The 57,671-nt window shown below is 48.0% G+C and carries 39 protein-coding genes (1 of these 39 cut by a window edge); 10 read left to right on the top strand and 29 right to left on the bottom strand.

What is annotated here, in order from left to right; genetic code table 11:
- The 4 genes from KVT36_RS06085 to KVT36_RS06070 all read right to left on the bottom strand — a co-directional run.
- A protein-coding gene (locus tag KVT36_RS06085) for a non-ribosomal peptide synthetase (RefSeq protein ID WP_217602610.1) crosses the window boundary here: on the bottom strand, positions 1-1,761 show its 5' portion. The gene continues 12,696 nt to the left of window position 1, outside the view; the window shows 1,761 of its 14,457 coding nt (coding positions 1-1,761); it begins with the start codon at positions 1,759-1,761; the stop codon falls past the left edge of the window.
- Positions 1,762-1,769: 8 nt separating this feature from the next.
- Complete coding sequence (locus KVT36_RS06080) at positions 1,770-3,089, bottom strand: S8 family serine peptidase (protein WP_217602609.1); 1,320 nt, start codon at positions 3,087-3,089, stop codon at positions 1,770-1,772.
- Between the two features lie 11 nt (positions 3,090-3,100).
- Positions 3,101-3,502: a hypothetical protein gene (locus KVT36_RS06075; protein ID WP_217602608.1), complete on the bottom strand. Its 402-nt coding sequence runs from the start codon at positions 3,500-3,502 to the stop codon at positions 3,101-3,103.
- A gap of 61 nt (positions 3,503-3,563) precedes the next feature.
- The gene (locus tag KVT36_RS06070) at positions 3,564-4,076 is read right to left on the bottom strand and encodes a UpxY family transcription antiterminator (protein WP_217602607.1); all 513 of its coding nucleotides are present in this window, start codon (positions 4,074-4,076) and stop codon (positions 3,564-3,566) included.
- A gap of 516 nt (positions 4,077-4,592) precedes the next feature.
- On the opposite strand from KVT36_RS06070, the gene KVT36_RS06065 reads away from it, so the two are divergent.
- Positions 4,593-5,240 carry a response regulator transcription factor gene (locus tag KVT36_RS06065; protein ID WP_217602606.1) on the top strand — a complete coding sequence of 216 codons (648 nt, stop codon included), beginning with the start codon at positions 4,593-4,595 and terminating at the stop codon, positions 5,238-5,240.
- A 16-nt stretch (positions 5,241-5,256) separates the two neighbouring features.
- Here the strand turns inward: KVT36_RS06065 and KVT36_RS06060 are convergent, their stop codons facing one another.
- The 10 genes from KVT36_RS06060 to KVT36_RS06015 all read right to left on the bottom strand — a co-directional run bounded on the left by KVT36_RS06060 (position 5,257) and on the right by KVT36_RS06015 (position 22,435).
- Complete coding sequence (locus tag KVT36_RS06060; protein WP_217602605.1) at positions 5,257-6,588, bottom strand: glucoamylase family protein; 1,332 nt, start codon at positions 6,586-6,588, stop codon at positions 5,257-5,259.
- 98 nt (positions 6,589-6,686) lie between these two features.
- Positions 6,687-8,198: a RagB/SusD family nutrient uptake outer membrane protein gene (locus KVT36_RS06055; RefSeq protein ID WP_217602604.1), complete on the bottom strand. Its 1,512-nt coding sequence runs from the start codon at positions 8,196-8,198 to the stop codon at positions 6,687-6,689.
- A 10-nt stretch (positions 8,199-8,208) separates the two neighbouring features.
- The gene (locus KVT36_RS06050; RefSeq protein WP_217602603.1) at positions 8,209-11,664 is read right to left on the bottom strand and encodes a TonB-dependent receptor; all 3,456 of its coding nucleotides are present in this window, start codon (positions 11,662-11,664) and stop codon (positions 8,209-8,211) included.
- A gap of 157 nt (positions 11,665-11,821) precedes the next feature.
- A complete protein-coding gene (locus tag KVT36_RS06045) occupies positions 11,822-12,850 on the bottom strand; it encodes a FecR family protein (RefSeq protein WP_217602602.1) in 1,029 nt (342 codons plus the stop codon).
- A 135-nt stretch (positions 12,851-12,985) separates the two neighbouring features.
- Entirely contained in the window at positions 12,986-13,579 is a 594-nt protein-coding gene (locus tag KVT36_RS06040; protein WP_217602601.1) for an RNA polymerase sigma factor, read from the bottom strand.
- A gap of 195 nt (positions 13,580-13,774) precedes the next feature.
- On the bottom strand, positions 13,775-14,365 hold the full coding sequence (locus KVT36_RS06035; RefSeq protein ID WP_217602600.1) for a response regulator transcription factor: 591 nt from the start codon (positions 14,363-14,365) through the stop codon (positions 13,775-13,777).
- A 496-nt stretch (positions 14,366-14,861) separates the two neighbouring features.
- Positions 14,862-16,235 (bottom strand): alpha-L-fucosidase, encoded by a 1,374-nt coding sequence (locus KVT36_RS06030; RefSeq protein ID WP_217602599.1) that lies wholly within the window; start codon positions 16,233-16,235, stop codon positions 14,862-14,864.
- A 1,493-nt stretch (positions 16,236-17,728) separates the two neighbouring features.
- Positions 17,729-18,007: an HTH domain-containing protein gene (locus KVT36_RS06025; RefSeq protein ID WP_089918160.1), complete on the bottom strand. Its 279-nt coding sequence runs from the start codon at positions 18,005-18,007 to the stop codon at positions 17,729-17,731.
- 857 nt (positions 18,008-18,864) lie between these two features.
- Positions 18,865-19,551, bottom strand: coding sequence for a virulence factor (locus KVT36_RS06020; RefSeq protein WP_217602598.1), 687 nt, complete (start codon positions 19,549-19,551; stop codon positions 18,865-18,867).
- Positions 19,552-19,855: 304 nt separating this feature from the next.
- Positions 19,856-22,435: a phosphatidylglycerol lysyltransferase domain-containing protein gene (locus KVT36_RS06015; protein WP_217602597.1), complete on the bottom strand. Its 2,580-nt coding sequence runs from the start codon at positions 22,433-22,435 to the stop codon at positions 19,856-19,858.
- 252 nt (positions 22,436-22,687) lie between these two features.
- Here KVT36_RS06015 and KVT36_RS06010 point away from each other — a divergent pair, with 252 nt between their 5' ends.
- The 4 genes from KVT36_RS06010 (at position 22,688) to KVT36_RS05995 (ending at position 27,003) form a co-directional block, all read left to right on the top strand.
- Positions 22,688-23,506, top strand: a complete 819-nt coding sequence (locus KVT36_RS06010) for a mechanosensitive ion channel family protein (protein WP_254639861.1) — start codon at positions 22,688-22,690, stop codon at positions 23,504-23,506.
- A gap of 105 nt (positions 23,507-23,611) precedes the next feature.
- Positions 23,612-23,959, top strand: coding sequence for a YciI family protein (locus tag KVT36_RS06005; protein WP_217602595.1), 348 nt, complete (start codon positions 23,612-23,614; stop codon positions 23,957-23,959).
- A gap of 10 nt (positions 23,960-23,969) precedes the next feature.
- On the top strand, positions 23,970-25,241 hold the full coding sequence (locus KVT36_RS06000; RefSeq protein WP_217602594.1) for an RNA polymerase sigma factor: 1,272 nt from the start codon (positions 23,970-23,972) through the stop codon (positions 25,239-25,241).
- A gap of 178 nt (positions 25,242-25,419) precedes the next feature.
- Positions 25,420-27,003 (top strand): FMN-binding glutamate synthase family protein, encoded by a 1,584-nt coding sequence (locus KVT36_RS05995; protein ID WP_217602593.1) that lies wholly within the window; start codon positions 25,420-25,422, stop codon positions 27,001-27,003.
- 86 nt (positions 27,004-27,089) lie between these two features.
- Here the strand turns inward: KVT36_RS05995 and KVT36_RS05990 are convergent, their stop codons facing one another.
- The 7 genes from KVT36_RS05990 to KVT36_RS05960 form a co-directional block, all read right to left on the bottom strand.
- Positions 27,090-27,833 carry an amidohydrolase family protein gene (locus KVT36_RS05990; RefSeq protein WP_217602592.1) on the bottom strand — a complete coding sequence of 248 codons (744 nt, stop codon included), beginning with the start codon at positions 27,831-27,833 and terminating at the stop codon, positions 27,090-27,092.
- Positions 27,830-29,284, bottom strand: a complete 1,455-nt coding sequence (locus tag KVT36_RS05985) for an alpha-L-fucosidase (RefSeq protein ID WP_217602591.1) — start codon at positions 29,282-29,284, stop codon at positions 27,830-27,832. The genes KVT36_RS05990 and KVT36_RS05985 overlap by 4 nt, the downstream gene beginning before the upstream one ends.
- A gap of 546 nt (positions 29,285-29,830) precedes the next feature.
- The gene (gene pgl / locus KVT36_RS05980; protein ID WP_217602590.1) at positions 29,831-30,553 is read right to left on the bottom strand and encodes a 6-phosphogluconolactonase; all 723 of its coding nucleotides are present in this window, start codon (positions 30,551-30,553) and stop codon (positions 29,831-29,833) included.
- A 90-nt stretch (positions 30,554-30,643) separates the two neighbouring features.
- Positions 30,644-32,146 carry a glucose-6-phosphate dehydrogenase gene (gene zwf / locus KVT36_RS05975; RefSeq protein WP_217602589.1) on the bottom strand — a complete coding sequence of 501 codons (1,503 nt, stop codon included), beginning with the start codon at positions 32,144-32,146 and terminating at the stop codon, positions 30,644-30,646.
- Positions 32,147-32,236: 90 nt separating this feature from the next.
- Entirely contained in the window at positions 32,237-33,652 is a 1,416-nt protein-coding gene (gene gndA, locus KVT36_RS05970; RefSeq protein WP_217602588.1) for an NADP-dependent phosphogluconate dehydrogenase, read from the bottom strand.
- Positions 33,653-33,827: 175 nt separating this feature from the next.
- Positions 33,828-36,410: a phosphoenolpyruvate carboxylase gene (locus tag KVT36_RS05965; RefSeq protein WP_217602587.1), complete on the bottom strand. Its 2,583-nt coding sequence runs from the start codon at positions 36,408-36,410 to the stop codon at positions 33,828-33,830.
- A 167-nt stretch (positions 36,411-36,577) separates the two neighbouring features.
- Positions 36,578-37,429, bottom strand: a complete 852-nt coding sequence (locus KVT36_RS05960; RefSeq protein ID WP_217602586.1) for an energy transducer TonB — start codon at positions 37,427-37,429, stop codon at positions 36,578-36,580.
- A 353-nt stretch (positions 37,430-37,782) separates the two neighbouring features.
- On the opposite strand from KVT36_RS05960, the gene KVT36_RS05955 reads away from it, so the two are divergent.
- Both KVT36_RS05955 and KVT36_RS05950 read left to right on the top strand, forming a co-directional pair.
- The gene (locus KVT36_RS05955) at positions 37,783-37,986 is read left to right on the top strand and encodes a hypothetical protein (protein ID WP_217602585.1); all 204 of its coding nucleotides are present in this window, start codon (positions 37,783-37,785) and stop codon (positions 37,984-37,986) included.
- A gap of 877 nt (positions 37,987-38,863) precedes the next feature.
- Complete coding sequence (locus KVT36_RS05950; protein ID WP_217602584.1) at positions 38,864-40,921, top strand: TonB-dependent receptor; 2,058 nt, start codon at positions 38,864-38,866, stop codon at positions 40,919-40,921.
- Positions 40,922-40,997: 76 nt separating this feature from the next.
- Here the strand turns inward: KVT36_RS05950 and galK are convergent, their stop codons facing one another.
- Together galK and KVT36_RS05940 are read right to left on the bottom strand one after the other, a co-directional pair.
- On the bottom strand, positions 40,998-42,191 hold the full coding sequence (gene galK, locus KVT36_RS05945; protein ID WP_217602583.1) for a galactokinase: 1,194 nt from the start codon (positions 42,189-42,191) through the stop codon (positions 40,998-41,000).
- A 207-nt stretch (positions 42,192-42,398) separates the two neighbouring features.
- A complete protein-coding gene (locus tag KVT36_RS05940; protein WP_217602582.1) occupies positions 42,399-43,439 on the bottom strand; it encodes a LacI family DNA-binding transcriptional regulator in 1,041 nt (346 codons plus the stop codon).
- Positions 43,440-43,501: 62 nt separating this feature from the next.
- Here KVT36_RS05940 and KVT36_RS05935 point away from each other — a divergent pair, with 62 nt between their 5' ends.
- From KVT36_RS05935 to KVT36_RS05925, 3 genes are all read left to right on the top strand, one after another.
- Positions 43,502-44,626 carry an acyltransferase family protein gene (locus tag KVT36_RS05935; RefSeq protein ID WP_217602581.1) on the top strand — a complete coding sequence of 375 codons (1,125 nt, stop codon included), beginning with the start codon at positions 43,502-43,504 and terminating at the stop codon, positions 44,624-44,626.
- Positions 44,627-44,722: 96 nt separating this feature from the next.
- On the top strand, positions 44,723-45,508 hold the full coding sequence (locus KVT36_RS05930) for an SDR family oxidoreductase (protein WP_217602580.1): 786 nt from the start codon (positions 44,723-44,725) through the stop codon (positions 45,506-45,508).
- Between the two features lie 58 nt (positions 45,509-45,566).
- Positions 45,567-46,070 (top strand): hypothetical protein, encoded by a 504-nt coding sequence (locus KVT36_RS05925; protein ID WP_217602579.1) that lies wholly within the window; start codon positions 45,567-45,569, stop codon positions 46,068-46,070.
- Positions 46,071-46,180: 110 nt separating this feature from the next.
- Here KVT36_RS05925 and KVT36_RS05920 read toward each other — a convergent pair whose 3' ends face one another.
- The 6 genes from KVT36_RS05920 to KVT36_RS05895 all read right to left on the bottom strand — a co-directional run.
- On the bottom strand, positions 46,181-47,626 hold the full coding sequence (locus KVT36_RS05920) for a SusD/RagB family nutrient-binding outer membrane lipoprotein (protein ID WP_217602578.1): 1,446 nt from the start codon (positions 47,624-47,626) through the stop codon (positions 46,181-46,183).
- A 24-nt stretch (positions 47,627-47,650) separates the two neighbouring features.
- The gene (locus KVT36_RS05915; RefSeq protein ID WP_254639860.1) at positions 47,651-50,848 is read right to left on the bottom strand and encodes a SusC/RagA family TonB-linked outer membrane protein; all 3,198 of its coding nucleotides are present in this window, start codon (positions 50,846-50,848) and stop codon (positions 47,651-47,653) included.
- 313 nt (positions 50,849-51,161) lie between these two features.
- Complete coding sequence (locus tag KVT36_RS05910; RefSeq protein WP_217602577.1) at positions 51,162-52,745, bottom strand: hypothetical protein; 1,584 nt, start codon at positions 52,743-52,745, stop codon at positions 51,162-51,164.
- A 33-nt stretch (positions 52,746-52,778) separates the two neighbouring features.
- Complete coding sequence (locus KVT36_RS05905) at positions 52,779-53,603, bottom strand: N-acetylmuramoyl-L-alanine amidase (RefSeq protein WP_217602576.1); 825 nt, start codon at positions 53,601-53,603, stop codon at positions 52,779-52,781.
- Between the two features lie 92 nt (positions 53,604-53,695).
- Positions 53,696-55,474 (bottom strand): ABC transporter ATP-binding protein, encoded by a 1,779-nt coding sequence (locus tag KVT36_RS05900; protein WP_217602575.1) that lies wholly within the window; start codon positions 55,472-55,474, stop codon positions 53,696-53,698.
- A 106-nt stretch (positions 55,475-55,580) separates the two neighbouring features.
- The coding region (locus KVT36_RS05895; protein ID WP_254639859.1) for a GH92 family glycosyl hydrolase at positions 55,581-57,671 on the bottom strand (2,091 nt) is incomplete at its 5' end.

Here is a 57,671-nt window from a genome sequence, read left to right as displayed (position 1 = left end):
AGGGATGGATAAATGATCCGGTAATTGATCTGCTTCCTCAGCGGCCACCAGCTCATCCAGCTTACTGGTTATATCCTGGAAGGCGCTCTGCCGGTAAAGAGTGGCCAGCTTAAAATGCTGTACTTTTCCGCTGGTGGTTTTAGGTATTTTGCGTACCGGGATCACTGCCTGTACCGTTAACCCGGTGGTTTCCAGCACCGCTTCTTTTACCCTTCCGGCCAGTGGCGCAAACCCGGCCACATCCCCTTTGTATAAAAGAAAAACCAGCAATTCCTCATTACCCTTCTTTTCATCTCTTACCCCGCACACCACTACCTTACCCAGGTCAAAGGCCGGCAGTGCCCTGGATACCATGGCTTCTATATCCTGAGGGTAATAGTTTTGCCCGTTAATAATAATAATGTTCTTATGCCTGCCGGTAATGGTTATACGGCCTTTATATAAAAACCCCACGTCGCCGGTGCGCAGCCAGCCATCAGGCGTTAGCAGCTCACAGGTAGCGGCGGTATTATTATAATATCCGGCGGTAACATTGCCGCCTTTGATCTGTATATGTCCTATTATGCGCTCTTCAAACACCTCATCTTCATTACCGCAGATCCTTACGGCGCAATGTTCCAACGGGTAACCGTTTTCTACGAATACGATCCCGTTGCGGGGCTCCGCCAGTTTTATCCGGTTGCCTATATTACAGTGGTCCCGGTCCAGGAAGTGCACGCGTAAAGCATCATTCACATCCGGCAGGGCTACAGCCACAGATGCTTCTGCCAGTCCATAACCCGCAAAAATGGCATAGCTGCGTAACCCGCAGGGCGCCAGCTTTTCTGTGAACTGCCGGCATAACTTGTGGGAAATAGGTTCTGCCCCGTTATAAATAATGCGGATGGTGGAAAGGTCCCAGGCGCCGGCAGCTTTACCTTCCAGCGCAGACAGGAAATAATGATACCCGAAGTTGGGTGAGTACAGCTGGCTGATGCGGTGCTGGCTGGCCTTTTCTATCCACAACACCGGGTTACGGATAAACAGGGCCGTATCCATTATATACTGATCAATACCCGCTAACAAACAGGATAAATGAAAACAGATCAGCCCCATGTCATGCGACAATGGCATCCAGCTAAGGCTTTTATCTGCAGCGGTGGTTTGAGAGCGGGAAACTATATCCTGTATGTTGGTAAGCAGGTTCTGATGCGTAAGCGTAACGCCTTTAGGCGTACCGGTAGAGCCGGATGAGAACTGGATGTAAGCGGTTTCCGTTGCCTGTACCGGCGCTGTTTGCCCGGGCGCTGCAGCTGTTAATAAAGTTGCCGCAGGCAGGTAACGAAGTCCAATGGCTTCCAGTGCAGCAGGCTGCTGCGCTGACAGCGACGATGACAGCCGGTTGTAATAGACCTGCTCACAAACCAGGTAAGGATTATGCAGCGTGCTCCATACGCTTACCAGCTTATATTTATGATCATCCTGGTTGCCGGCTGGCAAAGGCACCGGTATTATTTTCCCCAGCAGGCAGGCCCAGAAGAACAGCAGGAACTGCCGGTTATCTTCCAGCATCAGCACTACTTCATTACCGGGCAGTACGCCCTGCGCCTGCAGGTGGCCCAGCACCTGCAAAGCATTGCTGTAAAGGTCTGCGTAGGAAAGGAATCCTTCTTTTTCCTGGCTGTGTATCAGGGTTATGCCACGATCGTTCACCGCTGCCAGTTTTTCCAGCAGTGTAATGAGTGTAACGTTAGCGCCTGTACGATCCATGATATTTTCCATAATTATTCCTATGGCCAAACGATTTCAATCACATTCCTGGAAGTGGCTACAGTGGTGCGCTTTACAGCTTCCTGCGTATCCGTTGTGTGGAATGCCGCCTTTACCTTATCGTCCACAACCAGCCGGGAGCGTGTAAGCGGGGCAGGTCTTTTTATGGTGATCTGTGCACCATCCTGTTTCAGCTGTTGCTGCTCCAGCACAATCCAGCTATCTTTTTTGTGGAATAACACCCAGTCCTTGCCCGTACCGTCGGATGGCAGCTGCAGCTCATTACCGCTTGCTTTGATCTGCCGGGCCGTTTTAAAATCCTGGGTGCTGTCTTTCATCAACTGTAGTATGCGGGCGGCGTCCGGCACGCCATATCCTTCATAATTATTACCATAAGGATACAGGTGGCCGGAACGTTCAATAATGCGTACCACCTGGCGGGCTGTTATATTGGGCTGCTGCTGTAACATACATGCCACAACGCCGGAAATAACCGGGGCTGAAAAAGAGGTGCCGCCGGTATCATTCAGGCAGCTGATATTGGGTTTCAGGTAAGGTAAAAAGTCAGGGCCTTCAGCGCTGAAGGTTTTCTTGCTCCTGTTCATATCTGTTGCGCCCACCGCAATTACATTGTCTGCATCTGCAGGGGCGGAAATAATTTTCCAGGGATTATCACCATCATTACCAGCTGCTATCACCAATATCATATTATACCGCGCGGCCGCTTCCCGTGCAGCTTTTGTAATGATGGTCGTTTGGCCGTTCATATTTTCAGGAACATAATTTTCAGCCGGGTTATCAAAATCATAGGCATAACCCAGTGAAACATTCACTACCCTTACACCCTGCGTGTGCAGCCACTCTACTGCATCGCGGAAATACTCCTGCTCCTTCTGGTATTCCTTTGCCCCATCATCCGTACGGGCCAGGTAGAACACAGCATCGGTTGCCAGGCCATAACGCTTACCGGCAGCATCTTTGCCACCTATATAGCTCCATACATAGGTGCCATGCCAATCCATATCCGTTTGTTTGCTGAACAGCACCTGCTCATTAGGATGTATAAAATCTTTTGTAGCAGCTACCTTGTTGGCGGTAAAAAAATTCTGCAACCGGGGGTTTTTATCAGCGCCTTCAAATCCTACATCCACTACGCCCACCTTTACATTTTTGCCGGTGAGCCCGGCACGTATAAAGGCCGTTCCATTTACAGATTGTAGTGCAGGTGTAATACTCAGTGTGTCCGGCAATGGCTGCCGGGCAATCTTTACGGGGTAAGCTGCATGATCCAGGCCCATATATACGGCCATGGCTATGCCAAATATTATTTTTGCTGTCACAACCAATGGTTTTAGTGTACTTCGTTCAGCTGTTTATTACAGTTGGGCTTATATTTTTCTTCCCATTCCTTTTTTACGCTGCTGCGCTCTTCCGGCGAACTGTCCGGCAGCAAGGTGTATACCAGCTCTTTTATTTTGATGGACAGCATAAATTCTTTAAAGCACTGCGTACACACATCACCGTTAGTATCCGTTGTTTCAAAATGTGATCTTATGGCTGCACGCAGATTGCCGGTTTCTCCAATAAAACGTGGATTGGCCGGCTGACCGTTCACACGGCCGCAAACCGCATATACGGCGGGCGTTTCAGGCAGGTCATCCAGGTTGTCATTTTTATCCAGGTTATTGTCTTTTTGCAAAAGTACCTGGGTATAGAGCGTACCTTGCTCTATGGACATATAATTATGCTCCATGTGGGTAATATTAAATATGGAAATAAATAATGCGGGTGGAAAATTTCAGAGGGAGGAGAGATCAAACGATCTTTTGTACGTGGCTGGTGTGCATTTCAACAGAGATGGCATAGTTGATCATGTGCAGCTTTATTAGCAGCCGGGAGCCTTGCGGGGCGCGTATAAGCTCTCCTTCCAGGCCGGCAAAGATACCTTCCGTTACCTTTACCTTTTCACCAATGCTGCTAAAACGCTCTACTGCAATATCATGATCGGCAGACTCTATCCTTTTGATCTTTACGATCTCCATTTCACTTATGGGCACCGGGCGCCCTGCAAAAGAAACGAATTTAACGACCCCATCAGCAGATAATACCTTGTATTTTTCCTGCATAGAGATCTTAACGAAAAGATAGTTGGGAAAAAGCGGCTCCTGGATCCGCTTCGTCCTGTCGCTCCATTTACGGAGGGTGGTACGCAGCGGCAGATAGTGCTCATAATCCATCAGAGATATTTCCTGCGCAATCTTTTTTTCGTATCTGGGTTTGGTAAACAAAACAAACCATTTCTTTTCCAGCTGGCATACATGGGACATAACAAAATATGGTTACTAGGATTAAAAATGCGGTTAGATTACGTGTCGGTGTGTTAACAAGAGATACTTCAAAGGCAAAGGGGATAGGCCTTACAACCGGCATTGAGGTGGTAACCGGTGTAGAGGATGAATGTTAAATGGCTATTTTCACGGGAGAACAGAGCTTCGCTAGATTGACTCCCAGTCCTGCTATTTAAAGGTTATTATTTTGAGGGATACCTGTTATGTCCAAACCATCACTTAATGCGGACTGCATTTCTATAACATCTCTACGAAATTATCGATACAATATTTTAAAAAAAATGCAAAAATCTGTAAACTTTAGTAAGGATTTCCCTACTTTCAAGGTAATAAAGACGTGTAAAATGAGCCTTCCATGTTGTGCAATCTGTTTTTTTTTTGTAAAATAGCTAACTCAAAAAACTAAAACGGACCTATTACTAATAACCATTATGATACAAATGCCGGCTTAATCCCCGTTTAAAACCCGTTAAAAATTAGTCTAAAGTTGTTCCTATGTATAACACTATTCGACTAGCCATTGCTTGTGACCATACTATAATAAGAAAGGCCATAAGCGATCTGCTTTCCAGGTCACAAGAGTTGAAAGTAATCATTGACGTTTCAAACACAGCTGAACTTTTAAAAAATTTGGATAGTAATGATACCCCGGATGTATTACTGTTTGCGCCCTCTGTGTATGAAAAAGAAAGTTTGTCACAGATCCGTTATCATCACCCGCATATTAAGGTGATCGTAATGCTGATGCAATTTGAGCCGTATATGGCCAACGATCTGCTGGAGCTGGGTATACATGGGTATCTTTCCAAACGGGCGGATACCACGGAGCTGCTGCAGGCCATTAATGCAGCAGCCGTTGGAATGGTATACCAGAATAAAACCCTGACGGATACTCTGAACTGGCGGGCTAACCACCCCTTACCGTCCCATGCGATACAGCAGCAGTTAATCTTTACAGAAAATCAAAAAAAAATATTACAGCTGCTGTGGAGAGAAAAGAGCACCAAGGAAATTGCCAATGAAGTGTTCCTGAGCACCAGCGCTGTTGACAAAATAAAACAACAGCTAAAAGAGGCCACTGGCACCAAAACCACGTTAGGCCTAATCAAATACGCCATTGAACAAAAGATCATCCTGTTATAATTCCCGGGGAGATCATTCACCTTTTATTTTCCTGTAATTCCGAAATAGCCGGACTGGTAAAATCCAGCCGTGTAAGCGCAGCTTTAATTTCCGGGCACGACATGAACAGCTTCCATAACAGGCCGCTGCGGTAATTTTCTATCATTACTACAATGGGGCCCTGGTCAATGGCCAGGTATTGTTTATCAACCCAGTCACGCGACTCGCTGAAGGCATCGTAAAAACCGTACTCGCCCCACAGGCGGCCGCCGGCCTTATAGTAGAAATATTTAAGCGCCTGCATGGCATATTCCGGTGCATAGGGAAAGGAAGATAATGCCGCCGTAGGGCTGATTACCCCCAGGTCGTTGGTAGGTGAGTGTGCATCATAACCTCCATAGCTGTCGCTGGCCGTAAGGCCCCAGCAATCCGGCCCATAACCTTTGAATTGCTTAGGGTTCTCAATACAGTACTGCCGGTTTATAAGCGTGTGGTTACGGTTCTGTTGCCAGTAATCAGCATATTTATCCTTTAAGCTGCGTGGATCCAGGCCCAGGAAAGAGTAGTGCGCAAAAAATAAAGGGCCGCCGTAATCAAAGCCCAGCGGCAGTTTCATACCATAGTATTCCTTACCATTATTAAAATAATTGCTCATGGCCCAGCCTTCATGATATACCCTGGCAGGTGCGGGATAAGTGGGTGAGGCCGCGGCCAGAATATAGGTGATCAGGCATTCATTGTACCCACGTATAGGATGGTTCATGGCCCAGCCGTTATTTGGCGACCAGTGCCAGTATAATACCGGCTGCCCGTCACGGGTATACCAGCTCCATTCCGCTTCATTCCACAACCATCCTATTTTAGTACGCAGGTCTGTTTCTTTGGCGCTGCTGCCCGTAAAATACTGCCGTACACATAACAATCCCTGGAACATAAAAGCCGATTCCACCAGGTCGCCACCATCATCCTTACGGCTAAAGGGAATGGTTTTTCCCGTAGCGCCATTGAGCCAGTGTGGCCATATACCATGGTAGCTATCGGCCCTGTATAAAAAGTTCACGATCTTCAGCAAACGGTCCAGCCCCTGCTCCCTGGTAATAAACCCTCTTTCAATACCTACCAGTATGCACATAACGCCAAAACCGGAGCCACCAACAGTTATGGTATCCGGCGTGGCCGTACGCTCAGCTGCCAACCCGGATACCGGGTGCCCGAACTTCCAGAAATAATTAAAAGTACGTTGTTGCACCAAGGTTAGCAGCGCAGAATCACTGATCTGTTCGCGTGGTGTATCCCTGTGTTGTTCCTTTTGCGCCTGTGCCGGCAGCAAACCGGCCAGGAGCAGGCATCCTATCCATATTAACTTCATCGTTCCAATTTTAGATCTACGATTTTAGATCTTAGATTAAAGGAGCCCTGCTTCATTCCGGCCCGGTCTAAAATCTAAAATCATACATCGTAAATCAGTTAATAACCGGGGTTTTGAGTGAGCCTTCCCTGGCTGAATTGTATTTGTGTGGTGGGTACGGGAAATACTTCATTCCGGCCCCTTACATAAGTTTTTCCATGCACCTGAAAAGCGGCAGCAGCGGTGCCGGGCACCAACGCATCTTCCCGCACCAGCTCAAAAAAGCGGTCATGCTCCATAGCCATTTCCACCCTCCGTTCCTTCCAAACATCTGCACGGGTTACTGCACCTTTGGTGGGCAGCCCGGCGCGGGTGCGCAGCGCATTAATATCTGTAACAGCGGGGCCTGGATTGTTTAATGCCAGCGCGGCCTCCGCATGTATCAGCAGCACCTCGCCCAAACGCAGTATGCGCAGGTTCTTTGGCAAACGGTCTGCATTGCCGCAGTACTGCTCGCGGGTACGGCTGTGATAGGCCTTGTAATTATAGCGGTCATTTTCCACACTATCGCGGCCGGGTACACGAAAACCATCCCACAGCACAGTACCCCCGGGATTTATAAATATAATGGTGGCATCCCGGCGTTTATCGCCCGCTTCATAGGCATTCAACAGGCTCAGGGAAGGGTTGTCAAATCCCCAGCCCAGATCTGCCCAGCCACGCTTACCGCCTGCACGGGGGCCCTGGCAAACGCTGTATACATCTATAGCCGCATCACAGGAGGCATTGATACCTGTTTGTACCTCAAAAATAGATTCAGCCCCATTCTTGCCGGTTTCCCTCCATATATCTGCATAGTTGGGCAACAGGGAATAGCTGCCTACCTGCCCGGTAATAATAGAATCTGTAAGACTGTACGCGCGTTGCCAGTTCTGCCGGTACAGGCTTACCTTGGCCAGGAGCGCAGCAGCGGCGCCTTTAGTAGCTTTGCCTGCCTGGCTGCCCTCACCGCCTTTTACGGGCAGGTTGGCCAGGGCAAATTCCAGGTCAGCTGTGATCAGCTGGTAAATAGTATCCCTGCCGGCACGGGTCTGGTATTGATCGGTAGCTGCTTCCTGCGGTGTTAATACCTTATCTACTTTAGGAACACCACCAAACAGGCGTACCAGGTTAAAGTACAGGTAAGCCCGCAGAAAATGGCTTTCGCCCTGTAAGCGGGCTTTCAGCTCACCATCTATGGTGGCCGGTTCCAGCACCTGCAATGCTTTGTTGGCACGGGCTATAGCCTGGTAGTACCCGGACCATATATCGTTTAACGTGGAGGTGCCGGCATTCATGGTCAGGTTATCCAATGCGCCCTGTGTGGGTGCTGCATCATCCGCGTTGCTGCCTTTATCAGCATCATCCGATGCAATGTTGGTAACCCCTATAAAAGGGAATCCATGTATGTTCCCCAGCCATAGGTTATTATAGATACCGGTTACCAGGTTCTGAGCCGCTTCCGGGTCGCTGGTGGCTGCTTCTTCATCAATCTGCCCCTGCGGTTTTACATCCAGGTAATTATTACAGGCTATCAGCAGGGCGGGCAACACCAGGCCGGCAGACATTATTTTTATCAGTATATTCTTCATGACGCTTTTTTTAGAATGAAACATTTACGCCAAAGGCAAACGTACGGGTAGTAGGATACACGTTCAGCTCAATACCCGCATCCAGGATACCACTGCTGTTGTTGGTAGCATTGGCCGTACTGGCGTTTACGTTAGTAGAGCGGTTGTTGATGCGGTTATTGATGCTGTTATCAAAATCAATGGTGCCACCCGGCAGCTCTGAGGTAAAGCCACTGAACTTTTTAATGGTGAACAGGTTCTGCGAAGTAAGATATACCCGGAAACGGTTGATGCCAATAGCTTTCAGCACGGTGGCCGGCAATGTGTACCCAATGGTAAGATTATTACAACGCAGGAAAGCGCCGGATTCCACAAAGTAAGTGGAAGCAGGCATAGAGGAGCTTAGTATTGCCGGATCCGTATTGGAAGGCCGGTCTGCTTTCCAGCGTTTATCCGCATAACCGGCTTCTATATTATCCGTGGTTTCATAACGGAATGCCTTTTTACCATTATAGATCTTGTTGCCGCCGTTACCATAAAAATCAGCGGTCAGGTCTAAGCCCTTAAAGTTCAGGCCCAGGTTAAAACCATAAAAATATTTTGGCTGATAGGAGCCCACGTATTGCTTATCGTTATCATCAATAGCCCCATCGCCGTTAGTGTCCTGGTATTTCAGGTCGCCCGGTTTGGCACCCGGCTGGATCACTTTACCATCCTTGTTCTTGTAGTTATTAATTTCATCCTGGTTCTGGAAAACGCCCTGTGTTTGCAGCACGTAAAAGCTGGCTACCGGACGGCCGTTATCCGTGCGGGTTATAAAACTCTGCTGCCCCACGTTACCGCCCAGCAGTGCCTGTCCGCCGGCCAGGTTGGTGATCTCATTGGTATTAAAAGTGATGTTGCCGCCAATACTATAGCTCAGGTCTTTGGTAATATTATCTTTCCAGTTCAGGGTAAACTCATAACCGGTGTTTTTAAACGAGGCGGCATTGGTAATGTAGGTATTATTGGGATCGCCTAATATACTGGGTATATTCACTACCGTTAGCGCATCTTTTGTTTTCTTGTTATAATAATCTACCTCACCACTTAAGCGGTCTTTCAGCAGAGTAAATTCAATACCAAAGTCAAACTGGGTGGTAGATTCCCACTTCAGGTTAGCGTCTTTGGTATCCTGCAGGGCGCTGCCTAAAGAAATTACACCATCATAAAAATAAGGCAGGTTCACTGTAGCGGTATTAATATAGGCGTTGGCGGGAATATTATCATTACCCAGCACACCCCAGCTGCCGCGCAGCTTCAGGAAGCTGAACACTTTTTGGTCCTGCATGAACGGCTCCTGTGAAATAACCCAGCCGGCGCCTACGGTGGGGAAATAACCCCATCTTTCCCTGAACTTGGAGCTGCCATCTGCACGAATGGAGGCGCTTAACAGGTAACGGTTATCATATCCATAATTCACACGACCTACAAAAGACTGACGCGCATATTTATCGCCGCCGTTATTTATTTTGGATTGCACATCCGGGTTGCCAAGATCCAGGTACCAGAGATCTTCACTGGCCGGTACATTAATGCGTGAGCCTGTAATGTAAGTGCTGTAAAATCCTTCTGTTACAGAACCTCCCAGCAGGGTAATGGAATGTTTATTGAACGTTTTATCGAAAGTAACCGTATTATCCCATACCCATCCCTGTGAGCGGGAGTTATCAATAAACAGCTGACTGTTATCCTGGCGTTGGTTACCACCGGCTACCAGGAAAGTTTTATCATCATTCAGGAACTTATATACATAAATACGGTCTGTACCCCAACGCAGGTCTGCATTGAATGCAGAACGGAACTTCAGTGCCTTCACCGGCGTAAATTCCAGCGCCAGGTTGCCTTGCAGGCGGCTGTCCTGCTGGCGGTAGTTGCGGGTATTTAACTGCAGCAGGGAGTTGTTTACGTTACCCCATGCAGAAGTATTGCCATAACGGCCATTTTCTTCTACCGGTATAATAGGCGCTGCGCGGTAAATATTGCCGTATACGGCGTTCAGGTCCACGTTACGTCCGTCGCCCCTGGAGTATGACAGCTGGGTGCTGAACTTCCACTGGTCGGAAATATTTACCTCATTGTTTGCGCGCAGCGTAAAACGGCGGAAGGTGTTGGTTTTAATAATCCCATCGTCCTGGATAAAACCACCGCTGAAAAAGTAGGTATGTTTATCCGTACCGCCGGATAAGGAAAGGTTATGATTCATCTGTAAAGCTTTGCGCAAGGTAGCATCATACCAGTTGGTAGTACCGGGAAACACTACGGCGTCATTGATGGGATCCCTGCCCGGGGCCGCATCTTTCAGATAATCTATATACTGATCCCGGTTGGCCATTTTCACCAGGTTAGATGCTTCGCGGAAACCGGCATTGGCATCATACCGCACTTCTGTTTTGCCGGCCCGCCCTTTACGGGTGGTAATGATCACCACACCGTTGGCGGCGCGTACGCCGTAAATAGCTGCAGACGCATCTTTCAGCACATCCATATTCACAATGTCTGCGCTGTTAATGTTGCGGATATCATCTGTAAGCACACCATCCACTACATACAAGGGATTGGCGCCCGCCATTACAGAACCGGTACCGCGTACCCTTATCTGTGGCTGTGTATTGGGCTGTCCGAAAGAAATGATCTGTACACCGGCTATTTTACCCTGTGCAGCCTGTGTGGCGGTAAGCACCGGCTGTTTGGCCAGCTCCTCCCCCTTTACGGATGAAATAGCACCGGTCAGGTCGCGCTTACGCTGCGTACCATAACCTACTACCTCTACCTGTTCCAGCTGACTTTCGGAGCTTTGCATAACCACGTCTACCGTGGTTTTACCGGCAATACTTATTTCCTGTGGCAAATAACCCAGGTAAGATACCTGCAGCGTATCCCGGCCTTCCGGTACATTGATAGTAAAGGTGCCATCAGGCCCGGTAGTACCGCCGGCGCTGGTACCCTTAACGCGTACGGTTACTCCGATCAGCGGCGTGCCGGCCTTGTCGGTTACTTTCCCTTTAACAGGCGCTGCCTGCAGCCCGCCTGCCGGTATTTCCGTCGGTATGTTAATGTTAGTACCCGCACTAATCTGCTCCTGCACTTTCAATGTTTTTATTACATATACCAGCGGGTCTATTTGTTTATACTGTAGCTCCAGCGGGGTAAGTAAGTTTTGCAGCAGGTCTGTAAGCGGTATGTTTGCCTGATCCAAAATGCCCGCCGGCGCCTGCTTTTCTTTTACAAGCCGGGCATTATAGGCAAAGTTGACCCCGTATTTTTTTTCAAGCTGCTGAAGGACCGACTTAAGCGGTAACGTACCCGTTTTTTGGGAAGGCTGCGGCTTATCTGCCTGTGCAGCCTGAGGGCTTTTATAGGCCAGCTCCTGTGCCTGCGTGGTAATTGCGGCAGCCAGGATCAGCACCAGCAAGGTTTTACACTTGTGTGTACCTGTTACTTTCATAACGATCTGTTTTAATTACGAGCAAAATTTAGTGGTCAGCTTTCGCTGTTAGCATGATATCATTGTTTTTTGCTTCCGTTTCCGGTCTATGATGAACTACAATGTGGTATTAACAACATGACAGCTTAATAGCTAGTTGGCTAAAGTGTCCCTTACTCTATCGGCTAATCAAAAACGTACTATCATTTTCTTGTGTGAGCTGCACGCCAAAGGCTTCCTGAATAGCTTTAAGCACCACCTTATGATCGGCTTGCGGCAGGGTAGCGCTGAACTGTTCCCCACGGAGCGTACTATCTGCAAACTGCAGGCGGATACCATATTTATAATGCAGCTGTGCGGCTACTTCTGCCAGGCTGGTGTTTTCAAATATTAAAGTGTGATGAACCCAGGAAACATATTTTTCCGTAACAACTTTCTGACGCAGATAGCGATTTTGACTGGTACTGTAGGTGATCATCTCCCCCGGCTCCATGATCATACGTGCGGACTTTTTTGTATTATCGCGCAGCGCCACTTTACCACTATGCAAGACTACCTGGGGGCGGCCATCATAATTACTTACATTAAATTCCGTGCCTAGCACCTCTATATTTAGATCTCCTGTGTGTACGGTAAAAGGTTTATTACCCTGCAGGTCTGGTTTGATCATAAAATAAGCTTCACCATCCAGCCAAACTTCTCTTGTCTTTGTTTCAGGTGAAAAAGCGGTTGCCTTTAATGCGGAATGCGGTCCCAGTATTACTACCGAGCTATCCGGCAGCAACAGACGGCGGTTCTCTCCAAACTGGCTGGTATATACGGCGCGTTTATCTTCTTTACGCAGCAGCCACAATGTACACAGGACCAGTATCCCACATACGCCGGTGAACATGGCGGCGCGGCGCCAGTTCCGGCGGTAGTGGGTACGTTGCATTAACATGGTTTCCGGCAGAGCATGCTCCATCTTGCCATGGAGCGCATGCCATATACGATCGTAACTTTCCCCGGGCATCTGATGCCGTTGGTATTCCAGTGATAATAACATAACCCGCGCTTCTGCTATTACCGTTTGCTTTTCAGGGTAATGCTGCTGCCATGCTTCCCAGAACGACTGGTTTTCTACGTTGGGGCGTAATACCCATTCCGTAAAAAAATCATCCGCCAGGAAATCAGTTACTGAAAAGTCTGCGTAGTCCTTCCATTCCATAACAACAGCGCTGTTTTGGTGATTTTAACTATATATAGAGGAGTGTTAACAGGGTTTTATCCCTTCTGCAAGGAAATATTTTTTCAGAGAAAACTTATTCAACAACAGAAATGGGAGAGAAGTTTAAAGCTGCCATTATAACCAAATGGCGAGGAAGAGCGTCCAGAGCGGGAAGCCGGCCAGCTTTTGCCGCAGCTTATCAAAGGCTTTGTAGATCATTTTATACACGGACTTCTGATCAATTTCCATGATAGCTGCAATATCTTCAAAAGGAAGATCTTCATAAAAACGCAGGAACAGCGCTTCCTTCATGCGGGGTGGCAGGGCGTTGAGCGCGGCTTTCACCTGCTCTTTACGGCGCAGCTCACTTTGCCGGGCAATGAGGATACTTTCCGGCGAAAGAATAACAGCAAAGCTGGACTCATCTGTTAATACAGCGGGTATATTTTTACGCACATTGCTTATTTTATGCAACAGCGCACGGCGATAGGCTTTCAGCAAATAAGCTTTTACATTGGTTACTTCAGACAGGTGAGTGCGGTGCTGCAGCAGGTATTCAAAAACATCCTGCAAACAATCTTCCACCAGACGTGGGTCCGCACACTGCTTACATCCGTAGTTATATAACAACGGCGCAAAGCTGGCATATAGTACCGTAAAGGCTTCCCGGCTGCCCTGCAAAAAATGCCGCCATAGGTCAGCATCCCCTTCCCAAGCATGTAAGGCCATGCGGCAAGTTAGGCATTTATTTGCAAGCAGGTTGTGAATTACAACGAAGGTATCGTGAAGAGAAACGATTTAGAATGTATAGAATATAGGCATAAAATGAGTAACAGCAGGCGCAACCTCTGTGTAATATTTTAATGACATTCTGTTTTCGTTTTCCTTTCCTCAGCGTTCCCGCTCAAACGTTTGCATTCCGGCTTAACCGCGCATTGCTTTCACGATAGCAGCGCTGCGGGAATTTACTTCCAGCTTACGGTAAATATTCATGATGTGGGAACGTACCGTACCTACGCTGATGTGGCACAGCTCTGCGATCTTCTTATACGTATGCCCATCTACCAGGCGGTCCAGCACTTCCTGTTCGCGCGGGGAAAGCCCGTACTGCGAAATATCATGTTGTGCGCGGTGATGAAAATAAGCCAGCACCTTCTGTATGGCGGTCAGGTTGGTCTGTACGGCGGTATCATATACCCTGGATACAAATCCTGTTAAAGCCGGCGGGTTAATGGGTTCATCCGCTGTGGTGGTACGGGCTGGCAAACTGGCTAAGGAATGGCTGTCGCGGTGTACGGTTAACAGCAGCACGTTGATGTCGGGATAAGCAGCTTTCAAAATATTGGCTGCTTCAACGGCGCTTACACCAGGAATCTCAACATCCATGAATACAATGTTGCAAATGTCTTTAGCAAGTTGTTGTAAGATTTGTTCGTCGTCACTCTGGATACCGGCAACTTCAAGAATATCAGTTCCGTTTAAGTGGCCTGCGTTATCACGCCGCACTTTTTTCATAATATTTACTTTGGGTTTATTATTTTGTGAAAATTCTTCTCACAGTACTGCAAGTTCTCTTAATGACGAAAAAGGCGCTTATTAGTATAATATTAATGAGGACACAATCCCAATAACGAAACAAATTTGAAACAAATACCCTCAGCAGTCAATCGGATGTATATATGGTTTTTAAAAAAATATTAATAAACAAAATAATTTATATTATTTAAAAAACCAATACATGGATAAAATTGGGGGTAAAAAGCTAAAGTGGACAACTATTTTATATTCAATGGATTAAGCACGCCCGTGCTACATTTGAGGCCTTAAATACTCTTTTTTTATATTTGCAGGTTACCGTTGATGGACAATTTTTGCATTTTCCTGTAGAGCTCGCTCGCTTACTAACTTTTTTATAGTCGGTAACTAATAATGACAACTGACACCAAAATAAAAAAGTCCACTGCCATGTAACGGCAGTGGACGTTATCTTTTCAAGACTTTACAAGAATTACTAATTTAAGATCAGCTCAATTACGGGGATCTCTCCTTCCGGTTTTTTTACCGGCAGGCTCAGATTAAGATCATTGTCCGTTAAATTTTTACCTAAACTATGATGCTGGGTGGGTGCGCTCATTTTTATTTCAGATGCATCGTGCAGGAACTGCGCATACTTTACTTTTCCCTTATAACCCGGCAGTGTAAAGTTCTGCAACGGATAATCCAGCAGGTGCACGTATAAACGTTTCGTGGTGGGATTGTAAGTAAGCAAACAGTTATCCGGTTTGGCAAATTCAGGCGGGGCCTGTGTGCAGCCATAGATAGCGCGGCTGTTCACCTGCATCCAGTCGCCCATGGCTTTAAGCGCAGCCTGTGCACGCGGGTCAAACAGTCCGCGGCCGGTTGGGCCAACATTTAATAACAGGTTACCGCCTTTGCTTACCGTTTCTATGAGCAGGCCTAATAGCTGCTTCGTATCCTTCCAGGATGTTTCATCCCGGTAATACCCCCAGGAGCCGGAAAATGTTTGACAGGTTTCCCAGGGCACCTGCTTACCATTGCGGGTAGGCCATTCGGATACTTTGTATTGTTCCGGCGTTACAAAATCACCTCCATCTTCATATTCACCTAAATCCAGGCGGTCATTTACAATAATATCCGGCTGCAGCTTGCGGATCATTTTGATCAGCTCAACTGAATTCCAGTCGTTATGGTCTTTACCATAAGCACCAGGGAAAGAAAAGTCCGTCCACAGGATATCTATTTTCCCGTAGTTGGTTAATATTTCCTTCAGCTGGTTACGCAGATACTCGCGGTATTTAGCCATATCGCGGCCCTGGTTCAGCTTTTTATAATCTGCAGTATCGGCCGGCCTTTGCGGATGCACCCGGTCAATGGTATAATCCGGGTGATGCCAGTCTATCAGGGAATAATAGAAACCTACTTTCAATCCTTCTGCACGGAAGGCCTCCACCCATTCTTTAATAATATCTTTCCCGTAAGGTGTTTTAGTGGCTTTGTAATCCGTGTACTTGGAATCAAAGAGGCAAAATCCTTCATGATGTTTGCTGGTGATCACGGCGTACTTCATGCCGGCGGCTTTGGCCATGCGGGCCCATTCTTTGGGATTGTACAGGTCGGGGTTAAACGCATCAAAGTATTTCTGATAGTCTTCATTTGTTAGCTGCTCCCGGTTTTTCACCCATTCATGGCGGGCGGGCAGGGCATACAGGCCCCAGTGAATGAACATGCCGAAGCGGTCATTTTTCCACCAGGCCAGGCGTTGTTCTTTTTGTTCCGGTGTTTCATTAAAGATCTTTTTTTCCTGTGCGGTAAGCTGCAATAACAGCCCCAGGCCACACAGCAGGAGGAACATGCTTTTTTTCATAATGTGCTATTTGTTTTCATGCTGAAGCGGGCAACGATGCCCTTTTCGTGGAATCGGGTTTTGATACTGATGAAGTTCGCTGAATTAATCCGCTTTTTGTAATAGTGATTTAGCGAATGATAATACAGAAATCGCCTCACATGAGATTAACCGTATTTTAACCCCGCCGCCATGGCAATCGATTGTAATAGGCTGGCAATCAGCCAGATATATTTTTCCGTTAACCAATTATTAACTAATAAGCGAAGAAATAATACTAATGTTGCATATCAATTTAAATGCAGCTATAACAGACCTATAGTTATGAGAAGAGGATTCCACTTTACCTGAGCAAACGACGGGCATTCAATTGCAAATCTATTTTCCAGATCATTTAAAACAGCTATTCTAATAAAGATGTTCGCGTCCTGGTGTATGCAAATACAACCGGGGTTTTAACCCTGAGAATTTCCATATGGTTTTTTATTTCCGGAGGTCCAATATTGGCCCAGGTACCTATAAATAATAACCCCAAAAGTATCATGGGCCGGGATGGTATGTGCCACCTTTTAAAGGACTTCGTTCCCCCGTAGTGTTTACTACGGGGGATCCTTTTTTGGGGCAGCAAACCTCAATTGTTAACCGGTGATTAACTAATAGCGGTAAATACTATTGTAACATTGTAATCGTGATGCGATAAGCATCGCATTCTTTTTCCTATCGTTATATATCACATCGCCTGAGTGTCTACTCTGGCGGTTTATTATTACCCTGCAGGAAAAAGTAACTCCCTGTTCTTATGATGTTTAAAGGATGTGATGGGCTGGCCTGTGACCCTGAAAGGTTTATGGTTGATGATAACCGTCCGGCCGGGGATGGCTATGATGCAAGGTCTTGGCAGAGGTACTAATAATTGCGTTGTGAGCGGTTTGTGATGACGAAAAGTGTTATGGTTGATCCGCAACCGTACGGCCAGGGATGGCTATGGTGCAAGATCTCAGTAGAGGTGTTAACAGCCGTTTTGTGGGTCCCGGTATTTATCAGGCAGTAGCAGCTCCTTTCACAAGTGCAACCACCGCAGCATAGATCAGGCCTGCTTAAGGGGGGCAGCGCTCCGCATTTTATCAGGCAGCTGTCATTCATTGCAGTACCTGTTGCCATACAAAGATCCGATGATCATGATCTGAACATCTATAAAACCGGAAAATATAAGTGCTGAAGATAACCTGATGGCATTAGGGATTTAAAAAACCGGCAGGTGACTGAAAAGAAACCCGCGTTGCTAGTTTTGTAATCTAAACCGTCTTTTATATTCAGTGTGAGAATTGAATATTGAATACCTTTTGGATATTCGGGGGTGAAATTCAGCCTTTATAATTTCTTATTGGTTAATTAGGCGTTAAAGAGTAAGTTAATACAAGGTTAACTGGGTTAACGCGACCGGCAATAATGGGAACAGGATGGCCGGAGTGAATGACCATTTCCCCTGCTACGTACAGACTATGACGTTATAACTACCAGGAATCCAGGAAAAGGGCTGCCAATATGGTGGTTGCCGCCGCCAGGTTCTTTACAAAGCGGATATTAAACCCGCCTTTTTCCGCGTAATAATAACTTTCCTTATATCGGTCATACTCAATAGGCGCACCTAAGTCTTTCATCATTTTCAGGAACTCATACAGGGTGCGTTCGGAAATACGCAGCCGTTTGGCCAACTGGGCAGGTTTACCAGTACCTTTAATGCGAATGAGGTAATCGATCGTTTGTAACCTTTCAAAATAACGCTTAGGCATGTTAGCATAGGGGGGTTTAACGGGTAATGGAATTTACTTTATAAAAATTATTATACCAAAATAAGTTAAATACAATTATTTTGATAAGTATCAACCCTTTAATTGAAACCAACATCATTTATTCAATAGTTTTTCTCCGTAGTTGTGCTGCTGGTTAAAGGGCTGTAAGAAAAGTTCCCGCTAGTGCTCCCAGTGCCCGCGTTTGCGTATGCTTCAATGTAAACGAGTGCCGTATGTATATCATAATACATGGGTTTTTCGAGGGTAATTAAAAAGGCTTCCTTTACCGGTCAGGCATTAAATGCAAGTTAGCAAGCTACACTGCAATAGGATCGCAGTTAATAAACCCGATAGTGAAATAGTGTTAAGCACTCCCCGGTAGTAATGTCAGGGAATGTGTGAGCACACAAGCTGGGCTGGAGTTTCATCCGTTTTAAGAAAGCTCCCGGTAAAGACCGGGCGCGTAGAGCTCAGTTATGATTTCCCGGTTGTTAAAACCGGTACATCATTACCTGATCTCCTTTCGTGAAACAAATAGTAATTTTTAACACTCATTAAATCAGCAAAACAATGTTAAGGCATTCTAAGCGCTCAACAGTTAATTGCATGTTAACAGAAAAATAAAAACCTTGCCGGCCGTACAGACCAGCAAGGTTGCAGCATCCGGGAGGTTTTTGAAAAGACACCGATAGTATAAAAGCAGGAAAGGACTACCTTTTTGTCTTGCCGCCGGGTATCAGATACCAGAAGAATCATATATCCATCCGATATTGCGTTGCTGACTGCAATGATACTGCTGTTTATTTTTTTAGCGGTTAATTTCAAGTTAACCTGTAGAAAAAATATGCGGCTGAATCTCAGTGCAGTACCAGGTGTGAGAGAATGGTTTGCACTACATTGCCTGCGTTGTTATCATAATGATGCCCGCCAGGTAATACCATGTGCTTGTAGTTTTGAATATGCAGCTCCTGCAGATCAAAATCTTTTTCCCCTTCTCCGAATAATAACAATAAAGGCTTACCTGTAATGTGGTTCATAGCCCCTGGCACACTCAGGCCATTGTTGCTGGTCTTACCTAACATTTCCGACACATGTACTTCCAGGTCTGTAAAGCGGGAGGGCGACATAAACACCAGCTGCTGCGACTGTGCCTGCACATCGGCGGGCAGGTTGTTATAAATAAAAGGCAACACATCTGCACCCATGGAATAACCTACCAGCAAAAAGTTCTTATGCCCCCACTGGCCGGCATAATGTTTCAGTAAAGCAGCTACATCTGCCCCCGCCTGCTGCGGCGTTTTCTTTTTCCAGAAGTATTTAAGGGTATTCAGCGCTACCACGGCATAACCTTTTTTGGTAAACGCATCTATCATGCTTACATTAAATTTTTTCAGGCCGGCATCACCGGTTATAAATAATACCAGCGGATACTGACCGCTGCCGGCCGGCGCCATAGCAGTTACCGGCAGCTCCGTTACAGCCGTCTGGGCCTGCACCATCAGAAAAAGCCCCTGAAAAAAAGCCACAAGCAGTAATTCACGCACGTACATATGTTAATTACGAATTTTCAATTACGAATTACGAATGGATGAAGCGAAAACATATTCAATTACGAACCCACCCATAGCGGGGCATAGCCTGCCCCGCCCAGCGGGGAATGTCTTTGAAAATAATTATGATTATGAATAGTTACACATTGATTAGAGCAAATGAGCAAAGCGAAGTTTAACCACGAATCGTCCATTACAAATTCATTAACAAATGGATCAGGCAATCTCAAACTATTCAACATCACAAACTGTCAATTACGAATCACAATCATACCGAAAATCCAATTCGTAATTAACGCTAGGGTTGCATTACCTTACTCAACGCAGCCGGCAATTGTATCAGATCAAAATCATGCTCATATACCAGGTACTTATTAGTCCAGGCAGTGGCGTATTTTTCCTTGAACTCCCGCAAGCCATGGTAATGGCGGAAAGCGCGGATCTTTTCATACGCAAATTTCACTACCTGCTCTGCCGTATTCTGCGGCTGTCCAATGCCCGACATAGGAACCAGCCCCAGGTTCAGGTATTGCAGGTTGCGCTGCTGCGCATCCTGTATAAGCGCAATGATCAACGCATCCATTACACCGCCCGGCGCATCGCTGCGTTTGCGGATCATATCGTAGGTACACTCTCCCGGTGCATAATCCGGAATAATGTTCAGGAAAGCTACCACCTGCCCTTCTTCATTATTAACAGTGATCACATCCTGGGCCTGTACGGCATCATCAAACGATCCCTGTGAAAAGGTCATCTCCTTTACCTCATATTGCGCCAGCCATTCGTCGGACACTGCTTTCAGCTGCGCTATTAAGTCCGCTGGCTGCGGCGCCCGCCGGATGGTGGTGGTATACCCTTTATTAGCTAAGCTGTTCAACCCATTCCGTAACGATTTCTTATCCTTTCCGCTCAATGTAAAACCGCGGATATCCATAATAGCCTCCTGCCCTATTAGCAGCCGCTTTTTCCGGAGGTGGTTAAAGTAAAATACACTTTCCTCATCTACCCTGTAAAAGGCCGGCCGCAGGCCCATTTTGCGGCATTGCTGCTCAAACTCCTGTAACAGGAGCAGCTTATCCTCTTCCCGGCAAACGGGTTCCTCCAGCACTATGGCAAAACCATTGGCCACGCGGTAAGCAACAAATCCTTCCGGGCCATCAGAGATATATAACAGCTTATCCTCTCCTACCTTAAAATAATCCATGGCAGAATCGCCATACTGGCTCAGGTAAAAGCGCGCTTTTTCCAATGCGGTATTGCTTTGGTGCACCTGCAGGTAAGGCCGTATAATAGTATAAAATAAAAAAGCCCAGGCGCTTACTCCCAATACCTGTATAGCGCTCAGAAACTCGCGCCCAAAGCGGGTTACCGGGTGCAGGTCCTCATCGTTCATGAGCATAAATCCACGGAAAGCGGCCTGCAGGGAATGTTGCCAGGTAAAATCAATTCCAAAATGACGGGCTTTTAAAAAGTAAAAACCCAGCGCACCAAAGATCAGCACCCCTGCAAAAGTAGCCAGGGCTGTAACCACACCAATATTCACCAGCTGGGGATTACTTTTTGCCCGGTACTGACTGGCAGTGATGATCAATATAACAGCGGTGATCAATGCCAGAGAAGCTTCTTCATAATCCAGCGCTTTACTCATATGCCCGATGGCAGATAACAGGGATACCACAAGGGCTACTATCCACGCGCTGCGCAGGCCACGGACTAAAAAGGTGGCAGTTACCAGCAGCACCAATCCCAGGAACACTACCAGCAGGTTGGATGCATGAATAGAGCCTACCGGTATGTAGGCACGCAGCAGGCGCAAACGATCTGTGAGCGGTGGTGTGAGCACGGAAAAAATGTTGACCATGCCCAGTAAAAATATCAGCACCGGTGGCAGCAGGCGTAATACCAGCTCCCGCCCCTTCAGCGCAAAGGCCAGCAGCCCGCCGGCCAGCGGCAACCAGAACTCGAACAACCGGAACAGCAACGTAATTTCCAATGCCTGCAACGAGGTGTACCCATAACTGCTGAGCAGCCAGGTAAGTGATAATTCTATAGCGCCCAACCCGCGTAAGAACGGGGAGATAATTAAAAAGATAGTGGCTACAATGTAACCCACACAGGCCGCTTCCAGCGAGGGTGTAACACCGGTGGCCAGCATACTCACGTACAAATGTGCAATACCCACCAGCTCAATACCTACAGAAGCCCATACGGTGCTTGCAAAAGCGCCGCGCTGCAGCTGAAAAGAAAAGATGTCATCTATCTGATGAATAACGCCCGGGAAATATTTTAACAGTAACGTATATACGGCCCCTTTCTTTTGAATAGAGCGGAATACCCATACTGCTGCTACCAGCAGCACACAAATGCCTGCCAGCGCGGGCAGCGCACGTTGCAGGTCCGGCTTGCGCAAAATGGCCAGCCCTACTATGGGTATACCTACCAGGAATACCGATAAGATGCCCACGTACCCATAAATGCCGGAGGCCTGGTGCACCTGCTGTTTGCGGATATCGGCCTGCCGCAGCCGCTTTGGCAAATAGGCCAGCGAGCTGACACCGCCTGCCGGTAAAAATACGGAGAGCAGGTTGCGCTTCAGGAACAGCTCTATCCCTAAAGACAAAGGCAAACGCGCTTCCACTGCTTTAAAACTGTAATAATACATGAGCGCCTGCAGCAGAATGTATACGCACGTAAGTAATACACCACCGCTCATCCATACACGGTTAGCCTGTGCAATAGCCGGCACCAGCGCGTGCAGCTCATACCGCTCCTGCCGGAAAAAATAGATAGCCAGCAGCAGGAATAACACTGACAGCAGCTCTTTTAAATGCAGCTTTTTTAGTAAAGGCGCTACGCGTAAGGTGAATTTTACAGGCATATAAGTGATAGCAGTGTATCAATTTTAACACTCAAAGCTACGCTTAAGTTGTATGGAGGCTTTAAAGGCAATCCTAATTTAATTGGATTTTAAGGTAGGAGCGGATGGGCAACTTTTTCCGCAGTGTAGATGCGCTTACTCATTTATCCTACTGAATATCAATGGATAAGACACTCCCTTCCCCGTGTTTAAAAACGGCATAATTATTCGGTCTTTGTTCCCGAACCAAGGGGGAATAATATGATGGCGTATATGCAATGGACCAAACTAATATATAACAAGATCCAGCTATGGCTGGAAACAGCTATCAAAATGCTGCCTAACCTGGTAGTAGCGATATTGGTATTAGCTTTGTTTGTGCTGCTGGCCAGGCTGATGAAAAAACTGGTGTACAAGCTGGTTTACCGCCTGTCTGATACACCGGCCCTGAGCGGGTTATTTTCAAGTGTTGCCTACCTGCTCCTTTGCTTTGTAGGATTATTTATTGCGCTGGATGTATTGCAGCTGGATAAAACAGTGTCGTCCCTGCTGGCCGGCGCCGGTATTATAGGCTTAGCGCTGGGCTTTGCTTTCCAGGACCTGACCGCCAATTTCATTTCCGGTATTTTCATTACGTTCCGCAAGCCCTTTGAAGTAGGCCACCAGATAGAGACCAATGGTTTTACCGGCAACGTGGAAAATATACAATTACGTTCTACTACCCTGCGTACACTGGACGGCCTGCATGTGATCATCCCCAATAAAGAAATTTTCCAGAAACCCATCATTAATCACTCCCTTACCCCGGAGCGCCGTATTTCGCTCACCTTTAATGTGGCTATTGTGAATGAGCAAATGGACTCCGTACAATCCCTGTTGCAGAACGCCCTGAAAGGCCTGCCACACCTTGCAGAGCATAGACCTTTACAGGTATTATATTCCAACATAGACGGCGCTAATGTGAAGGTAACCGTAAACTGCTGGGTAGCTTATGATGATAATAACAATAATGATAACGACCACTATAATGAGGCGGTGCATGCCGTTATCAGCCAGGTAACAACCGTCATGAAAGAGCATAAGCTCATATAATTCCTACCCGTCTAAAAAAAATTCTTCATTTTTGTCCTGCATATAATATTCCGCTCGTCATTATCCTGTTATTCGTATTTATTTAACCTACAAACACCTTTCATCATGAAAGACTTCATGTTTATTTTCCGCGGCGGCAGCAGCGCAGGTCATTTATCCCCGGAAGAAATGCAGGACAATATGCAGCAATGGTTTGCCTGGATAGACCAGTTCCGGTCTAAAAACATTTACGTAGGCGGAGAGCCTTTATATCCCCCGGGTAAAATGGTCAGCGGCAGCAAAGCCGTGGTAACCGATGGCCCCTTTGCAGAAAGCAAGGAGCTGGTAGGCGGATACATGATCATTCAGGCCGATTCGCTGGAAGCCGCTGCAGAACTGGCTAAGGGCTGTCCCGATCTTCCACTGAACGGTAGTGTGGAAGTACGGGAAGTAATGAAATTTGATGGTATGTAAGCCTTCCATTATGCAATCCGGCGCCTCCTCACCACAACAAATTGTTGATCATCTTTTCCGGCATGAATCGGGGAAAATGATCGCCGTGTTAACCCGCATTTTCGGGATGCATAACTTATCCCTTGCAGAAGATGTGGTGCAGGAGGCTTTTTTAAAAGCAGTACAAACCTGGACATTTAACCAGGTTCCCGACAATCCTTCCGCCTGGCTGATGACCGTAGCCAGGAACAAAGCACTGGACATCATTCGCCGGCAGCAGCATTTCCAGCACCTTTCCGGAGAGCTGGCTTATCACTTACAGCATGCCGCTGAAGATACTGTGCGCCAATTGTTCCTGGATACGGAAATCACCGACAGCCAGCTACGCATGATCTTTGCATGCTGCCATCCTTCCCTGAAAGAAGAAGACCAGATTGCGCTCACATTAAAAACCGTATCGGGTTTTGGCGCCGCAGAAATTGCAAGGGCGCTGTTAACCAATGAGGCCGTGATCCAGAAACGCCTGTACCGCGCCAGACAATTTATTAGGGATGAAGGCATTCAGCTGGAGATCCCTTTGGGGCCGCAGCTGCCGCCCCGGCTGGAAACCGTGTACACCGTTTTATACCTGTTATTTAATGAAGGTTATAATTCCCTGAAAGCGGATGAGCTGATCCGCGAAGACCTGTGCATGGAAGCCATGCGCCTTTGTTTGTTATTATCAGAACACCAGGTGGGTAAACAGCCGGCTACTTTTGCGCTGCTATCCTTAATGTGTTTTCAGACTTCCCGTTTTGACAGCCGTATTGATGAAAATAATTCCATTGTGCTGTTACAAAACCAGGACCGCAGCACCTGGAACAAAGAGCTGATAGACATGGGATACCATTACCTTCGCCTATCTTCCGCCGGGGAACGGCTCACCGTATACCATGTTGAATCGGCTATTGCAGCGGAACACTGCCTGGCAGCCACTTTTGAACAAACCAACTGGCAGCGCATGCGGCAGCTGTACGACCTGCTGCTGGAACAAAAACCCATGCCGGTAGTGCTGCTGAACCGGGCCATTGTGCAGGCCCAGCTGGGTAAAAAAGCAACTGCCATACAGGAGATCCTGGCTATCCCGGATATTGAAAAACTGCTGTCGTCCCATTATATCTACAGTGCCGTACTGGGTGATCTTTACCTGCAATGCGGCGAGACCCTCTTAGCTCAAAAACATCTTACACAGGCCCGTGGTCTTACTACTTCGCAGGCTGAGCGAAAATTGATACAGGAAAAACTGGGTTTAATTAATAATTAATAATCTTAGTGAAGCAGTGAGCGTATCGGAAATACCTCATTATTAACTGTTTCTTATTAATTATTAATAATGACAGTAAAACAGTGGCATTCCCCGGAGAACACTTCACTATTGACTATTTCTTATTAATTATTAATCATTAATTATTAATTAATTTTAGCTTATAAAATGATCGTGTATGGCTAAAAGATTTTTGGCGTTTGCGGTGGGCAGCTTGCTGGTGATGGGGATATTGGGATATTTTTTTCATTGGGTATGGTGGTTATTACTGCCGGCAGTGCCGCTGATCATTATTGGTATTGTGGATATGCTGCAAACCAAACATGCTATTATGCGCAATTTCCCTGTAGTAGGGCGGGCGCGTTACTGGATGGAAGCCCTGCGGCCCAAGGTGTACCAATACTTTGTAGAGAGTGATACGGGTGGCAGCCCTATTAACCGGGTAGACCGTTCTACCATTTATCAGCGCGCCAAGCGGGAGCTGGATACCCAGCCTTTTGGCACCCAATTCAATGTTTATGCGGAAGGGTATGAATGGATGGCCCACTCTATACAACCCAGGAGCTTTGAGCACATGGATAAAGATCCGCGTGTAACCATTGGCGGTAGTGACTGCACGCAGCCTTATTCAGCCAGCATACTGAATGTGTCTGCCATGAGCTATGGCTCACTGAGCGCCAATGCAGTAGAGGCCTTAAACGGCGGCGCCAAACTGGGTAACTTTGCACATAACACCGGTGAAGGGGGCATTAGCCAGCATCACCTGAACCAGGGCGGAGATATTATCTGGCAAATAGGCACCGGTTATTTTGGCTGCCGGAATGATGAGGGCAATTTTGATGAGCGGTTGTTTGAAGAAAAAACGGCGCTGCCACAAATTAAAATGGTGGAGCTAAAAATATCACAGGGAGCTAAGCCCGGCCATGGCGGCATATTACCTGCTGCCAAGAACACACCGGAAATTGCTGCCATCCGCCATGTAAAACCCTATACTACGGTGTCCTCACCGCCCTATCATACTGCGTTTAATACGCCACGGGAAATGATGCAGTTCATTGCGCACATGCGTACGCTCTGCAAAGGCAAGCCAGTGGGTTTTAAATTATGTATAGGACAACGCCGGGAGTTCTTTGCTATCTGCAAAGCCATGGTGGCTACCAACATCTATCCTGACTTTATTACCATTGATGGCGGGGAAGGCGGTACAGGCGCTGCACCACCGGAATTCTCCAATTCCGTAGGCATGCCTTTAATGGATGCCCTGGCCTTTGTGCATGATACCCTTACGGGTTTTAATATCCGTGGGAAAATGAAGCTGATAGCTTCCGGTAAAATACTTACCGGCTACCATATACTGCGCGCCATGGCCCTGGGTGCGGATGGCTGTAACAGCGCCCGCGCTATGATGATGGCCATTGGCTGTATACAGGCATTGGAATGTAATACCAACCGCTGTCCTACGGGTGTAGCCACGCAGGATAAATGGCTTGCCAAAGGTCTGGTGGTGGAAGATAAAAAACACCGCGTATCCAATTACCACCGCGATACGATTGAAAGTGCCATGGAACTGACTGCTGCTGCAGGTTTAAGCAGCCCGCACGATATTACCCGCAGCCACATTTTCCGCCGTGTGTTTATGAACCAGGTACGCAGTTTTGAAGAAATATACCCCAGCGTAACTGCTGGTGTATTCCAGAACGGGCAGCTGCATGAAGTAATGAGGAATGAGCTGGAGATGGCGCGTGAAGACAGCTGGAACTAAAGAATGTATTCCAAAATAAAAGGTGAAAAGGATAGCAGGATAGTCTGCAGCTCCTTTTCACCTTTTATTTTATTGCTATCCCGTTGTTACAATTGAAAATAAAAATCCTTTGCGTTCTGGTAAAAGATACGCTTTGCCACATCTTCCGGGAAATTGTCTTTCACCAAAGCTACATCTTCATCGCTGAAAGGCTGTGGTGCACGGGTAGATGGCAGATCAGTGCCAAACATCAGCGCGGAACGGTCCACCGCATTGATCTGCTGCATTACTTCCACCACATCAAAATTGCAACGGCTAAAACCGGTGGCTTTTACCCGTACGCCATCTGCCACCAGCTCTAATAAATAAGGCAGCCCTTCTTTTGATAAACCTAAATGATCAATACTTATACGCGGCAACCGTTTTAAAACCGGCAGCAGGTCTTTCAGCTCACGGGAATCAATGTACAGTTCCGTATGCCAGCCGGCCAGGTCGTATACACGGCGGGCCAGCTCCTCCAGGTGATCAACGGTAGCGGAGCCGCCGCGTTGTACATTAAAACGTACCGCCCGTATACCGGATGCATGCAGCTGCCGTATCTCCTTATCCGTTACATATTCCGGGATCTGCGTTACACCCACAAAACCGGCTCCCAGCTGCTGCAGCGCAGCTACCAGGTATTGCTGATCAAACTGCTGAAAAGAGCCTGATACCACAACGCCGCCGGTAACCTGCAAGTGTGCTACCCTGCTCTTATAATCGGATGCTGTAAAGGCAGGCGGCAGGTATCCCTGGTTAGCTACCAAAGGATAACGGGGGTCTATAATGTGAAAATGTGCATCGAAGATCATGCGCCGGTAATTTTAATAACGAATAACTGTGGCGGTACATCGCCGGGGTGCAGGGCCGACAGGTCCAGCACACAATCCTTTCCCTGCTGTTTTACACGGATGTTTGCCTTGCTGCCTAATATACTGGCCTTTGCGCCGGCGGGCAGCGTATAATTGCGCAGCAGCAGCTGCGGATTATAAGAAGGAACAATGCAATACAGGTTATTGTTCTTACGGGTAAAGAACATCTCTATGTGCGCGTGTTCCTTTGAAGGCTGTATCATGCGGGTAATATCATAATCAGCCATGAAAGAGGCCTTCTTTACAGTTGGCTGCTGGCCGGGGCTCCATTGGCGCGTTTGTTTCCAGGATTCTGTTTCGTAGATCGCTTCTCCATTTGTAGCCAGCCAGCTGCCCATATCTACCAGCCGTTGCTGCATGATCACGGGAATACGTCCATCTGCTGTGGGGCCAATATCCAGCAGCAGGTTGCCCCCGCGGGATACAATATCTATTAATGCCAGCAGCAGGTCGTGGCTGCTTTTGTAATCATTTACATTCTCCATACGGTTATACCCGTATGACATGCCAATGCCCCTGCTCTCTTCCCATACTACGCCCGGCTCCATTCCGCTACCGTATTCAGAGGTAAGGTAAGTGCTGGCGCTGTTATGCCCGCGGGTATTGCTTCCCCAGCGGTCGTTCACTACTATATCTTTCTTCACCGGCGACTCATTGTACAACCAGGCCAGCAAAGCGGGCGACTGCCAGGCGGTATCTGAAAGCTCCCATTCTCCATCTGAAAAGATCACGGATGGTTTGTAACGTGTTACCAGGTCTTTGAACTCCGGCTGCATCACTTCTTTGATATATTGCTCTTTGTTGGAGAGCCATAAAGGGTTATACCATTCATACAGGGAGTAGTAATATCCCATACGTAGGCCTGCTTTTCGTACGGCTTCTGTCAGATCGCCCAGCAGATCACGTTTAGGCGTGCCTGTTACTGCATTCCAGGGGCGGCCCCAGGCTTTATCTGCCCAGGGGCTGTTCCATAAACAATAACCTTCATGATGTTTGGAGGTAAGTACTACATATTTAGCGCCGGAGCGGCGGAAGATATCTGCCCACTGCGCCGGATCAAATAATGCAGCGGTGAACTGCGGTTCAAAACTGGCGTATGGAAATCCTTTGCCGAATTGTTTATCGTGAAAAGCCTGTACCTGGGCGTGGGTATCTGAACTCTTATTCATGAGATTGTGCCAGTACCATTCAGAATAACCGCCGGGGCCTACCACAGCAAAGGATGGCACTGCATACACTCCCCAGTGTATAAAGATCCCGAACTTAGACTCATGGAACCATCCGGGGATCTTACGTGTATTCAGCGAGGACCAGTCAGCAGAATAGTTTTGCGCCAGCAATGGCTGCAGCAATAGTAAGATCAGGCTACCGGCGAGGATCATTCTTTTCATAACGGCAAAGTTTAGCAGTGAGTAAAATAATAAATATTTCAGGGAAATGCGTGAGGAGGTTTGTGCGGAGGTTTGTTTTGCGGTTGCTTGCGACTGTTTATTATAGAGGAATATATAGACATTTATTACAAGAGTTTGTTACTCGTGTTTTTTGCAGGCATTTTTTTGCAGGCCCAACGCTGGACTGCACCCGCCTGTTTGAATGACTATGGGACGGGAGATGGTCGTGTTGGGGTTGGGACATGGATGGAGCATTGTCAAGCGGGGCACGCCGGGCAAAGGTCCAGGCGTTTTGGGCCTGCAAAAAAATGGGCATGTACTGCAAGTATGTGTGGGTGTGCAGTATGGATGATAATGGGACCTGGTGTAGTATAGACTGCTGTAAATAATAAAGCGTATGAAGTGGCTTGTTACCTCATACGCTTTATTGTTTATTGATGTTTTATTGATGTTTATTGCTATTGAGAACTCAATCATCCCACCTACTATCCACTATCCTATCTACTATCTTCTACCTCCTATATCCTATCTCCCATCTTCCCTAATTTATTCCAATGCTCCGGCGGCGGCTTCGTCTACGAACCAATGCAGCTCACCGTCCTGGGGGCGGATGAGCTGAGAGGGAAATTGCTCTGCGTTGAAGGTGCCTTCAATTACGTTTTTCAGCGTTACGGCTTTGCCGGCGCCGGTAGCCATAAATATTACGCAGGCGGCTTTGTTCACTACAGGGGCCGTGAGGGTAATACGATACATGTGCTGGGCAGCCAGGAAAAATGCTTTTACCCAATCCTTTTGCTCATTCACTACGGGCATACCGGGAAATAAGGACAGGGTGTGCCCATCATCTCCCATACCCAGCAATACCAGGTCAAAGGTTACATCACTGTCTTTAAAATATTCTTTTAATAGTTTTTCATATTCTTTTGCGGCGGCTTCCGGCATAATATCCGTGCGCATTACATGAATATTTTCTTCCGGGATGCCCATGGGTGTAAGCAGGGTTTCATATGCCATGCGGGCATTGTTGCGCTCATCATCAAAAGGCACTGCGCGCTCATCGCCCCAGAAAAAATGGATCTTTTCCCAGGGGATCATTTGCTGGTAAGGCTCCTTAGCCAGTAAATGATACAGCTGCTTGGGCGTGTTACCACCTGACAATACAAACGAAAATTGTTCCTGGTCCTGCAGTACTTCCTGGATATAATTACTAATCCAGGCGGCCAGGTTCTCACTCAGCTGTTGCGGATCTTTGGCGATGTGCAATTCCATATTTAATGATTTGATATGCGAAAGTAAAAATGTGCAAATGAATGATCACGATCATCATCACTTGCACATTTCCTTTACAATAATTGAACCTTATTTTGATAAGTTTATCCAGCTATGTCCGTCCTGCGCTATCAGGGCATCTGCATCATTCGGTCCCCAGGAATCGGGGGCATAGTTGGGGAAGTTCTGGGGTACACGGTTCTCCCAGGTTTCCAGTATAGGCATGATCAGCTTCCAGGCAGCTTCCACCTGGTCGGCACGCATGAACAGCGTTGCATCCCCTTCCATTACATCCAGCAGCAGTGTTTCGTATGCTTCCGGCGCATGTTCTCCATAAGCCGCATCATAGTTAAACACCATTTCTACCGGGTCCAGGGTCATGGTCTGGCCCGGACGTTTAGCCTGGAAGCGGATACGGATATCCATTTCCGGGTTAATGCTGATGGTAAGGCGGTTGGGCCTCCAGCTTTCAGCAGATTCCGTGGGGAATGCAAAGTGAGGGGCCTGCCGGAACTGTAAGTTGATCTGCGTAGTTTTCTGGTGCATGTACTTGCCAGTACGTACATAAATAGGTACACCCTGCCAGCGCCAGTTATCAATATAAAATTTTACGGCTGCATAAGTATCCGTATTGGAGCCGGGCTGTACGCCTTTTTCCTCACGGTAGCCCGCTACACGCTCTCCTTTCATCCAGCCGCCGGAATACTGTCCGCGTACGGCATATTCATGCACTTTATCCTTGCTGATAGGGCGGATTGCGTTGAGCACATCCACCTTTTTATTACGGATCTCGTTGGCATCAAAAGATACCGGCGCTTCCATAGCCACCATACATAAGATCTGCAGAATGTGGTTCTGCACCATATCACGCAGGGCGCCGGAACGCTCATAGTATCCGCCACGGCCTTCTAGCCCTACGCTTTCTGCCGCGGTGATCTGTATATATTCAATAAAATTGCGGTTCCATACCGGCTCAAACAGCGCATTGGCAAAACGCAGCGCCAATATGTTCTGCACCGTTTCTTTACCTAAGTAGTGGTCTATACGGAAGATCTGCTCTTCGGAGAACATGCTTGTGAGCAAAGCATTCAGCTCATGCGCACTTTGCAGATCGTGGCCAAAGGGCTTTTCTACTACAATACGGGTGTTATGCTTATCGCTGCACAGGTTCAGCTTACCCAGCTTTTTTGCAATGGCGGGCACCAGCTGCGGCGCTACTGCCAGGTAAAAGATCACGTTGGGATGGGTGCCCCATTCCTCTTCTTTTTGCTTTACGATCTCTGACATTGCATCGTAGGATGCTGCATTCTCCGCATCCAGCTGCAAAAAGCTCACGTGTTTGGAAAAATCCGCCCATTCACCATTCTGCTCACCTTTACGGCGGGAGAACTTGCTGATGCCATCCAGCAGATGTTCATTATAGGCTTCGTTGGTATAAGGTGTACGCCCGATGCCGATGATGGCAAATTGCTCCGGCATCCAATCGTCCAGGAAAAGATTATATAAGGCGGGTGATAATTTCCGGTAGTTCAGGTCCCCGCTGCCGCCAAAAATAAAGAGTACGGAGGCAGGCGGGCGCTTATGGTCTTGCATAAAATTATATTTAGCTGTTAGCCGTTAGCTTTTAGCAGTTAGCAAAATAGTACAGGCTAAAGGCTGGCTGCTAAAAGCTTACAGCTTTATTTAATGTTGTTCCCAAACGGTATGGAAAGTACCGGGCATGTCTATACGCTGATAGGTATGTGCCCCGAAATAATCCCGCTGCGCCTGTACCAGGTTAGTAGGCATTCTTTCCGTACGGTATGCATCAAAGTAAGATAATGCGGCCATGATACCGGCTACCGGTACACCTGCCTGCGCAGCCTGTGCAATGGCGGTGCGGGTATTGGTTTCAATGGGCTGCACCATTGCCGCCACTTCCTTATTCAGCAGGATGTTGGGCAGGTCCGGCGACTGTACGTACGCATTGGCAAATGTTTCCAGCAGCACAGAACGGATGATACAACCACCCCGCCATACTTTAACTACCTGCGGTAATGGTATTTCCATTTTCAGCTCATCAGATGCTTTACGCAGCATGGCCAGGCCCTGTGCATAGCTCATGATGGTACCAAAGTACAAGGCATCATGCACCTGCTGGATCCAGGTATCGGCCGGTGTATTGATACGTGCAGCCGGCGCTTCGTATAACGCTGCCGCCTGTACGCGTTCCTCTTTATAACCGCTCAACGTACGTAGTGCTACGGCCGTATCAATTACCGGTATAGCTACCGGCAGGTCCATCGCATCCTGAGAAGTCCACTTACCGGTACCTTTGGAGCCGGCTTTGTCGGAGATCACGTCTACCAGGCGTTTATCGGTTTTATCGTCTTTCTGTAAAAAGATGTCGGCTGTGATCTCTACCAGGAAAGATTGCAGCGGGCCTTTGTTCCAGGAATCAAATATTTTATGCAGCTGGTCGTTATCCAGGCCGGCCTGTTGCAGTAAAGCATAGGCTTCGCTGATCAGCTGCATAATACCATATTCAATACCGTTATGCACCATCTTTACGTAATGGCCGGCGCCTTCTTTACCTAAGTAGGCCACGCAAGGCTCCCCTTTAACTTTGGCCGCAACGGCTTCCAGCATGGGGCGTACCTTTTCATAGGCTTCCTGGTCGCCGCCGGGCATAATGGCCGGCCCTGTACGGGCGCCCATTTCACCACCGGAAACGCCAATGCCCATAAAGTGGAGCTGCTTTTCCCTTAAATATTTTACACGTCTCAGGGTATCTGTATAGTGCGAGTTGCCCCCGTCAATAATCACATCGCCCGGCTCCAATAAAGGCAGCAGGGAAGCAATGACATCATCCACCGGCTGACCGGCAGGCACCAGCATCATTACCCGGCGCGGGCGCTGCAACAATTGGATCATGGTGGCCAGCTCGGCTACGCCTTTTACCGTAGTACCTGCTGTGGCAGCGGATTCCAGCGCAGCGTTCTTGGTAGCATCCTTATCAAATCCGATAACGGAAAATCCATGATCGGCCATATTCAGTAACAGGTTCCTGCCCATTACCCCCAGGCCAATCATTCCAAAATCATATAAGCTGTTTGACATAAGATAAAGTAAAAGTGAAAGAGTTGTAAAATTAGGACAAATACATCAAATTTTTGCAGAAAGCATAAAGCGCAAAGCATAAAGCCGCCTGCCTTTTGCTATTGATGTTATGGTTTAGTTATATTTTGAATGTTGCGCATTCAGCTTTGTGCTTTATGCTTTGCGCTTTCGGCTCTTAAGCTGAATTGCGGCCGGCATTGATAATACCGAAAGAACAACGTACTACCAGCCTTTCAAATACTTCCTTATGCCCGTTACCTTTATCCTCCTGCTGTTCCAGCTCACGGATACGGCCCAGGGCATATTGCTGGATCGTCACTAACGGCAGCACTATACGCTCCCGCATTTGTATGGACAGCTGCTCTACCGGGCTATTCCCCATCAGGGTGGATGCGCCGGAAAGCTTGAGCAGATATTTTTTCGTCAGATCAAATTCATCACAGATCATTTGCCATATAGGACCATATACCGGGTGATTGGCAAGATGCGCGGTTAACGGCATATAGCTTTTTATCATAGCCATTTCACAGTTATCCAGCAAGGTTTTAAAGAACAGGGAATGCTGGTACAGGCGTTCCAGCTCAGTCCACCTGCCCTCTTTTTCCAGCTGCTGCAAGGCGGTGCCTACACCATAAAAGGCAGGCACATTCTGCTTTAGCTGGCTCCAGGCGCCTACATAAGGTACAGCCCTGAGATCGTTCAGGTTAAGCCTGGCTGCGGCATTACGCTTGGAAGGGCGGCTGCCTATGTTAGCCTCTGCATAATAACGTAAGGGGCTGGTATGCTCCAGGTAATCCATAAAGCTGGGATGGTGCTTCAGCTGATTAAACGACTGATAGCCTGCATCTGCCAGGGATTGCAGCAGGTCTGCTTCCGAATCGCTGAGCGTTACCTCGCGGGAGGAGAACAGCTCATTGGAGATACCTGCATGCACCAGCTGCTCCAGGTTAAACTGCGCGGAATCCACCGTGCCAAAATTGGAGCTAACAGTTTGTCCCTGTATAGTGAGCTGAATTTCTTTATTGGCAATATTGCGGCCCATGGAAGCATAGAACTGGTGCGTTTTTCCGCCACCACGGCCCGGAGGGCCACCACGGCCGTCAAAGAACACCACGTCAATACCGGCTTCCCGGGAAAGTTTTGTGAGCTCTTCCTTGGCTTTATAAATGCTCCAGTTGGCCATGAGGTACCCCCCGTCTTTGGTGCCGTCTGAAAAGCCCAGCATAATGGTTTGTTTGTTACCGCGCCGGTGCAGATGCTGCCGGTATGCTTCGTTCTCATACAGGGAGCGCATTACGTTGCCGGCTGCCCGCAGATCGTCGATGGTTTCAAACAGTGGTACAATATCAATGGTAAGATGCTCTTTTTTCCACCCGCCCAGCAGCAACAGGCCGTATACTTCTATTACATTCAGCGCGCTGGTGCTGTGGCTGATGATGTAGCGGTTACAGCCTTCTTCCCCATTGGCCTGCTGGATGGTTTGCACGGTTTTGATGGTTTCCAGCGTATCCTTATGCAGGTCTTCTTTTAAAAGGCTGCTGTTCACCGGTTGGGTAACCGCCAGCAGCGCTTTTATTTTACCGGCATCCGGTAAGGATGTATAGTTCTTTGGCAAAGCATCACTCACTTCCGCAATGACCTCCAGCAGCTTGCTGTGTACAGAGCTATCCTGTCTTATATCCAGCGAAGCAAAGAATAACCCGAACAGCTCTACGCGGCTGATGAGCGTTTCCACCAGGTGTACAAACAGCCCGTTGTGCTGTTGCACTATGGTATCGCGAATGCGCAGCAGGGTATCCAGTATTTCGCTCTGGCAAAGATCTGTGCGCTGGCCGGGTATGAACAGGTTGCTGTACAGCTTCTGTTCCAGGGTGGTCAGCTCATTTTCCACGCCTTTGAATGTAAGGCGGCGTTTGAGCTTGCGCACATCTAAATAATAACATTTTATAATAGCACCCCTCAGGGCGTCTGCTACCTGTAAAGTAATAGGTGCATTTACAAAAGGATTCCCGTCACGGTCGCCACCGGGCCAGAAGCCCATGCGGATCAGCTGGTTGCTTTCGCTAACGGCCTGGGGGAAATGTGATTTCAGGTAAGATACCGTACGCCCGGCAGCCTGGTAAAATACATTTTCCAGGAACCAGATGAGGCTAATAGCTTCATCGTAGGGGGTAGGCTTTTCTTTTTTAAAGAAAGGCGTTTTACCCAGCTGCTGCAGGTACATATTTACCTGGGCGGTATTATCATTTATAAGGGCGTTGGAAAGGTCGTTGATGATGCCCAGCACTTCGCCGGGGTAGAACTGCGTGGGGTGGGCTGTGAGCACCAGCCGTACGGAAAAGTCCTCCAGCTTTTTGGCGAGGGCCTCTTCCGCCTGCCCCTGCATTACCTGCGATTGCAGCTGCCGGAGCGAGCCGGCGCCCTGTGTATCGCGGATATCGCGGAAGGCCGCATCTTCCAGGGCATCAAATAATACCACCTGCCGTTCGGCATACTGTACAAAGCGGAACAGCAGGTCCGTTTGCTGCTGCTCATCACGATAAGTGGTATATTGTTCAAAAAAAGAGCTCAGGATCTCTTCCGGGCTATGTTTCCTGGCAAATCCCTCCTCACAATGGAGCAGGAACAGAGAAAGGAAAATACCCGTTTTTTCAACGCGGTGAAAAGGTAATGAAGTAAAAAGACTGTTATAGAGCTGAAACTTAGTTCCTACCAGGTTCCTGAACAACTGTAATGCATTATTAACCGGAGCTTCCATGCTAACTGATTTGCTGATTCCCGCTCGAAAAGTACGAATAAATGCAGAAAGGTAAAAGCAAAAAGCTGCTGGCAGGCTAAAAGATGGCAGCGGCCATAAAAAGCCTGTTCCCAGGGATGGGCGCCAGGTGCTTCTTATGGCCGTCTGCCGGATCTATATGTCCCCCGTTAATTTTCTAAGTGGAAATTCACTGGTATATTATAAAGTACGGATACGGCCCGGCCGTTCTGTTTGCCGGGTCTCCATTTAGGCATAGCTTTGATCACACGGGTAGCTTCTTCTTCCAGCCCAGCGCCTTTACGGGCGCCTACCGGTTTTACATCTTTTACATTGCCTTCATAGTCTACCACAAACTGTACGAATACAGTGCCTGAAACGCCCGTTTCTGAAGCCAGCTGCGGATAGCGGAGGTGGTTGCCTAAATAACGTGCCAGCGCTTCCTCACCACCGGGGAAAGAAGGAGGGATTTCCACAAATCTGAAAATTTCATCATGATCGTCCCGCACAGCTGCAACGGGTGCTTCTACCACACCTGTACCTACTGATGGCACTAATCCGGGATCAATACCATCATCAGGACCGTCACTGGTTCTTAAGCCTACAGCTTTATGTTCCAGTTCAGTAATGGGTGGCACTTCATCTTCCTCCGGCACATCGTCCCTGGTAATGTTGGGAGGCGATGTAAATGTAACACTGGCCATTACAGGGGGTGGAGTGCTTGCTGTAGCTGGTGGCGGTGGAGGAGTAACCACTTTTTCAGGAGGTAATATTGGCTCAATTGGAGTAATGGGTACAACAGGAGGCATCGTTATTCGTGTATGCGTTACCGATGCCATCAGCGTGTTATTCAATGCATAACCGCCTATAACCACCAGCGCAATGGAAGCCGTACCCAGTATGGCATTCCGTACCCGCTGATCATACTTTCGGCGCAATGCATAAGCACCATATTCCTTGTTCCTTCCGTTAAACAGGATGTCGAGAAAATCATTTCCGGGGAGTGTAGTTGAGGTCATCATGGTATAAGTTTTCTATAAGATGCGGGATGGAATAATTTTCCATATGCAGGAATAAAAAAAGCTGTAAAGCAGCTCCGTTAAACGGATCGCTTTACAGCAGGTTCCAGAGCTGAAGCTACGGAAGGGGTATAAAGACTGGTTTCTGATCTAACGAAACGGAAAGACTATATGAAAATGAGTTACAGCATATAATTATACCAGCCCAGATTGACATCCGGATCGGGATCACCTATCTTGCTAAAGGAAGTATTGTATCTTATATGCATCTCAATATTATGAATGATGCTGCTAAGAGAATGCCACGGGGCGCGGGAGGCACATTACACAAAATTTACCACCAATAAATTTGCAACATGCCGATCCCGCAAACCATCCGGAGCATTTATTTACAGCAAACAACGCTTTTATTAACAACAACCATAGCCACTGCAGGCCAGGGTCCGGGCAGAACCGCCCTTTACCATCACACCCATCCTGTAAGCACAGACAGCTATACGAATATACCGTTGCATAACAGCCATTTTTATGATTTAAAATGGACCGGCGGGCAGTGTTAAGCTGGTGGGACAACAGCTGCCGGAGTACTAAGCCGCGTACTCCCGGGTGGTGGTATTTTTATTTCTATATTTCCTATAGAATTGGTAGACAAATATACATCCGTAATTCATAATTCCAAACAGAACGCATAGATTTTTTTTGTGCAGATCGTTTTTTTTCCGGAAAGCTGCGTTCCTTCTACGTATGTGATAATTGCAACTGTATATAATACCCAATCATTTTTTGAATGAAGCAGATCGTTTTTTCCGGAAAGCTGCGCTCTCTCTACGTATGTGATAATTGCAGCTGTATATAATACCCAATCATTTTTTGAATGAAGCGGATCGTTTTCTCCGGAAAGCTGCGCTCCTTCTACGTATGTGATGGCAGAATAATTGCAACTGTATATAATACCCGATCATCTTTTGAATGAAGCAGATCCTTTTTTTCCGGAAAGCTGCGCTCCTTCTACGTATGTAATGGCAGAATAATTGTGGACGCTTATAATACCCAATCATTTTTGAATGAAACCGCTGTGATGCTGTTTGCCGCAGGTTTGTTGCTTGCCGGTACCACCCCGGCGGTAATATCATCACTGTGCCCGCGGCCAACGCAGCAGATCTGCAACCTGCCCTCACCTTAGCTACAACAACAATACACAGGGCTGTAAGAAAAGGCAAACCACCCGCCAGGTGGAAATTCCTGGCCGTTTTATCACTAATACAGCCGAAATAAGGCCGGTGAGCGGGTAGAAAATGAAAAAGCAGTTATGGCAAGTACTGGCATAATTATGGCCCAAATGGTGCTTTGCTGGTACCCGATGATGCCGCCACTATTTGGCGGGTAAGCAGAAAGTAACCTGAGAGCTGAAGAATATTTTCTACATTAGTTTCTGCTATGAAACAACTTTTACTTTTCCTGGTTGCCGGCTTGCCCTTAACCCGGCTGGCAGCGCAGGATACGGATACCACGCGTCAGCTTCACGAGATTGTAGTGGAGGCTTATTTACGTAAACAAACACTTTTACAGGTACCTACTTCCACCAGCGTTATTACCAGCAAACAATTTCAGCTGCAACCCGGCGCTACACTTCTACCGGCCATGAATACGGTTCCGGGTGTACGCATGGAAGAACGTTCGCCCGGCAGCTACCGTCTTTCTGTAAGAGGCAGCCTGCTGCGTTCTCCGTTTGGCATCCGCAACGTGAAAATATATATGGATGAAATGCCGCTTACCGATGCCGGCGGCAACACTTACCTGAACCTGGCAGACCCGGGCAGCATTCAAAGCGCAGAGATCTTGAAAGGACCGGATGGCAGCCTGTTTGGCGCCAACTCCGGCGGAGTGATATTACTGCACCCCATGGGTTTGGGTGCAGACAGTATGCATTTACGGGCAGCCGTGCAGGGCGGCGCCTATGGCCTATTCCACGAAAAAGCAGGGTGGCAGCAAAAGTTTGGCAACTACCAGCTAAGCCTGTACCAGGGCTACCAGCGCGCGGATGGTTACCGCAGCAACAGCGCCTCTAAAAGATATTACCTGCAAACTGCCCAGCAATGGCAGTATAATGAAAAAAATAAATTAAAGCTGCTGGCTTTTTACAGTGATCTCTCTTATCGTACACCCGGCGGGCTTACAGAAGCGCAGGCATTAAACAATCCACGCGCAGCACGGCCAGCCACCCTCACCCTGCCAGGCGCCGTAGATCAAAAAGCGGCCATATACAACCGTACCTTACAGGGCGGGCTGGTGCATGAAGCAAATCTCAGCAACAGCTGGCAGCATGTGATCACTGTTTTTGGCGCCAACACACATTTTGAAAATCCTTTCATTACCAATTATGAAGCGCGGGATGAAAATACAGCCGGCGCACGCACCTACATTTCCCTGCACGATAAACGCATAACAGGGACGGATCTGCTGGTAAACTGGAATACCGGCCTGGAATGGCAGGTTACCAGCTCTGATATTGTGAACTACGGCAACCGCGGCGGTAAACGGGATACGGTGCAGGCAGCAGACAAGCTCAGGGCGCAGCAGCACTTTTATTTCACCAGCCTCAGTGTGCGCCTGCACGAAAAATGGATCTGGGAGGCGGCCGTAAGCCTGAACTATTTCCATTATAATTTTAGTGAAGGCGCTAAAGGTGACAGCACCCGTAAATTCAATGCACAGTGGATGCCGCGTTTTTCCCTTTCTTACCTGATCACGCCGGCACTGGCGGCCCGTGTTACGGTTAGCCGCGGCTACTCTACCCCTGCTATTGCAGAAGTACGCGCCTCCGACAATATTATCAACACTGCACTTCAGGCAGAAAACGGCTGGAACCATGAAGCAGGCCTGCGCATGAGCGGCAACCGTAACCGCTTTTGGATAGATGCCTCTGTATATTACTACCGCCTACAAAATGCCATTGTGCGCAACCTTCATGATGATGGTACAGAGTTTTTTACCAATGCAGGCGGCACCCATCAAACGGGAGTAGAAGCGCAGGGCATGTTATGGATCCTGGCCCCGCGGTTGCAGGGAGTGTTAAGAGGTTTACAATGGCAAAGCAGCTATACGTATAGCCATTTCCGTTTTAGTGATTACAAAAGCGCCGGACAGGATTTTTCCGGTAACCAGCTGACAGGCGTACCCAGACAAGTAGCGGTTAACAGCCTGCTGGTGCAGCTACCGGCCGGGATCTATGTTTTTGGCCAGCATAATTTCACAGACCGCTTACCGCTGGATGATGCCAATACTGCTTTTGCCCGCTCCTATAACCTGGTGCAGTGCAAAGCGGGCTGGCAAATACCACATGCCGGTAAATGCCGTATATCCGTATACGTGGGAGCGGATAATTTGCTGAATCAGTCTTACAGCCTGGGGAATGATCTGAATGCTGTAGGCAAGCGTTATTATAACCCCGCGCCGGGCAGGAACTACTTTGGCGGCGCGGAGCTGATGTTCTGAAATAAATGTGGCACACCGTACTGGTGTGCCACTCCTTGTAAATTTGCATTTTATAGCTGAGTATCAATGCCGGTAATTATGCCATCACCCGGCAACCATCTTCAATACTGGTTACGTAGGCTTTTAACGGGATGTTGAACTGCTGCTGGTATCCCTGACCTGCTTTTGCAATAAAATCTTCCACCGCATCGGTTTGTACTATGTTAATAGTGCAACCGCCGAAACCACCGCCCATCATACGTGCGCCCAGCACGCCGGATTCCCCGGATGCCATCTCCGCCAGCCAGTTCAGCTCTGCACAGCTAACATCATATAATTTATCCAGCCCTTCGTGCGTAGCAAACATGCGCTGTCCAAAAGCTGAGAGGTCATCTTTGATCAGGTCTGCGCAGGCATCCTGCAAACGCTGTATTTCTTCCACTACATACCGGCAACGGTTATACGTAACCGTGTTAAATGGTTTTACATATGCATCCAGCATATCCATGCTTACCTGCCGCAGGCTGCTTACTTCCGGGTGGTGACGGCTTACCAGCTTTACGCCCTGCTCACATTCTGCCCGGCGGGTATTGTATTCAGATGATGCCAGGGAATGTTTTACCTGGGTATCCAGCAGCACCAGCTTCACATCATCAAAACGGAAAGGAATATATTCATGCTCCAGCGAGCCACAGTCCAGCTTTATAAGGTGCTGGCGCTTACCAAAAATACTTGCAAACTGATCCATGATGCCGCAGCGCACTCCTACAAAATTATTTTCTGCAGCTTGTGCTAAACGGGCCATATCCATTTTAGAGATATTCAGCTCAAACAGCTGGTTCAGGGCAAACAGCACAGCGCATTCCAGCGCAGCGGATGATGAAAGGCCAGCCCCCTGTGGAATATTGCCGCCAAAGGCACACTCAAATCCCTGTATGGGATAACCTTTTTGCTGCAGCTGCTGCACTACACCCAGTAAATAATCAGGCCAGTGTTTGGAGGAAGGCTGCAGGTTGTCCAGGCTGCCGGTGTAATGATCGTCCAGGTCCAGTGCGTGGAACCGCAGCTGCTGATCGTTCCGTTTAATAATGCCCAGGTAAATGGCTTTATCAATGGCGGCCGGCAGCACAAAGCCGTTATTATAGTCCGTATGCTCGCCAATAAGATTAATACGGCCGGCGGCACGTATCACCAGGGGTGCTGCATTGAAATTTGCATCACAAAACGTTTGCAGGGCTGCTGCCGGACTGGCTGATCTTTCAATGATCGGTTGAATTTCTTGCACGGACATGTGGAATTATTTATGGTCAGTTTTTGATTTTTACGTAATCGATTACGCTATGCCAGTTAAGGATTACGTAAACTGATTAGGAAAATAAAAGTAATCGATTACGTTGAATTGGCAAAATGAAATTTTGATTTTTTTTTTAGGATGTGGGCAATTAATAAAGGAATAAGGACGAGGTTGAGAGTAGGAAGATAGAAAGCATTCCGTAATTCACTTCCGCTGGCTGGATTGCCTGAACACCGGTACCGGCTCCAGTATGATCCTGGATTTGGTATTATGCTTCACCGGCTCCCCTCCTTCTTCTATCAGCTCTAACAACAGTTTAAAAGCTTCCTTGCCCATTTGCACGGTTTGCTGGTCTATGCTGCTTAAGCTGGGGGTGATATGCTCTCCAAAGGCTTCATTGGCAAAACCCACCACACCAAAATCTTCCGGGATGGAGATCTGCCGGTCCTTCAGCTCTTTAATGGCGCCCAGGGCGGAGAAATCTTCCACCGCAAAAACAGCATCAGGCGGTATGGCCTGTGTTAAGAAATGACTGATGGCCTGGCGGCCGGCCTCTATGGATACGTTACCGTTAAAGATCAGGGAATCGTCTACCGGCAGGCTGTTGGCAGTAAGCGCTGCCTTGTAACCTTCCAGCCGGTCGCGGAATATTTTTAAGTGCTGCTGCCCGGCAATATGCGCAATGCGGCGGTAGCCCTGGTGTACCAGGTGTTCTGTGGCATAGTAAGCGCCCTTGAAATCATCCACCACTACAGATGGAATGTTCAGGGTATCATTGGCCCGGTCAAAGAATACCAGGGGCAGCCCTCTTTCCTTTATTTCCAGGTAGTGTTTGAAATTGGTAGTTTCCTTGGCAATGGAAGCCAGGATCCCATCCACCCGTGTACCCAGGAAGGTGGCAATACCTTTTTGCTCAAACTCCGGCTGCTCATTGGATTGGTAGATGAGCACATTGTAGCCATGTTTGTTGGCCATGTTCTCAATACCATGTATCACGGAGCCAAAAAAGTTGATCTCTGCACTGGGAATGATCACCCCGATAATATTGGTCCGGCCGGCCCGCAGGGAATAAGCAATACGGTCGCGATGGTAGTTCATGCGCGCTGCTGCTGCCTGTACCAGCTTGCGGGTATCCTCACTGGTGCCTTTACGGTTGTTCAGCGCCCGCGATACCGTGGCGCCGGTAAGATTAAGCTCCCGGGCTATATCTGCGATGGTAACTTTCTGGTTGACTGGTTTGGCCATTTGCCACAATGTAGGAAAAACAGGGTTTTTTACGTATTATTCAGAATTAATTCCTTCACCTTATGTCGTCAGCACCACAAAGATTTCTACCGCTGGATGTATTCCGGGGTATGACCGTATGTTTCATGATCATTGTAAATACGCCGGGTACCGCAGATGCTTTTGCACCGCTCCATCATGCTCACTGGCATGGCTGTACGCCTACCGACCTGGTATTCCCTTCCTTCCTGTTTGCAGTGGGTAATGCAATGAGCTTTAGCATGCGCAAATACGATCAGCTGGGTACCAGCGCAGTACTGGCTAAAATATTACGCAGAACGTTCCTCATTTTCTTATTAGGCTTCCTGATGTACTGGCTGCCTTTTGTACGCCATGCGGCTGACGGCGGCTGGGAATTTATTCCCATTGGCGATACCCGCATACTAGGCGTGTTACAGCGTATAGCCCTGTGTTATGGCCTGGCCTCGCTCATGATCTATTTCCTGCCAAAGAAAGGTGTCTGGGCTTTATCTGCAGTGTTATTATTAGGATACTGGCTAATTCTTTGGCTGTTTGGCCAACCCGGGGATCAATATGGCTTACATGGCAATGCGGTGCTGACCTTTGACCGCTTTATAATGGGCGATCATCACCTGTACAAAGGCGAAGGTTTTCCTTTTGACCCTGAAGGTATTTTAAGCACGCTGCCAGCCATTGTAAACGTGGTGGCAGGTTATTACACCGGGCTTTTTGTACAGCAGCAGGGCAAAACACAAAAAGGCCTTACCCGGCTTATTGTGGCAGGTTTGGCGCTGATCATTGCCGCACAAATATGGAACCTTGCATTTCCCATCAATAAAAAGATCTGGACCAGCTCTTATGTGCTGTTCACAGTGGGGATTGACCTGCTGCTGTTATCCCTGCTGATCTTTATAATAGATTTTAAACAACAAACCGGCTGGACAGGCTTCTTTACAGTGTTTGGTAAGAACCCGCTGTTCCTGTACCTGCTGTCTGAAGTGGTGGTAATATTCCTGTATTTCATCCACACCGGCGGTGTTTCCGTATATACATGGATAAACGATCATATTTTCCAGCCCATTGCACCGGGCAAAGTAGGCTCATTGCTGTTTGCGGTGGCCTACATGCTGTTTTGCTGGAGCGTAGGGAAAATACTGGACCGTAAGCGTATTTATGTACGTGTATAAAATCTGAATTGACAATGAAGAATTAATCAGGATATTGCATTGATTTACAATTACTATCCGTTTAATTCTTCATTGTTAATTAAATTACGGGGAACCATGGAACTTTCATTAAAAGGGAAAACCGCGCTCATATGTGGTAGCTCACAAGGTATAGGGCTGGCTAGCGCAAAGGAGCTGGCTGCCGCCGGCGCAGAATGCATCCTGATCTCAAAAACAGAAGCCCGGTTAAAAAAAGCAAAGGCGCTGCTGAACACCGATGCACAACAGCAACATCATTTTGTAGTAGCTGATTTCCGGGACCCTTCCTGGGTGGAGCAGGTGATCACTTCCCTTACAGAAAAACGCACTATCCATATTTTAGTTAACAATACCGGCGGCCCTGCGCCCGGCCCTATCCTGGACGCCAAAGCGCATGCCTTTACGGAAGCATATAACCAGCACCTGGTCTGCAACCATATCCTGTCACAGGCCGTGATCCCGGGTATGACGGCAGCTGGTTACGGCCGCATCATTAATATTATTTCCACTTCTGTAAAAACACCCCTGAAAAATTTAGGCGTATCCAATACCACCCGCTGGGCCGTGGCTGGCTGGGCTAAAACTATGGCCGGTGAACTGGCGCCCTATGGCATTACTGTAAATAATGTATTACCCGGCGCTACCGCTACTGCCCGCCTGCGCTCTATTATTAGTGCCAGCGCAGAAGCGCGCAATGTGGCCGAAGCAGATATTGAGCAGGAATGGCTGTCAGAAATACCCATGAAACGTTTCGGGCAACCGGAGGAGGTAGCCGCCCTGGTTGCTTTCCTGGCCTCTCCCAGCGCCAGCTATATTACGGGAACGAATATTTCTGTAGACGGCGGCAGAACGCCGGTGGGATAACACCTTAATATTAAGGCATCAATCTTGCAGGAGCAAGGTGGTTCAAACTGGATTGCTTATGTTTTTTCTGACTTCACGACAGGTGATATTCACCTTTTGCGCAGGCCTGCTATTTACTGCCTGTACGCACTCAACGCCCAATAAAAATGTTACCCAAGCCACAGACACCAATGCCAGCGCTGTTACGGCCGTACCCGACCTGGGCAACACACCGGAAGTACCTGACACGCAGTTCATTGTAGTAGATTCTATGGTAAATATCAGGGTTAATGACCAGGCGGTGCCGCGGGGACAACACTCATTTGACAGTGCGCTGATAACTTACTGGACAGATTGTTATAAAAGTAACGGCAAGCTGCCGGCTTACCTGCGTTTTAAATACCAGGGCACTGTGATGATGGGCGCCCGTGGAAATTTAATGGATGCGGTTGTGCGGGTGCAGGATTCTGTGAAAGATCATATTGCCCGGGAAAAATTTTCACAGGAATTTCATAAGATAGATCCGCAGCATCAGAAAGAATTAGAAAAGCTGTACCCGGTACTTTTTCAGCGAAGGCTTTGAGAGAAGCGCAAAGCAGAAAGCAAAAAGCAGAAAGCCATTGTAATGACTTCCTGCTTTTTGCTTTTTAACTCTAAGCTTTTGATTTAGGCTTTAAGCTTTATGCTTTCTGCTCAATTCGCATCAAACCACAACTTAGTCGTTAACACATCAGCACCCTGCGTGGCTACTGCTGTTTTATAATTTTCGCGGTTCACGGCCTGTTCCGTTGATGGATAAGTGAAACGCAATGGAATTTTACCCTGCAGCACACCGGAATAGGCTGGTTTCAGCTGCGGATAATCCAGGCGGCGCCATTCTGCAAAGGCTTCCAGGCCATTTCCAAACAGTGCCAGCCATTTTTGATCACCAATAGATTGTTTATAGTTAGTGGCGTTATATACCACTGCAGGCTGCGCTAAATATTTAGTCACCAGTGAATCTGTTATACCATACTGTTTTAATGAAGCGGTAACGGCCTGGTTGTAATAAGTAGCTGCATTGCCGCTTAACCAGCCTCTTTGCGCAGCTTCTGCCTGTATGAACAACAGCTCTGCATAGCTGAATAATACTGCAGGCGCATCGCTGGTCTTAAATACAGTACCAATATCAGAGGTTCTGTCAAAACCCAGGCGGGCAGCGGAATCTACCGGCAGGCCATTGGTTACGCCAATAAGATCATGCACGCTGGTATCTTTGGCCTTATCCGCATAAATGGTTAAGCGCGGATCGTTCAGCGCCTTCAGCTTATCAACAATAGCTTTACTGATGCGGTAGTCATTCCGGGTTTCGCGGTTGCGGCCTACCGGGTTTTGGTTGGGCGATGCTTTGTAATTGAGCTGTATGTTCTCTTTATTGTCTGCCACCAGCAAAGCAGCATCTGCACCTACTTCTGCAAATACTGTCTTTGATACCTCCGGCAGCTTGTCGGCAATGCGGATGGCAATGCGCAGGCGCAGGCTGTTGGCGAATTTTTTCCATAAACGCATATTGCCGGCCAGCAAAATATCGCCCTGTATGGGATTGCCGGTTTCGTCTATCAGCTGCGCGGCTGTTTTCAGCTCTGCCAGTATGCCGGTATAAATATCCTTCTGCTCATCATACTTAGGCGTAAGGTATTGCCGGATATTAGCGGCCTGAGAGTAAGGCACGCTGCCAAACAGGTCGGTTACATTCTGGAACAGCCAGGCCCGCATAATAAGGCCTACGGCTTTGTAGTTGGGATTGGGCAAACTATCGCCCAGCTGTACCAGGGTAGTAAAATCTTCTATGCCCTGCGCATAAAAGTTACTCCACACCGTTTGGATGTTGGCTGCTGCCGGTATGTAACGGTCCGGGTCTGTATACTGGATCTTGGACCAGTACTGTACGTACAGCAGGGCTGCTTCCATAGCTGCTTCATTACCCCAGTAAGTATCCACGTTAGCTTTAATACCATTGCTCAGCAGGTAATCCGGCTGCACAATGCGGGGTTCATTCGGGTTTTGGTTAATGCGCTCCAGCTGTTTCTGGCAACCGCTTATAACAGCTACCAGCGGCAGTGCTAACCATAATGTATATATGAATTTTAACTTTTTCATGTTAGTTCAGTTTCGCGTTCACAATTAAAAGGATGCTCTCAGGTTAATACCAAAGCTGCGTGCCGTAGGGATCTGCAAGGTTTCCAGGCCCTGCCCGTTACCGGTGTTGAAAGCGGTTTCCGGGTCAATGTTGGGTACTTTTTTGTCGATGATCCAGAGGTTACGGCCGGTGAGCGTAATGTTCAGATCCTGAAAACGCAGGCCACGGAGCCATTCGTGCGGGAAGGTATAACCGATCCTTACTTCGCGCAGCTTAATAAAGGAGGCGTCGTACACGCTGCTTTCATTCAGGCTGCTGTTGTATACTGCTTTGTAATAGGATTGTGCAGGCAGAATGGTAGTGTTCTGCTTACCATCAGCGGTTGTGCCGTTGAAGATCATACCATCATGATATACAGTAGCACCACCCGGTGCGCCGGTATTATGATCTGCCAGCTGCACGGGTGTAGCTTTTTTATCATTACCCGGGTAGTAATAGGGCAAGCCACCGTGTTCCGCATCGCGGCCAGGCAGGCTTTCTGCCAGCACACCAGTATAAATGCCGGTATAGTTGGTACCGGACCAAATGGAGCCACCTTGTTTGGTATCTATCAAAAAGCTGATGCTAATGCCTTTGTAGGATAATACGTTATTGATGCTGCCGATCCATTTGGGTGTATAATAACCCAGTATTTTTTTATTGGGATCAATGGCAGGTGAGCCGTCGGCATTCACCACTATCTGTCCCTGGTCATTCCGCAGGAAAGCCTTGCCGAACAAAGCGCCGTAACGTTGTCCCTTGCTGGCCAGCACCTGTATGTTGCCGCTGCTGCCCAGTACATAATCATTCAGGAAACCATCTTTATCCAGCTCCACCACCTTGCTTACGTTCCTGGAATAATTCACGTTCACGTCCCAACGAAAACCGGATGCCGTGCTAACCGGTGTTAAACCCAGGGTTACTTCTATCCCGTGGTTATTGATCTTACCGGCATTCAGGAGCTTTTTCAGGTAACCGGTGGTGGGGCTTACATCTGCCAGCAGGATCTGGTTAGAGCTGTTGGAGTTGTAGTACGTAACATCCAGCCGTGCACGGTCTTTGAACAGGCCGATTTCCGCACCTACCTCTGTAGCGGTAGTGATCTCCGGCTTCAGATCATCCTTCAGGAATTTATCAGATACTGTTAATAAAGGATTATTATCAAAAGGCTGGTTGAACGGGTAAGTGTTGATCAGCTGATAAGGATCTGTATCCTTACCTACCTGCGCCCAGCCACCGCGGATCTTCAGCAGGGACAGCACATTACTTTGAATGTGCAGCGCTTCGCTCAGCACCAGGCTGGCATTTACTGAAGGGTAGAAATAGGAATTATTGCCTTTGGGTAAGGTAGATGACCAGTCGTTACGGGCCGTAAGGTTTAAGAACGCATAGTCCCGGAAACCCAGCTGGGCAGAGGAGAACAAGCTATATACGCGCAGCTTTGAAAAGTAGTTGGTGGAGATCACCGGGTCGCGGGAGTTATTGAGCGTGTACACATCTTTCACGGCCAGGCGGGGCGCCTGCTGGTAGTTATTTTCCAGCTGGTTGGTACGCACGTTACCACCTGCCAGCACATCCAGGTTAAAATCGCTGCTCAGCTTTTTGTTGGCGTTCAGCGTAAATTCTGAATTGGTTTCCGTTACAGCATAGGCATCTTCTGTATATGAACCATAAGGCGTACCGTTGGAGCCATAAGCTACCTTGTACCTACGCCGGTCGTTATAATAATCTGTACCTACGCGCAGGTTGGCGGTTAACCAATCCAGCACCTGGTAAGAGAGGCGCGCATTGCCAAAGAAACGGTTACGGTTTTGCGCTACTGTATTTTCATACTGGATCCAGTAGGGATTGCTGTAATAGCTGTGGTTCCAGTTATAATCATTGCCACTGGCGTCTTTATAGTTGCGCAGCAGCCTGGTATCTACCTGGCGGCCAAACCAAATGAACTGCAGGGTAACGCTGTTGGCACGCTTACCATCTACACCCGGCAGGTTATCTGCATTACCGCGAATGTAGCTGCCATAAGTGCTCAGTGTAAGCTTAGGCGCTATGCGGTAAGTGCTGTTAAATGTAAAGGTGTTGCGGGTTATACCGGTGTTGGGTAACAGGCCGGTTTGTTTGGCATTGTTGTAAGAGAAGCGGTAATCCAGCTTATCATTTGTACCGGCAACAGACAAACCATTGTTCAGCGTATAACCGGTTTCGTAAAAGTCGCGCACATTATCAGGATGCGCTACCCAGGGCGCAGGCTGGCCGTTAGAGAAGAACTGGCGGATAAGACGCCCGTCCAACGCGGGGCCCCAGCTTTCATCCACCCCATCGTTAATTCCTCCTCCTTTACCATCAACATAATCAAACTGCCCGCCGGAACCCTGGCCATAAGCATTCTGGTATTTAGGTAAGGTAAGCAGCGTTTGCATAGTAGCGCTGGAATTAACCGTAATACCTAAGCCCTTTGCACCGCGGCCTGTTTTTGTTTTTAACACCAGCACGCCGTTTGCTGCGCGGGAGCCGTACAAAGCCGCTGCATTAGGGCCTTTCAGCACGCTTATGGATTCAATATCATCCGGATTCAGGTCAGAAATAGCATTGGGAAAATCGCGGGCGGTAGCAATACCAACACCCAGCTGGCTATTATCTATGGGAATACCATCCAGCACAAACAAGGGCTGGTTGTTACCTGCAATAGAGGTTTCGCCACGGATCACAATGCGGGAAGATCCCAGATTACCCTGGCTGTTGGTGATATTTACGCCGGCTATTTTACCGGATAGCGCGTTCACTAAATTCGTTTCGCGCGCCTCGGTAATGTCGCGGGATTTCAGCTCCTGTACGGCATATCCCAATGATCTTTTTTCACGGGAAATGCCCAGCGCCGTTACTACTACTTCCTGTAAACGGCTTTCTGAACTTTCCAGCGCTACGTTAATAACACGTGTATCATTTACCGCTATATCCACCCCGGTATAACCAATGTAGGAAAAGTGCAGCGTATCATTTGCTTTGGCGGAGATAGAATATTTCCCATCCGCATCTGTTTGCGTGCCTTTGCTACTACCCTTTACCGTAACTACGGCGCCGGGCACGCGCTGTGCATCCGCTTTAAAAGTGACCACCCCCGTGATCTTTGTATCCTGCCCGTAAACGGCCTGCTGTACCAACAGCAGCACGGACAGCAATACGATGGTGTGTAAAAATTTCATGATAAAACTGGTTTTAATTGATTGTTCACGACAATAGGAATTGTGTTGCGGCGATCACCGCAAAGAAGCGCCTGCAGCGCTTGTATCAGATTAGATTATATACATGTTGTTAACGCCAGCCCTGACAGGGCATACAGCGATGTATGAAGGCGCCTGAAATGTAATTGTGATGTTGGCTACAGTAAAATACAAGGGATATGCCCCTGCCGGTGTGCACCGTATCAGTCGTCATTTTATGGCCTGGATTTAGTTTCCTGGCTCAAAAGTAGTAATAATTTATTATTCTACAAACACTATAGACTAAATAGAAGTATCAATATTTTACACCAGCCTTTGCTAATTCTGCTTCATAGAAGATGACGGCATCTTTCCAGGCGCCGAAGCTCAGGTCGCCAAACCTGAAGGGATCCCTCACTTCTTTTACGCCGGCCGGCGCTTCCTCATCTATATCTACATAAGTAGTGTCTGTTCTTTCTTTTGGAAGAATAGCGGGTATCTCACGCCGGGGATCATCCTTCTTTCTTGGTGCAAGCAATAACAGATTTCTCTTTAATACAGCATTTAAAGCGTTCATGGTTTGGCCAATCATCTCGTCGCCCTTATCAGTTACCTGCACATCAGTTACCATTAATGACTTCAGCTCTATAGCGATCTCTGTAAGCTTCCTATTTAATTCTTCAGTTTGGTTTAACATAAATAGCCGCAAGTACAGCTTCTGTTCCCCTTCTAATTCCTTTGCCCGCACTTCATTTGAATATCCTGTTACCTCTTTCTCCCGCCGCAAAGCATACTTCTCTTTCAGCATTTCCGGTAATGCCTGCTCAAACCCGCTCAGCAGCTCCTTATCCATGTTCCTGCCATTTATCCAGGCTGATACTGTTGGGTCCTTTAATGTTTCCCGCCATAAAGCTTCAATATCTGTACGGGTATTTACCGGGAACCTGTTCTTCTCGATATTAGTATCTATCCCCTCAGGGTTCAGGGATTCTTCTATTCTGCCCCAGTACACAGTAGCTATATCTGCCATGGTACGGATGGCGGCTTTCAGGTAAGGCGGCATGGGTGTAGTAGCCTCCACAGATTTTTCAATGATGTCTACTATTATTTTATATACTTCATTGGTGAAAAGAACAGCCATATCCCTGGGCTGCGCGGACGGCCGCTTATCTACCTTATAACTGTTGTCTACAATAGATTGGGATACGCCCTGGTTCATATCCAGGTATTCATGCAGGTCAATAGCGCTTTCTTTTGTAGGAGAAACATTCACCTGGAAGGATCCTGTTTTTTGATTGATGATCACCTGCGGGCCCGCGCCCTCGTTCATCTTCAGACCGTCTGCTGTTAAGGCAATTCCCTGCATGCTGGTGAGTGGCACCGTTTGGCCTTGCGTCAGGGCGCCTGCTGCACTGCTGATCTCCCTGGTACCTTCTGCCAGCGCAGAGTTTAACGCAACATCGGGCTGATTATATTTACCGGTAGCAAATTCCAGTGTAGCTATCCCGTTAGTATCGTCTAGTTTCTTAGGATGTTCCAGGTGAATTTCCGTTGGCTGTCCATTCACCATCATGGTAGCTACAGAGGTTCCCTGGGCAAAGTTTTCCGGGCTGGTATAAGTCAATTGCCCTTTTACTTCTATTTCAGCGCCTATTTTACGCTGCACCACCGGCCCGGCTGGTAATGTAAAACGGCCCGGCAGCTGCTCACCTGAACTCTGTTTTAACTGCGGTATAAATTGCAATGGCTGCGGTCTTGCAGGAGATGCTTTCACTAAACCTGCATTATTATGTTGCGCGGGTGTAAATACAACTGCTTTGCGCTGCACACCTGCAGTGCCAATAGCTTCCTGTGCGGAGCGGCCGGAGGGATTTACAGCCGAATAATATCTGTCATGCATAGGTTTGAGGGCTTACAACATAAAGATAACCTTTTATTGGCTCTGCTCCATAATACTATACAGGATCTTTCTTTCTCCCATACTTAAGGTATCACGTGTCAGGGAATCAGCCGGGATCCAATGCCGTTTAAATGCGCTAATAGCGGCTACACTGTCTTTTACATTATAACCTATGATCCGCAATCCCTGCAGGTTGTTAAAATTATCCGGTACTACAATATTAGTAGTATCCCCATACCAAAGGCCAAAACCTTTTTCCGCCAGCTGCTGCCAGGGGAAATACGCGCTGGGATCCACTTTGCGGCCAGGTGCAATATCGCCATGACCAATAATATTCGCAGCAGGGATCGTATACCGGTGCCGCAGCGTATCCAGTAAGATCATCAGGCTGCGGATCTGCTGCGGGGGAAAGGGCTCAAAACCATTATTATCTACCTCTATACCTATGGACGATGAGTTAACATCCGTAAGGCTGCCCCATTTGGATGCGCCGCCATGCCAGGCCCGCAGGTAATCATTCAGCATTTGATGCACTACCCCATCCCGGCAAATTACGTAATGCGCGCTCACCTGTGTGCTGGGCATAGTAAAGGTGCGCAACGTTTGCTCACAGCTGTTTTGCGCGGTATGGTGAATGATCACATAATTAGGTTTGCGGATACTGAAATTAGTTGTACCGGCCCACCAGGTAACATTCTGCACGGAATCAATAAACACCGGCGCCGGGGGCTGGCGTAATACTTTTGAAAAAGCTTTTACCTGCTGTTTATGCACTTTATTGGTAGCCCTGTATGGTGAGCTGGCGCAGCTATAGATACATGCGATGAACGTGATAAGTACCAGAACGCGGATCATCATAATTGTACTTTTTGTAAAAAAGTGAAGGGTGAAAGGCAAAGCATATACGCCTTTCACCGCTATTAAAACCAATGTTATGCCAAAAAGTTCGGTTACTGGTAATGTTTGCCAATAGTATCTTTCTGGTGTTTCCAAAGCTCCTGGAAAATGGGGCTGTTATCCCGCAAATGTTCAAAGGTGCCTTCATCTACAATATGCCCCTGGCGTAAGATATATACGTAATCAAACTGCCCCAGCAGGTGCAGGCGGTGCATGGAGGAAATAAGGGCTTTATCTGCAAATGCTTTGAACAGCTTATCATAGATCATGGCTTCCGTTTTAGGATCCACGCTGCTGGTGGGCTCATCCAGCAATACCAGCTCGCTTTCCCGGGCGGCTAAAATGCCGCGGGCCAGCGCCAGGCGTTGTTTCTGGCCACCGGAAAGGTTCACCCCCTTTTCCCGGATGTCTGATCCCAGTCCCTGCGGCAGCTGCTGTATCACATCTGTAAAATGTGCGCTTTCGCATACGCTCAAAATATCCTCCTCGCTGAAAGGCAGGCCCAGCGTAACGTTATAGGCAATGGTATTTTCAAAGATCTCCGGTTCCTGCGGGAACAGGGTTACTGTTTCATTGATCGTATCCAGCCCGTATGGCTTACCATCTACCGTTAATTCCATGCCCGGCTGCGGGTTGTACAAGCCTCTTAATAAAGAGAGCAGGGTACTTTTACCGCTGCCGCTCTCCCCTATCAGCGCAATACGTTTGCCGCGGCCAATGGTAATATTCAAACGGTGCAGGCTTTGCGGCGCATGTTCCGCATCATACTGCTCCCGGTGTGAGAAGCTCAGCTCTTTAATCTGTATGGTCCGCCATTTCTCCGGCAGGTCTGTAGGCGCATCCGGGCGGTGCTGCTGCAGGTAAGCTTCTTTAATATTGCCGGCCGTTTGTACGTAGGTGTTATACTGCACAATATCCGTGTACTGCCAGGCTATATCATGGAACACGCTGGTGAACTGGTTTACATATCCCAGCAAGGTAACCAGGCCGGCTACATAAAATACCTTGCCCGGCTCCCAGTGCTGGTACACATAACCGGCGGCAATTACGCAGTAGATCAGCGTTACCATCATATCTGCACAAAACCATTTCCATTCATTGATCTTTACATTTTTGCGGAAAGGGCTGGCAATATGCTGCACTTTTTTCAGCAGGCCGCTTTCCATACTTTTTTCCAGCCGCAGGGTGATCACCGTCATGATGTTGGATAAACTATCAAACAAAGTAGAGGATACTACGTGCTCCCGCTCATTCACCTGGTCCAGCGTGCGGATGAAAGGTTTATCGAACCGGAAGATGATCCAGATGGTGAAAGCGCCCAGCAGTATACCAATACAGCCATACAACGGGGAAAAATAAAGCATGGCCGCTACGGAAAAAAAGAATTTGGCCAGCGCATGCATGTACATAAAACCCCGGTCAAAAAATTCTCTTAATGCTTCATATGCCTTGCGAATGCGGTTAATGGTGGCGCCGCTGTGATGATCCTGGTGCCATTTTACCGGCAGGTGTAAGGCCTGGTGATAACGTTCCTGCAAAAAGTTGCGGCTCAGGTTAAAGGCCAGCTGCCGCTCCATTACACGGGCCGGGCCGTGAAAAGACCACTCCGTGAGCTTCAGTAAGAAATAACCGCCTGCGTACAACAGGGTGTAATGCCATACCCGGGCCGTATCCCGCTGTACCTGTCCAATAAACCAGCCGAAAATAAAAGGTGTAAGGGAAGCGGCAATATTGGAGCACAGGAACATGACATATACCAGTACATACTTCTTCCGCTCCTGGCGCGCAAAACGCCATGCCGTGCTCAATAATGATATATAAGGGTTTCCCATGCTGAATAGTTAAGACGGTTAAATGGTGTAATATTTAAGGGTTTGATGAATGGGCTATTAGTATACCCATTCATCAAACCCTCAAACAGTATTACAAAAGTAAGAATTATTTCAGCTTCTCATCGCGGGAGAAGGAGTAAGGCGCGGCGGCCGGGGCGGTGCCCCTGCTTTTGTTAGGCGTAGCGCTCATGTTAAAGTTAATGGTACCACCCTGCTGCAGCGCGCTGTGTGCAAACCAGTTCTTCGTGTACGGCTGCCCGTTCACTTTCACATCCTGCACATAACGGTTATCTGCATTATTCTGCGGAGCGGTGATCACCAGCTTTTTACCATCTTCCATGGTCACCGTTGCTTTTTTGAACAGCGGTGCGCCAATCACGTACTGCTGTGTACCCGGACAAACAGGATAAAAACCCAGCGCGGTAAATACATACCAGGCGGAGGTTTGGCCGTTATCCTCATCCCCGCAATAACCATCCGGTGTAGGCAGGTACAGGCGGTTCATTACCTCGCGCAGCCAGTACTGTGATTTCCAGGGCTGGCCGGCATAGTTGTACAGGTATATCATGTGCTGAATGGGCTGGTTGCCGTGCGCATACTGGCCCATGTTCATGATCTGCATTTCACGGATCTCATGAATTACGCCACCGTAGTAGCTATCATCAAACACCGGACGCATTTTGAAAACAGAATCCAGCATACCTGCATATACATCGCGGCCCCCCATCAGGTCCATATGGCCCTGTACATCGTGGAATACAGACCAGCTGTAATGCCAGCTGTTACCTTCTGTAAAGGCATCGCCCCATTTGAAGGGATTGAACGGTGTCTGGAATTTACCATCCTTGTTCTTGCCGCGCATCAGCTTTGATTCCGGATCAAAAACATTGCGGTAGTTCTGGCAGCGTTTGGCAAAACGGGCTACTTCTTCAGCCGGGCGTTTCAGCGCTTTTGCCAGCTGGTATACGGTAAAGTCGTCATACGCATATTCGAGGGTACGGGCGGTATTCTCATTGATGTCTACATCATAAGGTACATACCCCAGCTCATTGTAGTATTTCACGCCTTTACGGCCTACGGAGGTTAAAGGTCCTTCGTTTTCCGTGTTGTGTAAAATAGCCTGGTAAGCAGTATTCACATCAAAGTTCTTAATGCCTTTCAGGTAAGCATCGGCAATAATGGAGGCGGAGTTGGAACCGATCATACAATCGCGGTGCCCGGGGCTGGCCCATTCCGGTAACCAGCCGCTTTCTTTATAGGCATTCACCAACCCTTCCATAATGTGCCCGTCCATAGTAGGATACATGAGTGTAAAGAAGGGGAACTCAGAGCGGAAAGTATCCCAGAAACCATTATCGGTGAACATATAACCGGGCAGCACCTCGCCATTATAAGGGCTGTAGTGCATTACCTGGCCTTTGGCATTCATTTCGTAAAACTTGCGGGGAAACAGCATGGCGCGGTACAGGCAGGAGTAGAAAGTACGTGTTTGATCTACCGTACCACCTTCTACTGCCAGGCGGCCCAGCTCCTTGTTCCATGCGGCTTTGGCCTTTTGTTCAATGGCGGCAAAATCGCTGCTGCCTATTTCCTGCTGCAGGTTCAGCTCTGCCTGTTCAGGGCTGATGAAGGAAGATGCTACTTTCACATTCACCTGCTCGCCCTGCCGGGTTTTAAAACCTATTACGGCGCCTACATGGTTATCTTTTGCTTCCAGGTCGCCGGTGTTCAGCTTTTTATTGGAAAAAGTGGCCTGGTAGGTGAAGGGCTTATCAAAATACAGTACAAAGTAGTTCTTAAAGTTAGCCGGTACACCGCCGCTGTTCTTGGTGGTATAACCAATGATCTTATTCTCCCCGGGAATTACCTTGATGTAGGAGCCTTTGTCCAGCGCATCCACCACCACAAAAGCGCTATCTGTAGCGGGGTAGGTGAAACGCAGGCGGGCAGCCCTTTCCGTGGGTGTGATCTCGGTGGTCACATCATGGTCGGCCAGGTACACGCTGTAGTAATAGGGGCGGGCTATTTCTGCCTTGTGGGAGAACCAGCTGGCCCTTTCATCTTCATTAAAAACTATTTTGCCGGTAATGGGCATTATGGCAAACTGGCCATAGTCGTTGATCCAGGGGCTGGGCTGGTGGGTGTGTTTAAACCCGCGCAGCTTTTCAGCATCGAAGGTATAGGCCCAGCCGTCGCC

Origin of the sequence: Chitinophaga sp. GbtcB8 (assembly GCF_019091455.1) — a bacterium.
GTDB lineage: Bacteria > Bacteroidota > Bacteroidia > Chitinophagales > Chitinophagaceae > Chitinophaga.
Note: the sequence above shows the minus strand (reverse complement) of the source record. Positions and strands in the feature narration are given on the sequence as shown.

What these genes read in the sequence shown, in the direction of transcription:
- KVT36_RS06075 (WP_217602608.1), bottom strand. Translation starts at nt 3,502, where the DNA reads ATGGAGCATAATTATATGTCCATAGAGCAAGGTACGCTCTATACCCAG.
- KVT36_RS06070 (WP_217602607.1), bottom strand. Translation starts at nt 4,076, where the DNA reads ATGTCCCATGTATGCCAGCTGGAAAAGAAATGGTTTGTTTTGTTTACC.
- KVT36_RS06065 (WP_217602606.1), top strand. Translation starts at nt 4,593, where the DNA reads ATGTATAACACTATTCGACTAGCCATTGCTTGTGACCATACTATAATA.
- KVT36_RS06060 (WP_217602605.1), bottom strand. Translation starts at nt 6,588, where the DNA reads ATGAAGTTAATATGGATAGGATGCCTGCTCCTGGCCGGTTTGCTGCCG.
- KVT36_RS06055 (WP_217602604.1), bottom strand. Translation starts at nt 8,198, where the DNA reads ATGAAGAATATACTGATAAAAATAATGTCTGCCGGCCTGGTGTTGCCC.
- KVT36_RS06050 (WP_217602603.1), bottom strand. Translation starts at nt 11,664, where the DNA reads ATGAAAGTAACAGGTACACACAAGTGTAAAACCTTGCTGGTGCTGATC.
- KVT36_RS06045 (WP_217602602.1), bottom strand. Translation starts at nt 12,850, where the DNA reads ATGGAATGGAAGGACTACGCAGACTTTTCAGTAACTGATTTCCTGGCG.
- KVT36_RS06040 (WP_217602601.1), bottom strand. Translation starts at nt 13,579, where the DNA reads ATGGCCTTACATGCTTGGGAAGGGGATGCTGACCTATGGCGGCATTTT.
- KVT36_RS06035 (WP_217602600.1), bottom strand. Translation starts at nt 14,365, where the DNA reads ATGAAAAAAGTGCGGCGTGATAACGCAGGCCACTTAAACGGAACTGAT.
- KVT36_RS06030 (WP_217602599.1), bottom strand. Translation starts at nt 16,235, where the DNA reads ATGAAAAAAAGCATGTTCCTCCTGCTGTGTGGCCTGGGGCTGTTATTG.
- KVT36_RS06025 (WP_089918160.1), bottom strand. Translation starts at nt 18,007, where the DNA reads ATGCCTAAGCGTTATTTTGAAAGGTTACAAACGATCGATTACCTCATT.
- KVT36_RS06015 (WP_217602597.1), bottom strand. Translation starts at nt 22,435, where the DNA reads ATGCCTGTAAAATTCACCTTACGCGTAGCGCCTTTACTAAAAAAGCTG.
- KVT36_RS06010 (WP_254639861.1), top strand. Translation starts at nt 22,688, where the DNA reads ATGCAATGGACCAAACTAATATATAACAAGATCCAGCTATGGCTGGAA.
- KVT36_RS06005 (WP_217602595.1), top strand. Translation starts at nt 23,612, where the DNA reads ATGAAAGACTTCATGTTTATTTTCCGCGGCGGCAGCAGCGCAGGTCAT.
- KVT36_RS06000 (WP_217602594.1), top strand. Translation starts at nt 23,970, where the DNA reads ATGCAATCCGGCGCCTCCTCACCACAACAAATTGTTGATCATCTTTTC.
- KVT36_RS05995 (WP_217602593.1), top strand. Translation starts at nt 25,420, where the DNA reads ATGGCTAAAAGATTTTTGGCGTTTGCGGTGGGCAGCTTGCTGGTGATG.
- KVT36_RS05990 (WP_217602592.1), bottom strand. Translation starts at nt 27,833, where the DNA reads ATGATCTTCGATGCACATTTTCACATTATAGACCCCCGTTATCCTTTG.
- KVT36_RS05985 (WP_217602591.1), bottom strand. Translation starts at nt 29,284, where the DNA reads ATGAAAAGAATGATCCTCGCCGGTAGCCTGATCTTACTATTGCTGCAG.
- pgl (WP_217602590.1), bottom strand. Translation starts at nt 30,553, where the DNA reads ATGGAATTGCACATCGCCAAAGATCCGCAACAGCTGAGTGAGAACCTG.
- zwf (WP_217602589.1), bottom strand. Translation starts at nt 32,146, where the DNA reads ATGCAAGACCATAAGCGCCCGCCTGCCTCCGTACTCTTTATTTTTGGC.
- gndA (WP_217602588.1), bottom strand. Translation starts at nt 33,652, where the DNA reads ATGTCAAACAGCTTATATGATTTTGGAATGATTGGCCTGGGGGTAATG.
- KVT36_RS05965 (WP_217602587.1), bottom strand. Translation starts at nt 36,410, where the DNA reads ATGGAAGCTCCGGTTAATAATGCATTACAGTTGTTCAGGAACCTGGTA.
- KVT36_RS05960 (WP_217602586.1), bottom strand. Translation starts at nt 37,429, where the DNA reads ATGATGACCTCAACTACACTCCCCGGAAATGATTTTCTCGACATCCTG.
- KVT36_RS05955 (WP_217602585.1), top strand. Translation starts at nt 37,783, where the DNA reads ATGCCGATCCCGCAAACCATCCGGAGCATTTATTTACAGCAAACAACG.
- KVT36_RS05950 (WP_217602584.1), top strand. Translation starts at nt 38,864, where the DNA reads ATGAAACAACTTTTACTTTTCCTGGTTGCCGGCTTGCCCTTAACCCGG.
- galK (WP_217602583.1), bottom strand. Translation starts at nt 42,191, where the DNA reads ATGTCCGTGCAAGAAATTCAACCGATCATTGAAAGATCAGCCAGTCCG.
- KVT36_RS05940 (WP_217602582.1), bottom strand. Translation starts at nt 43,439, where the DNA reads ATGGCCAAACCAGTCAACCAGAAAGTTACCATCGCAGATATAGCCCGG.
- KVT36_RS05935 (WP_217602581.1), top strand. Translation starts at nt 43,502, where the DNA reads ATGTCGTCAGCACCACAAAGATTTCTACCGCTGGATGTATTCCGGGGT.
- KVT36_RS05930 (WP_217602580.1), top strand. Translation starts at nt 44,723, where the DNA reads ATGGAACTTTCATTAAAAGGGAAAACCGCGCTCATATGTGGTAGCTCA.
- KVT36_RS05925 (WP_217602579.1), top strand. Translation starts at nt 45,567, where the DNA reads ATGTTTTTTCTGACTTCACGACAGGTGATATTCACCTTTTGCGCAGGC.
- KVT36_RS05920 (WP_217602578.1), bottom strand. Translation starts at nt 47,626, where the DNA reads ATGAAAAAGTTAAAATTCATATATACATTATGGTTAGCACTGCCGCTG.
- KVT36_RS05915 (WP_254639860.1), bottom strand. Translation starts at nt 50,848, where the DNA reads ATGAAATTTTTACACACCATCGTATTGCTGTCCGTGCTGCTGTTGGTA.
- KVT36_RS05910 (WP_217602577.1), bottom strand. Translation starts at nt 52,745, where the DNA reads ATGCATGACAGATATTATTCGGCTGTAAATCCCTCCGGCCGCTCCGCA.
- KVT36_RS05905 (WP_217602576.1), bottom strand. Translation starts at nt 53,603, where the DNA reads ATGATGATCCGCGTTCTGGTACTTATCACGTTCATCGCATGTATCTAT.
- KVT36_RS05900 (WP_217602575.1), bottom strand. Translation starts at nt 55,474, where the DNA reads ATGGGAAACCCTTATATATCATTATTGAGCACGGCATGGCGTTTTGCG.